The following is a 42,531-nucleotide window of genomic DNA, read 5'->3' as shown; positions in this document are numbered from 1 at the left end:
GGCGACCGAGCCGTAGGCCCAACCCTGGCCGTGATCGAGCAGCCGGCCGGTGACCGCGACGAGCGTGGCGCCCGCCATCCCGGCGAAGGCCAGCACGGTCACCGAGCGCGGCCACAACGCCCGCAGCAGCAGGCAGACGATCAGCAGCACCATCGGCAGCATCCCGCCCAGCACGGCAAGCAGCCCGATGAGCACCACCGGCACCCAGCGCCGCCCGCCCGGGCGCAGGCCGTGGGTCACCCGACGCCGGACCGGCAGCGCGACCGCGACCACCAGCGCCAGCACGGCGAACGCGCCGATCAGCAGCCGGGTCCGGTAGCTGGTGTCCGGCACGAACTCCAGCCGCACCACGGCGCCGCCGGTGCCGGCCGGCAACACCCACGCCTGCTGCCAGCCGTCCACCCGGGTGCGCGCCAGCTCCCGACCGTCCACCGTGGCCACCCAGCCGTCGTTGGCGTTCTCCCGCACGCTCAGCAGCGCGGCCGGGCCGGGCCCGACCTCGATCGTCCGGCTGGTGGCGTCCCACCGGCCGACGGTGAAGGTGCGCTGGCGCGGCTCGGCGCGGTCGGTGCCGGTCCAGGTCAGTGCCACGTCCTGGACCACGAACGCGGCGGTCCGTTCGGTGCGCAGCTCATGTTTTCCGGTCGCCAGGTCGAGGCCCTCGGCCAGGTCCGCGCAGGTCTCGAACCGGATCGGCCGGTGCTGGCTGATGTCCGAGAGTGTTCCGGAAACCGTGGTGTCGTAGGGGGTTCCATCGACCTCGAGCTTGGGACCCTTGCCGCACGGGACGGTGAACCGGGTCTGCGCGTCCGGTCGTGACCCGAGCTCGTCCACTCCGGACAGCTCCAGGTTGCCGACACCGGCGGGGCTGGCGTCCCGGGACGCGGTGAACTCCAGGCCGACCGGCGCGGCCACCCGCAGCACGGTGATCTCCACCCGGTCCGTGGTCAGGCTCAGGTCGGCCATCCCGTCCCCGTTCAGCGCGACGGCCCGGGTCTCGGTCGGCGTCTTGATCTCCACCTCGGACGGCCGGGAGGCGCCGGCGCCGGGTGGGGTGGTCAGCCGGATGCCGGTGATCGACCGCGGGCGGCCCCAGTTGAGCCGGATCGCCGGGCGCAGGTCGTTCACGTCGGCGATCCAGGCGGTGGTCGGGTCCCGGTCGATCGCGGCGAGCGGCCCGGCAGCCGGGTCGCCGGCCAGCTGAGACGTGCCGGACACCTCGACACCGGGCACGGCAACGGGATTGACGCCGCCGGAGGTGGGCAGCACGGTGCCGCTGACCCGGTAGGTCGCCGCGCTGGTGGTGGCGAACAGCCGGTGCACTCCCGCCGGCTCCTCGCCGTCGCGGACCAGCGCCGGATAGCACCGCTGGCCGCCCGCATCGGTGGCGCAGGCGTACCGCGGCTGGGTGCCTCGGGTGAACGTGAAGCTCGCCCGCTGCCCGCGTTCCGGCGCGGCGTCGGTGGGCACCTGCAGCGCGCGGTACGGGGTGACGCCCGGGACCGCCAGTTCGGCGATGCCGACGTTGCCGTTCTGCCGGTCCGCCGCGACCGCGAGCACGGTCACCCGCACCCGGCTGGTCACGCCGGGCGGCGCGGCCACCACCTGCGGATCGTGGGTCTTGGCCACGTCCCGGTCGACCGACCCGGCGTCGGTGGTGATCCGCACCCGGCGAACCGGCCAGCCGACCCGGAGGTCGTCGATCAGCGTCAGGGTCAGGTTCTCCACGGTGCGCGGGGTGTCCAGCTCGACCTCCAGCCACTGCCCGGCCGGGCCGGTGAAGGTCGCGGACTGCCACGCGGTGCGCGGGTCGCCGTCGACGGCCGCGAACGGCTGGCGGGACGGCTCGGTGCTGCCCGGCGAGTCGGCGAAGCTCGCCGCCGACGACGCGCTCACCGACCTGATTCCGCGGTAGGCGGCCACCGTCTGATGGGAGCGCCCGTGGAACGGCAGGATGTCCACCGATGGCCGGCGCTGCCGCGGCGACTCGTCCGCGGTCATCGTCTGGCTCAGGTTGTCGCGCGGCCGGCCGACGTTGCGTTCCCGGTACCGCAGCCCGTCGGTGACCAGCCACTCGGTGGCCTCGGGCACGCCGCCGTCGCCGGCCAGCACGACCGGTTGGTCGGCGTCGAGCTGGCCGGACTCCAGCAGCGGCAGCAGGGACTCCGGGCCGCCGCTGACCGTCACGGCGTCCTGCGCGGCCACCACGCTCACCGGTGCCACCGGGCGGCGAACCTCGAAGATCTCCACCGCCTGGGCGGGCGGCGCGGCGCGGTCCACCGGGTCGACCGGCGACCTCGACCCCAGCACCACCTCCGGCCCGAACCCGGTCACCCGCGCGATGCCGGGTGAGGCCGCCAGACCGGCACGCAGCATGGTCATCGACGGCGAGCCGCCGCCGGTGCGGTCGATGTCGTTGCGCAGCAGCAGGAACCGGTAGCCCGACCGGGCCAGGAAGTCGGCCAGCCCCGGGGAGCCGCGGCCGTTGGCCAGGGCATCCTCGACCGCGTCCATCATCCGGGTGTTGCCCTCGGAGCCCAGCGGAATCTGGCTGCGCACCGCCCAGGGCGCCCGGGCCAGCGCCTGGGCCGGCTCGTCGACCGTGCGGCCCCAGGTGTACTCGCCGAACCCGGATGCCGGTAACAGCAGCGTCCGCGAGCTCTGGTCGGTCTGGCCGAGCCAGGTCATCGCCGAGCGCCAGTAGGCCGGCACCTCGTCCCAGCCGGGACCCGGCCGCAGGGTGAACAGCCACGCCGGTGCGGCCAGCAGCAGCACCAGCACCAACCCGGTGGCCAGCCGGGCCCGGGTGGCCACCACCGCCGACTTCGTGCCGACCAGCCAGGACAGCGAGCCGGACACCGCGTGCACGAACGCCAGCATCAGCGGTAACCGCAGCACCGGTTCGAACTTGTGCACGTTGCGCAGCGGGGCCAGCGGCCCGTCCAGCAGCGGGCGGACCACGCCGGCCAGCGGGCTGTCCAGCTCGCCGACGTAGCCGATGGTGATCAGGATGATCCCGGTGAGCACGCCGAGGGTCAGGAACAGCCGCTCGGGCAGGTGCGGCCGGGCGAGCCCGGCCAGGCCGATCGCCGCGACCAGCCCGGTCACCAGCATCAGCATCGGGTTGTTGATCAACAGGTAACCGGCCGGCCACCACGGCTCGCCGGAGATCACGTAGGCCACCCACTGGCTGGTGCCGCGGACCGCCTCGTAGAGCGACATCAGGGCCGTGGTGTCGCTGGCCGACTCGATGTAGTCCAGGAACGGCAGGCTGTACCGGCCGAGCAGCAGCAGCGGCAGGATCCACCAGAGCGTGGCGGCCAGCACGGAGCCGCACCACCAGGCCACCAGCCGGACATGCTGCCGGGTCCACTGCCGGGTGAGCAGCCACAGCGCCGGGAGCACCAGCACCATGACCACCATCGAGCCGTTCACCCCGCCGATGCACAGCACGGCCAGGGCGGAAAGTCCGGCGGCCCGGCGGGGCGATCCGATCCGTCCGGCCCGCACCAGCGGCAGCATGATCCACGGCAGCAGCACGGCCGGCAGCAGTTCGGCCGACACCGGGCCGATCTCGGTGAGCATCCGCGGCGCCAGGGCGTATCCGAGGGCGCCGGCGTAGCGGGCCGGACCGGTGCCGATGTTCAGCGCGCGGGCCAGCAGCAGCGCGCCACCGAAGGCCAGGCACAGCAGCAGGGCGCCCCAGAGTCGTTGGGTGATCCAGGGCGGGACGCCGAGCACCTGGCCGGCGGCGAAGAACGGCCCCATCGGGAACAGGTAGCCGTAGGCCTGGTTCTGCAACTCGCCCGCGGTCGCCTCGGGATTCCACAGATGCAGCGATCGGGCGAGGAACCGGACCGGATCGATGACCAGGTCCAGTTTGGTGTCGAACGTGGTGCGGCCCGGCAACTGCAGCACGGACAGCAGCGTCAGGGCAAGCATCACCCAGGCCGCCGGGTTGCGGGGCAGGCCGGCCAGCCACTGCCGGGCCGCCGTCCCGGCCCGGCGCAGCCGCCTGGGCAGCGTGTTCAGATGCTTCGGCGCGGCGACCGTGGCCGCCGGCGCTTCCGTGGCTGTCATCTGGCCGGCCGGCGAACCGCGTAGTGGGCGGTGCGCCAGTGCGCCGCCCGGTCGTCCTGGACCATCGAACCGACCACCTCGCCGCCGTGCGCGGCCACGACGGCGGCCACCCGGCGGGCCGGGTAGGCCGTCATCCGCATCGGCGCGGGATAGCGCAACACGTACCGCTGGCCGAGGCGCACCAGGGGCGGTGGGACGAACCGCCAGATCATGCCCTTGACCGTCCACATCGGACTGACCGTGCACTGGAACACGGCGATCCCGCCGGGCCGCAGCACCCGCAGGAACTCGCCGAGGTAGCGGTCGATCATCGGGGCGGGCAGGTGTTGCAGCACCAGTTCGGTGTAGACCAGGTCGAACTCGCCGTCGGCGAACAGGCCGAGGTCGTCCGCGTCGTTCAGGACGAACCGGCAGCGGCCCGCGGTGCGGTCGAGTTCGGCGGCCATCTCGAGCATCGGCGCCGAGACGTCCACGCCGACCACCTCGCCGGCCCGCTCGGCCAGCGCCTGCGAGAGCCGGCCGGCCCCGCAGCCGAAGTCCAGCGCCCGGTCGAACCGGCCGCGCACCCCGAGCCGCTCCAGCCAGGCCATGGCGCGCCCGACGTCCCGGCGGCCCAGTTCCAGGAACTCCTCGACGTCCCAGCTTCCGCCGCGCCGGCCGGGCGCGACGTACACCGCCCACAGCGGGTCACGCTCGCCCAGCCGGGTCCAGTCCCGGCGGACGCCCTCGAAGCTAGACAACCGGCTCACCCACCAGGACCTCCGTGACGCACACGGGCGCCACCCGGGTCGCCCGGCGCAGCGTCACCGTGTCGAAGAAGCCGTCGGTCGGCACGAACAGCACGTGCGCGCCCCGCTGGAACTCCACCGGCACCACCTTGTCGCCGACGTTGACCCAGCCGGGGCCGCTGTCGGCGGTGTAGTACTCCAGCCGGGCGACGTACTTGCCCCACAGGAACCCGGTCAGCCGGACCAGGGTCGGCGCATCGGTCACCAGGTGCCCGCAGTCCTTGGCGGTGCCCGCGACCCCGTGCACCGCGTGCTCGAGCCGGCTGATCTCGCGCGGCTCGCCGGTCCGGTCCAGCAGGTACATCTTCTCGGCGGCCTGGTCGAAGCGGGGCCGTTCGCCGAGCAGGCCGATCACCCGGGACGGCTTGGCGTCGGCGAGGAACCAGCTGACCATGACCTGGTCCGGGACCGCGCCGTCGAAGAGCACCAGGTCCGGCTGGCTGGCGAGGGCCTGCTCGGCCGTCGCCACGTACTCCTTGGCCGCGCCGCTCTGTGCCGCCGGCGCCTGCCGCACATGGGTCAGCGTCGCCAGCCCCATGAACACGACGGTGAGCGCGGCGACGGCCAGCCCGACCCGTCGTCGCCCCCGCGCCGGGACCGGCTCCGGCTCCGGCTCGTCCGTCAACGGCACCGGCGCAAGGAACGCGAAGCTGGCACACAGCAACGCGACCGGCACCGCGTCGGCCACGTACCGGGGGTCGGTGCCGGCCACCGCGCCGACCAGGGGGAGCCGGACCACCACGAGCAGGATCACGTCGAAGGCGAGATAGCCGGCCAGCACCAGCCAGGCCAGCGCGGCCCGGCCCCGGCCGCGGACCAGCCCGGCGACCACGATCACCGCGGCCAGCACGATGGTCGCGATCCGCATCGCGATCGGCGGCGCGGCCCAGGCCACGCCGCTGGTCGAGCTGCCGAGCGGGCCGCCGAACATGCCCGGCAGGAAGGTGTCCAGGAACATCCGGCGTACCAGTTCGCCGAACCCGCTGCGGTCGCCGCCGGCCTCGACGTCGGTGGTGGTGGCCGACAGGTAGAACGCGATGAACCCGGCCAGCAGGGCGGCGTGGGCCAGCCACAGCGGCGCGTACCGGCGCAGCGCCGTGCGTAGCGCCGTCCACCAGCCGCCCGGCATCAGCAGGAGCGTGACGGCCAACAGCAGCACCGGTATCACCGCGGCCTTGATGTAGAAGGCCAGCCCGAAGACCGTCCACAGCACGGTGTACACCGCGTGCCGGCGCCGGCCGTGGCGCAGGTACCGCACCTGGGCGTCCAGTGCGCCGATCATGGCCAGCAGCAACGGGATCAGCTGCAGGGCGTAGGCCCACCACAGCACCGGAAGCAGGATCAGCGGCGAGAAGGTGAACGCCGCGAACGGCACCAGCAACGCCCGGCGCTTGCCGAAGCAGTCCACCAGCAGCCGCCAGAACAGCCAGGCCATGACCGCCTGCATGACCAGCACCGGCAGCACGGCCACCGGGTAGCTCAGCGGCGCCAGCGTGGTCACCACCCAGGCCAGCAGGAACATGCCGGGCGCCAGGTGCTCGCCGTTGTAGGGCTGGAAGAGGTAGCCGGGATCGACCGGGTTGGCCTGCGCCGCCCGGAAGGTGATGACGAAGTCGTCCTGCCAGAAATAGCCGTTCAGGGCGGCGATCGCGTGCACCACCAACGGCACCGCCGCGATCAGTGCCGCGGCCAGGGCCACCGGCACCGATAACCCGCCCAGCGCTGGTCGCGCCGCAGGCGGCCGGGGCGGCGCCGGCGCGGCCGGAGCGGGATTGAGGGTCATCGCACACCCTTCTAGCAGGCTCACCGGCCGCTCGCTAGAGTCCTGGCCGTTCGTTTCGCCACGTTAAGGCAGGTAGCTCCATGGAGAAGGCCGGCGCCGCCCCGGTGGATGCCACCGGCTTCGATGCGGCCTGGAAGCTGGCCGACGATATCCCCGGCTGGCTCACCCGGGACCAGGGGCGGTCCCTGTGGGACGCCGCGTGCCGGCTCGGGCCCGGGGCCACGATCGTCGAGATCGGCAGCCACCAGGGCCGTTCCACCGTGGTGCTGGGCCTGGCCGCGCGCACCGTCGGCGCGCACGTGGTCGCCGTCGACCCGTTCGTGGAGTGGCGGGGCGGCATGACCATCCGCGAGCGGTTCGAGGCCAACATCGCCGCGGCCGGCCTGGGCGACGTGGTGGAGCTGGTGATCGGGTACAGCACGAAGCTGCGCCCGGGGTGGTCCCGGCCGATCGACCTGCTCTACATCGACGGCAAGCACGACTACTGGACCTACTCCGACGACCTGCGCTGGTCGGCCCACATGGCGCCGGGCGCGGAGATCCTGGTGCACGACTGCTACTCGTCGGTGGGGGTCACCCTGGGCACGCTGGCCAAGGTGCTGCCCGCGAGCCGGTACACCTACCTGGACCGGGCCGGCTCGCTCGCCCGGTTCGTGCTGCGCCGCCCGCGTGTGGCCGACCGGCTGCGGATCCTGCGCGAACTGCCCTGGTTCACCCGCAACGTGATCATCAAGGGCCTGCTGTACCTGCGGCTGCGGCCGCTGACCCGCCACTTCGGTCACGACTCGCCCTACGCGCCTTACTAGTTGGTGGGCGGCTTGCAGTTCGGGGGCTGGCACAGCATCTTCGACAGCGAGGCGTAGAAGATCTCGTTGATCTTCGTGGGGTCCGGGGTGGTGAAGTACGCGCCGCCGGTCGCCTCGGCGATCGCCTTGAGCTCGGCCGGGTCGACGCCGTCGCCGATGCCGATGCCGGTCATCAGCAGCGGCCGCTTGGGGTCCTGCAGCTTCTTCAACTCGGCGATCAACTGCTCCAGGCTGATGCTGTCCCGGTCGTCGTTCTTCCCGTCGGTCAGCACGGTGACCACGTTGATCCGGCCCGGCTCCCAGTTCGCCCGGGCGTCCCGCATGGCCGCGAGCACGCTGTCGTACAGGCCGGTTCCGCCGCCCTCCTTGGCCTTCACGGCCTTCAGGTTGTCGATGGCGCCGCTGGCCTTGTGCTCGGCCACGGTGCGCATCGGCAGCAGCACGGTGTAATCCTTGTCACCGTCCAGCTTGGTGGAGAAGGTCCACCAACCGATCTTGGTGGTCGGCTTGAAGAGGTCGACGCCGGCGATCGCGGCCTGCATGGTGAGGTCCATGCGGCTGCGGCCGCTGCCCGGCACCGGCTCGGCCATCGAGCCGGACACGTCGATGAGCACCTGCACCCGGCCGGACAGGTTGACCGTGGCCCAGGTGTTGAGCACCGAGACGGCCGCGGCGGCGTCGGGCACCGGCACCGGCGTCAGCGGGTCGTTGGAGGTGCGGCCCTCCTTGCCCCGGTCCCGCAGCGTCTTGCCGTCCGGGGTGCGGAACCCGGCGTCGGCCAGCGCGTCGGAGGTTTCCTGTGCCTGCAACCGGTCCAGGAACTTGGCCGCGACGTCCCGCTTGGCCTCGGAGGTCTCGGGCAGCACGACGTAGGGGTAGTCCAGGGACGGGATGGCCGGGTCGGCGTACACCGCGACCAGTTGTCCGGTCTGCTGCGCGGCGTTGTGCCGCAGCAGGGCGTTCTCGGAGGTGGGGAAGCCGTCCAGCGGCTTGTCCTGGCTGGTGCCGCCGGGCAGCCGGGCGAACAGTTCGGAGTTCTCCGACAGCGTGTTCAGCGACAGCTTGCGCATCGCGGCGGTGCCGGCGGCGGCCGGGTCGGGCGCGGTCTTGATCACTTCGCGCAGCCCGAACAGCGTGTAGACGCCGACCGGCTCGCGGGCCGGGTCCGGCATGCCGATCTTGACCTTGGCGTTCGGTCCGATCAGGTCCACCCAGCCGATCTTCTTCTGCGGCCAGCCGAGCTCGGCGGCGGTCTCCTCGGTGATCGCGATGACCACCGGGGAGTTGGCGATCGAACTGCCGGTCACCGGGGTGTTCCAGGCGCCCTTGTCCTGCGCGCGCTGCAGCCACATCGTCGACTCGGGGATCCACACGTCGGGTGGCTCGGTGCCGTCGGAGACCGCCAGGGTCTCGGCGGTGACCGCGGAGTCCCGGGTGGAGACGTTGACCTTGTAGCAGCCGCCCTGGTCGCCCTCTTCGGAGACCTTCCGGGCCGCCTGGGTCACGGTCGGCGCGATGTCCGTGGCCGCGGTGACATTCAGGGTGGTCACCGATTCGCAGCCGGAGGCCCGCAGCCGGTCCCGGAGGAAGTCGACGGTGAACCAGATACCCAGAACAACCACGAGCAGGATGCTCAAAAGTAAAACCGGCGAACGCTTTGTACGCCGGGTGGCCGACGAATGTCGCCCCATCGCCGCCGTCCTCCATCCACCCCGATTGCAATCCAGATCACACTTGACTGCTGGGCGGTGACCTTAGCCCGCGGCTGCCCCGATTGCGAGCGGCAATCACCTTGTCTGTGGTGCAGACAACCACTCAAGTTAGGCCGAACGGTCCAACCATGTGAGTAGCGTTACGACCTGAGCACGCTCCGCGGTTGACTGTGCAGTCAACTACGCACCGGTCACGAACCGTTCCGTTGAGCGATAAACGTTGGTCCCCAAATTACGAATATAGAGCATCTACGTCACTCGCGAAATCCTTCATGATCACGTTCCGCTTGAGCTTCAATGAGGGTGTGAGATATCCGTTCTCCGGCGTGAACTCGACCGGCAGGATACGGAACTTGCGGACCGACTCGGCGGTGGAGACGGCGGAGTTGCCGTCGTCGATGGCCGTCTGCACCTCGGCGCGCAGATCCGCGTCGTCGGCCAGGTCGGCGATCGAGGCCCCGACCGCCTTGCCGCGCGTGGTCTTCCAGTAGGAGAAGTAGTCCTGGTCCACGGTCACCAGGGCGGCCACGTACTTCTTGCCGTCGCCGACCACCATGGCCTGGCCCACCAGGGGATGCGCGGAGATGCGGTCCTCGATGACCGACGGCGCGACGTTCTTGCCGCCGCTGGTCACCAGCAGCTCCTTCTTCCGGCCGGTGATCTTCAGGTAGCCCTCGCCGTCGAGCTCGCCGAGGTCGCCGGTGTGGAACCAGCCCTCCTCGTCGATGGCCTCCTTGGTCGCCGACTCGTTCTGCCAGTAGCCGGTGAAGATGCCGCCGCCGCGCATCAGGATCTCGCCGTCGTCGCCGATCCGCACCGCCGTGCCGGGCAGCGGTTGACCCACCGTGCCGAGCTTGACGCTCTCCGGGGAGTTCACCACCGAGGCCGCCGTGGACTCGGTGAGGCCGTAGCCCTCAAAGATGATCAGGCCGACGCCGCGGAAGAAGTGCGCGATCCGCGGCGACAGCGCCGCACCGCCGGAGATCGCGTACCGAACCCGCCCGCCGAGCGCGGCGCGCAGCTTCGCGTACACCAGCTTGTCGAACAGCAGGTGCTTGAGGCGCAGGCCGATCCCGGCCTTGCCCTCGGCCTCGCTGTAGGCGACCGCGGTGTCCACGGCGATGTCGAAGATCCGGCCCTTGCCCGAGGCGTGCGCCTTCTGCCGGGCTCCGTTGTAGACCTTCTCCAGCACGTAGGGCACCGACAGGATGAACGTCGGCTGGAACGCCACCAGGTTGTCGGTGAGCGTTTTCACATCCGACCAGTGCCCGACGGTCGCCCGGGCCATCACCGACGCCACCTCGACCATCCGGCCGAACACGTGCGCCACGGGCAGGAACAGCAGGGTCGCGGCGTCCCCGCCCTTGAACAGCGGTGCGAGGTACTCCACCGCGTTGCCGCCGGCCAGCAGGAAGTTGCGATGGGTCAGCACGCAGCCCTTCGGCCGGCCGGTGGTGCCCGAGGTGTAGATGATCGTGGCCAGGTCGTCCGGCTGGACCGCGTCGCGCCGGGCGTCCACCTCGGCCGGCGGCACGTCCTTGCCGGCGGCGGTGAGGTGCTCGACGGCGCCGGAGTCGATCTGCCAGACGTGGCGCAGGGCCGGCACCTTCGCCCGCACGCTCTCGACCTTCGCGTCCAGCGCCGCGTTCTCGGTGACCACCGCCACAGCGCCGGAGTCGTACAGGATCCACTCGATCTGTTCGGCGGAGGACGTCACGTAGATCGGCACGGGCACCGCGCCCGCTGCCCAGATCGCGAAGTCGAACAGCGTCCACTCGTAGCGGGTCGCGGCGAAGATGGCCACCCGCTCGCCCGGCTCGACGCCCGACGCGATCAGCCCGGCGGCGACCGCGACCACCTCGTCCCGGAACCGCGCCGCGCTGACGTTGGTCCACTCCGCGCCCACCTTGCGGCGGAACACCACGGCGGCCGGAGCCTCCTCGGCGTTACGGAACACGAGGTCCGCAAGTCCCCCGCGCTCGGGAAGGGTGACCCGCGACGGGACCGCGAGTTCGCGCATGGTGTCCTCCATCCAGCTACCACCCGGTAACTTGACCCGTATCTTGCCCGCCAGATGGCGAGAAGGCCACCTCCGGTTTGGCGGTGGCCCTCTCTACCAGTATGCGTCAGCCGACGGTGTGCTCGAGTCGGGCTACAGGGTGAGCCGCCAGCTGTCGATCCGGCCGACGTCCTGGCTGGCGGCGTCGCGGACCCGCAGGTTCCAGGTGCCGTTGGCCACCTCGGTGGTCAGGTTCACCGTGAACGTCTGGTCGACGTTGTCGGCGCTGCCGCCGGACCGGTTGAGCAGGTTGTAGGCGGTGCCGTCCGGCGCGACCAGGTCGACCACCAGGTCACCACGGAAGGTGTGCACGATGTGCACCTCGACCGTGCTGGTGGCCAGCGCGTTGCCGGCCACCCCGGACACGGCGATCGGGCTGTTCACCGTGGCGTTGTCCGGGATCGCCACGTCGGTGCCGTTGTCGAAGCTGACCCCGGGCCGCCCCGGCGGCGGCTGGGTGCCGCCCAGGCTGTCGGCGAAGGAGTTGATGTCCGCCGCGAACGTGCTCACCTCGGTGTAGACGCCCGGCGCCCGCGCCTGCGCGCAGCCGATGCCCCAACTGGTGATGCCGACCTGGACCCACTCGTTGCTGTTGTCCCGCCGGAACATCGGGCCACCGGAGTCGCCCTGGCAGGTGTCCACGCCGCCGTTGTCCCAGTTGCCGGCGCAGATCTCCTCGTTGGCGATCAGGCCGCTGTAGCCGCTGGCCGTCCGGCACTGGGTGTCGGTGATGAACGGGACGTTGGCCTTGAGCAGGAAGCGCTGCTGGGCGCCGCCCTGGCTGGCCGCGCCCCAACCGGCCACCGTGAACGTGCCGCTGTTGAACGCGGTGGACGTGGCGACCCGCATCAGCGGCAGGTTGAACGAGGACTGCAGCCGGATCAGCGCCCAGTCCCGGCCGTCGCCGGTGTACCCGGGCGCCTGCTGCACGAAGTTCGACCGGATCTGCACCCGGTTCGCGGTGTCCTGAAGGTCAACCGCGCCGCCGGTGGCGGTGATGTTGGTGTTGTTGCCGGTGCCGTTGACGCAGTGCGCCGCGGTCAGCACGATGTTCGGCCGGATCAGGCTGCCGCCGCAGCCCATGGACAGCCGGATCATCCAGGGGAACTCCCCTTGGGTGGCCCGGGTGCCGCCGACGACCTGGGGGAAGACGTCATCCGGGGCGGGGTCGCCGGCGGCCGGGTTGACGGTGACGATGCCGATGGCCGTGACGAGACCGGCGGTGATCACCGCGGTTCTCGTGAGCAGGGTACGCAGGGTCAACGGAATGGTCCTTTCGCAGGGAATTTCGCAGGGATCGCAGGGATGCGAGATACGTCACGTTCATCACCGGACGGCGGATGAACGTGACGTGTCTCGACGGGCGATTTTTGGGGCAGGGGCTAGAGAGTGAGCTTCCAGGAGTTGATGAACCCGGTGTCCAGGCTCGCGGCGTCCTGCACCCGCAGGTTCCAGGTGCCGTTGGCCGCCTCGGTGGACAGGTTCACCGTGAACGTCTGGTCGACGTTGTCGGCGCTGCCGCCGGAGCGGTTGAGCAGGTTGTAGGTGCTGCCGTCCGGCGCGACCAGGGTGACCACCAGGTCACCGCGGTAGGTGTGCTGGATGTGCACCTCGACCGACGCGTTGGCCACGGCGTTGCCCGGTACGCCGGACACGGTGATCGGGCTGTTCACCGTGGTGTTGTCCGGGATCGGCACGTCGGTGGTGTTCTCGAAGCTGCGGCCGGGTGGCGGCGTGGTGCCGTCACAGGTCAGGCCGATGGCCCGCTTGGGGCAGTCGGAGTAGTCCAGCAGCATCAGCACCGCGGCGCGGTTGCGGCTGACCTCACGCGCGATCACCTCGTCGGGCGGGTAGAAGCCGCCGCCGCCGTTCGCCGGGTACATCTCGAAGGTGAACGAGTAGATCCTCTGGTTGCCCCACAACCAGTCGTCGATCGAGCCGTCCGTGATGTAGAGGTCCGACGCCTGCTCCGGGGTGTAGCTGTTGGTGCCGGCCATCTGCTGGCCGAGCGCGGCGAAGGTGTTGTACTCCTCCTGCGTCATGCCGGGCGCGGTGTTGTTGGTGGTGTAGCCGAACGGCCAGAGCACCAGCTCGCTGTAGGTGTGGAAGTCGATGTTCGTCTTGATCTGCTGGACGCCGCCGACCACCCGGGTGCGCACGAAGTTGGCCACCAGCCGCACCTCGGGCGCGGACTCCGGCGCGGAGCCGCGGTAGGTCTCGCTGCCGGTGCTGCCGGACGATCCGCCGCAGCAGCCCCAGTTGTAGTCCCAGTTGCGGTTGAGATCGGTGCCCACGTTGGACGATCCGGTGTTCGGCTGGCGGTTCTTGCGCCAGGACCGGTAGGAGCCGGTGGCGATGTCGTACTCGCCGCCGTCCGGGTTCATGTCCGGCACGATCCAGATCTCGCGGCTGTTGACCAGGTTGCGGACCTGGCTGTCGGTGCTCTCCACCAACTGGTGCACGAGGTAGATCGCCATCTCCACGGTGAGGTGCTCGCGGGCGTGCTGGTGCGCGGTGAACAGCACCTCGGGCTCGTTCTCGTCGGTGGCCACGTTGTCGGAGATCTTCAGCGCCCAGAGCTCCCGGCCCTGCACCGACGTGCCGATCACCGTCTTGCTGATCAGCCCGGGGTTGGCCGCGATCACCTGGTTGATCTCGGCGGTCATCTCGGCGTAGTTGTGGTAGTTCGAGTCGGCAGGCGGGAAGTCGAACGGGACGGCGTCCTGGATCGTGGCCGGCGCGGCTTCCCGCTGGGTCTTGAAGCCGAGCGCCTCGATCCGGCGGATCTCCTCCTGGGTCGCCGTGATCAGCAGGCGACTGTCCTCCGGACCGTTGATCGCCGCACCGGTCGCGGCGATGGCGTTGCGCGCCTCGAGCGTGCGCACGCCGAGGACGCTGTACTCGGCGCTGCTGGTCTGCTCACCGGCGCCGGCCGCGGCTCCGGGACTCATCGACATGACGACGGCCGCGGCGGCGATCACCCCGGCCATGACTCTTTTTCGGTCCACGCGTGTGCCTCCTGCAGGGTGGGAGCCCGATACTCCGGGTTAACTGATGTTCACCCCAGGGTGTAGGCCCCACAAGCCCGCAAACAGGTGGAATCGGATTAACACCTTCCCAGTCTTGATCGTTACCGGCGCAGCAGGTCCTTGGCGATGTGCGTGACCTGGACCTCGTTGCTGCCCGCGTAGATCATCAGTGCCTTGGCGTCCCGGGCCAGCTGCTCCACCCGGTACTCGGACATGTAGCCGTTTCCGCCGAACAGCTGGACCGCCTCCATCGCCACCTCGGTCGCGGCCTGGGAGGAGTACAGCTTCATCGCCGACGCCTCGGCCAGGGTCGGGGTCCGGCCCGCGCGCAGCAGCTCGACCGTGCGGAACACCAGGTTCTGCACATTGAGCCGGGCCACCTCCATGGTGGCCAGCTTGAGCTGGATGAGCTGGTAGTCGCCGATCGGCCGGCCCCACGCCACCCGGCTGCGGGCGTAGTCGGTGGACAGCCGCAGGCATTCCTCGATGATGCCCAGCGCCATGGCGGCCACCCCGTAGCGCTCGCCGGCGAAGTTGGCCCGGGCGCTGTCCCGGCCGCTGCCGGCCAGCAGCCGGTCCGGCTCCAGCACGACGTCGTCGAAGAACAGCTGGCCGGTCGGCGAGGAGTGGATACCCATCTTGCGCAACGGCTTGGACTGGGTCAGACCGGGCATCCCGGAGTCCAGCACGAAAGTAGCGACCTCGTCGTCCAGTTTGGCGTAGACCACAAGGGTGTCCGCGTAGGGCCCGTTGGTGATGAACGTCTTCTGTCCATTGAGGACGTACCGGTCGCCGTCCCGGCGCGCGACGGTCTTCATGCCGCCGAAGGCGTCCGATCCGGAGTCCGGCTCGGTGATCGCCCAGGCGCCGACCTTGTCGAAGGTGAGCAGGTCACGGGCCCAGCGGGTGCGCTGCTCCGGCGTGCCCCGGCTCATGATCGTGCCGCCGGCCAGCCCGACGCTGACCCCCATGGCGGTGACCAGCCCGGTGCCCACCCGGGACAGCTCGGACACCGTGATCAGCGACAGTGCCGCCCGGTCGCCGCCCCGGTCGCCGCCGGTGCCGTCGGGGTCGAACGACTCCCGGGCCAGCGCGTCCAGCCCGAACGACTTGAAGAAGGTGCGGATCAGGTCGTAGGGCGGCAGGTCGCCGTGCTCGAGCTCCTCGATGTGCGGCCGCAGTTCCCGGTCGACGAACTCCCGGATCGCGTCCCGCACCATCCGGTCGGTGTCTGCCCATTCGATCATGTCAACGCACCCGCAACCGTCGTAGTAGTCGGAGAGTTCCCGCCATACCCCGGGCGTACAGCCCGTAGGGCAACCACTTCGGCGGGCTGAGCAACGGGACTCGCTGCACCGCCAGGGTTTGCGCCTCGGTGTACTTGAGCAGGCCTTCGGCGCCATGCCTTCGGCCGAGCCCGGAGCAACCCATGCCGCCCATCGGGGCGTCGGTGCTGCCGTAGCCGGAGACCACCCCGTCGTTGATGTTGACCGTGCCGGTGCGCAGCCGGGCCGCGATCCGGGTCGCGCGCGCGGTGTCGGCGCTGAGCACGCTGGAGTTGAGGCCGTAGACGGTCTGGTTGGCCAGCGCCACGGCTTCGTCGTCGGTGCCGAACGGGTAGAGCGCGACGACCGGGCCGAAGGTCTCGCTGGCGTGGCAGGTCATGTCCGGGGTGACCTCGGCGAGCACGGTGGGCTCGTAGAAGTACGGACCGAGGTCCGGCCGGGGCCGCCCGCCGGCCAGCACCCGAGCCCCCTTGGCCCGCGCGTCGTCCACGTGCTCGGTGACGGTTTTCAGCTGTGCCTGGGAGACCAGCGATCCGACGTCGCAGGAGTAGTCGTAGGCGGCACCGAGCCGCAGCCGCTCGGTGGCCGCCGCGAACCGCTCGGCGAAGTCGTCGAAGATCGTCTCGTGCACGTAGACGCGTTCCATGGACAGGCACAGCTGCCCGGCGTTGGCGAACGCGGCCCGGGTGGCGATCTCCGCCGCCCGGTCCGGCTTCGCGTCCTCGAGCACGATCATCGCGTTCTTGCCGCCGAGCTCGAGCGAGCAGCCGATCAGCCGGGCCGCCGCCCGGGTGGCCACCTCCGTGCCGGTCCTGGTGGACCCGGTGAAGGCCACGAAGTCGACGCCGTCCACGACGGCGGGGCCGATCACCGGCCCGTCGCCGAGCACCACCTGGATCAGGTGGTCGGGCAGTCCGGCCCGGTGCAGGAGCTCGATGGCGAACAGCGGGCTCAGCGCGGTCTGGCTGTCCGGTTTGAGCACCACGGCGTTGCCGGCGAGCAGGGCCGGGATGGCGTCGGCCATGGCGAGCGCGAGCGGGTAGTTCCACGGCGCGATGACCCCGACGACACCCTTGGGCACCCGCAGTTCGGTCGCCCCCACCACCAGCGGCATCGCGCCCGCCCGCCGGCGCGGCCGCAGCAGCCGCGCCCCGGTGCGCAGGTAGTAGGAGGTCACCAGCAGCGGTTCGGCGAGCTCCTCGAAGGCGTCCCGGCGCGCCTTGCCGGTCTCGGCCTGGAGCAGGTCGGCCAGCTCTTCGCGGTGGGCGAGCAGCAGCTTGTGGAACCGCTCGAACACCACCCGCCGCTCGCCGAACGGCCGGCCCGCCCAGCCCCGCTGCGCCCGTCGGCCCAGCTCCACCGCCGTCAACACGTCGGCCGGCGTCGACCGGGGCAGCACGGCCAGCTCTCCGCCGGTATAGACGTGGGTCGAGGTGACGGTGTCCGAGGTAGACGACACGACGAACCGCCGCAGCCTACTGATCGTCTCCTGGCTCACCGGCACCTTCACGCGCCCTCCCGGTCGACCGCCGGCGCGCTGGCCGCCGCCCGCGCCTCGTAGTCCCGCCGCGCCGCCGAATGCGCCGCGTTCACCATCACCTGGTCGCCCTTGAACCGCCGCGCCACCCACTCGCCCGCGGCCCGCGGCAGCAGGCGGGTGACCCGGTTGACGGTGCCCAGGGCTCGCGGCACGAAGACCTCGAACCGCGGCCGCTGCAAGGTGTGCACGATGGCGGCGGCGACGTCGTCGGGCGCGACCGACTTCACGAACCGCGCGTCCTCGACTCCCGAGGTCAGCTCGGTGCGGACGATCGACGGCAGCACGATGGAGATGTCCACCCCGGTGCCCCGCAGCTCGGCCCGCACGGCCTCGGACAGCCCTACCACCCCGTGCTTGGTGGCGCAGTAGGTGGCCACTCCCGGAAACCCCGCCTTCCCGGCGACCGACGCGATGTTCACGATGTGCCCGGTCTGCCGCGCCCGCATCCGCCGCATCGCCTCCCGGGTCCCGTGGATGACACCGTGCAGGTTGATCTCCAGAAGCCGGCGCGTGGTCCGGTCGTCCTCGTCGTCCAACATCGCGATCGGCATGATGCCGGCGTTGTTGATCAGAATGTCGATCGGTCCCACCTGCCGCTCCACCTCGTCGAGGAAGGTGGAGAACCTGTCCCGGTCGGTGACGTCCAGCGGTAGGGCCTGCGCGCCGTCCAGCTCGTCGGCGGTCTTCTTGGCCACGTCCAGGTCGAGGTCGCCGATCACCACCACCGCCCCCAACCGCGCCAACGCCCCCGCCGTCGCGGCCCCGATCCCGCGGCCACCCCCCGTGACCACCACAACCTTCCCGGTCAACGAACGGAGCTGCCGCGCCATTGCCACGCTCCCCACATACAGTCCAGCTGGAATGTTTCCTCAGCATCGCAGCGGGCCCATCCCCACGCAAGGTCTCAGCCCGCCCGCCGCGCCTGCGGCGCGGCGTGCGCCGCCGCAGGCCCCGCCGCTGGGGATATGTGGTTCGAAGTGGCAACTCGCCGGGCTGGAACGGGGGACTCGCCGGGCTGGAAGTGGGGACTCGCCGGTGGCGACCACCCTGCCAAGCTGCGGGAGACCCGCCCGGTGCGCGGCTGTGGGCAGGCCCCCAGCCATCGGACGACGCACCCCGAGGGGCTGTCCACAGTCGCGCCGCGGAACGCCGGGCCCAGCCCTGCCACAGTGGCCACCCCGAGCGTTCCGACGTAGCCGGGAACCCCACCCAGGCAAACCCGCAACCAGGGAGCCCACAGCAGACCCCGAGGCAGCGCCTAACCGAACGGAACGCCGGACCCAGCCCCACCAAACGCAACCCACCCGGCGTTCCGCAAGAAAGCCGGGAACGGCACCCGGCCCCCAGCCCGGCGAGTCCCCATTTCCAGCCCGGCGAGTTGCCACTTCGGGCCCGGCGAGTTGCCACTTCCGCAGATGGTTAAGGGAGGGTGGAGTTGAAGTGGTCGGCGGCGGCGGTGGTGGTCAGGGACACGTGGGCGGGTTGGTCGTAGAAGTCGGTTTGGGTGCCGGCGGTCCAGAGCAGGTCCTTGGGGCCGGCTAGGCGGGAGTGCACGAGTTTGACGTTGTCCGGAAGGACGCAGTCGTCGCCGTGGACGAACAGGGTGGGGGCGGCGACCCGGTTGGCCGCGGCGAGGCCGTCGAAGCCTAGCCAGTACGGCCACGACAACTCCGCCATCTCGTTGCGCCACTCGGGAACGGCGCCTCGGCCGGGGCTGGCGTAATAATCCAGCTCGAAGAACATGCCGGCGCGGTCGTTGCCGTCCTCGTAGGCGGGGACCATGCGGAGCTCGCCGGTGGACAGGTGGGCGTCGAAGGCCGCACTGGCGCGGGACAGGCGAAGGCGTATGCCGTCGGGGCCGCCGTAGAAGGGGGCCACGGACGCCGTGTCGTGGAACCAGCCGGCGACGCTGACGAACGAGGCGATCGGGGCACCGGCGGCGATGGCGGCCAACGCGTACTGGGCGCTGGCACAGACGGACAGGTAGCCGACGGCGCCGGGGCGGACGAACGACAGGGACGCGACGTGGCGGGCGACGGCGGTGATGTCGGCGATCTTGCGGGACGGGATCTCGGCCTGGCGCAGGGTTCCGCCGCTCGTGCCGAAGCCGGTGAAGTCGAAGGTGAACACCGTGAAGCCCTGCGCCGCAAGGGAAGTGGCGTACAGGTGCGCCATCTGTTCCTTCACGGTGAGCCAGGAGCCGGTGATGATCACGGCCGGCTGGCGGGCGAACGGGTCGTCGGTGTTGCGGTAGATCCGGGCGGACAAAGGAACATCGCCGTTGAAGAACAGGTACGGAGTGAAAGTCACGGGCGGACGATCGCACGGCGCGCCGGGCGGGCGGAGGGTCCGATCTTGCGGACTTCGCCGGGCAGGACACCGGTGTGGCCACGGAACACCCGCCGGAAGTGGCTGACGTTGGACAGCCCGACCGCGTGCGCGATGTCGACGACGCTGTCCCGGGACGCGATCAGCAGGGTGCGGGCCCGCTCGATCCGGCGGGACATCACGAACTGGTGCGGGGCCAGTCCGGTGGTGGCCTTGAAGGCCCGGGCGAAGTGGAACGGGCTGAGCGTGGCGACGGCGGCGAGCCGGTCCAGGGTCAGCTCTCCGGACAGTTCGGCGTCGACGAAGGAAGCCACCCGGTCGACGGTGCGCCGGTCGAGCCGGCCCGGCCGGCTCCGGCCGGTCCGCCCGGCGTGGTTGTCCAGGATGTGCTCGGCGATCCGGTGCGCCAGCGTGCTCGCGGCCACGTCGGACAGGTCGCAACCGGTGGTGTGCACCCGTTTGAGGATGGAGGCGATGGCCAGCACGGTGCCGTCGCGGGTAGCCGCGGCGGGTCTCAGCGCGGGTGGGCCGTCGGCCAGGGAGGCGAGCAGACCGAGGTCGGGGTAGATCTCCATGGCCTCGGTGTGCTCGCGGATGTGGGTCCAGCTGATCGGGTCGGGCCCGGTGACGAACACCGAGCCGGGTGGGATGTCGCGCTCGACGGTGTGGCCGCCGGACTCGAACACCGCCGCGCGGTGTCCGCTGAACGACACCCCGACCTGGTTCGGCTCGGTGTGGGTCGGACCCGCCGTCGCCGGGATGGAGCTGTACTCGGTGCGCATGCCGGGCCAGCGCCGGACATCAGTACCGGGCGCGGAGGTCGGCGGAGAGCCGCTCGATGTCCCGGTCGATGACGTCGGAGCTGCCGGCGAAGCGTGATCCGGGCCGCTCGGAGTGCCGGCGGTTGCGTTCGAGGCCATAGGCGAGGAGTCCGATGATGATGATTGCCATGAGTGCCGTTGTCATGGCACTAAGTTTGCGCTCGTTGATTACCTGCCACGAGTGGCAGATCTGACCTTGTGCGACAAAATCCTGCCAAGTACGCTTGCCCCATGCTCAGGACTGTCGCCGCCGTGCTCGTGGACGGGTTCGCCACGTTCGAGTTCGGCACGATCTGCGAAGTGTTCGGCATCGACCGGACCGAGGACGGGGTGCCGCCCATCGAGTTCCGGGTCTGTGCCGAGCACCCCGGACAACCAGTACGAACGAGCATCGGCATGCGGTTCATTCCCGAGCAGGGACTGGACGCGTTGCATGGTGCCGACCTGGTGGCCGTGCCCGCATGCGATATTCGCGACGAGTACCCACCGGCCGTGCTCGACGCGCTACGGCAGGCAGCCAATCGGGGCAGCACGCTGCTTTCGGTGTGCAGCGGGGCGTTCATGCTCGGCGCCGCCGGCCTGCTGGACGGTCGCCGGTGCACGACCCATTGGCGCTACGTGGATTCCTTCGCCGCGCGGTTCCCGGACGCGCTGCTCGACCCGGACGTGCTCTTCGTCGACGACGGCGCGGTGATCACCAGTGCCGGCACCGCGGCCGGGATCGACGCCTGCCTGCATCTGGTGCGCCGTGAGCTGGGCTCGGCGCCCGCCGCGGCCATCGCCCGGCGCATGGTCGTTCCGCCCCAGCGGGAAGGCGGCCAGCGACAGTTCGTCGAACTGCCGATCCCGGACTGCGAGGGGGACAGCCTGGGCCCGGTGCTGACCTGGATGCTGGAGCACATCGCCGAGGAGCACCCGGTCAGCGCGCTGGCCAAGCGGGCCCGGCTGTCCGAGCGCACCTTCGCCCGGCGGTTCGTGGCCGAGACCGGCACCACCCCGCACCGCTGGCTGACCACGCAGCGGGTACTGGCCGCACGGCAGTTGCTCGAGCAGACCACGCTCGGCATCGACGAGGTCGCCGAGCGGTGCGGATTCGGCTCGGCCGCCCTGCTGCGCCACCACTTCCACCGGGTCGTCGGGGTTTCCCCGACCGACTACCGCAGGACCTTCGCCCAGCGGCCGGCCTGAGCCCGGCTCGCGGCCGGCTCGAGGTCGCTGGCCCCGCCCGGGCCCGGCGGGCAATCATGGTGGCGTGGCGGAGTCGGTGCGCGGGAAAGGAAGCCTCGCACCATGATTGACCGGCAGCAGCAGATCGATGAGTACGTCGCGACCTGGAACGAGACCGATCCGGACCTGCGCCTGGCGATGATCGAGAAGGTGTGGACCGAGGACGGCCATTACGTCGATCGCGGCGCGGAGGCACGTGGGCACGCTCAGATCAGTGCCAACATCGATCGCATCCATCGCAAGTTTCCGGACCGGATCTACGGACGAACCAGCGAGATCTACCACCATCGGGACCGGGCCCGGTTCGAGTGGGCGATCATCGACCCGGCCGGCCGGCCGACCTTCGGCGGGGTCGCCTACGCCAAGTTCGGCGACGACGGCCGGCTGCGCAGCATCATCGGATTCTTTGGCCAGATTCCCGATGCGGTGCGGTAACGGTCGATAACTAGGCTGGGTTCCATGTCGAACCCTCAACTGCACCGGGTCCGCCGCGGCGCGGGCGCGCCGCTCCTGCTGATCATGGGCATGGCCGGCCACCACCGCATGTGGGGCGAGCCGTTCCTGTCGTTGCTGGAGCGGGACTTCGACATCGTCACGTTCGACCATCGGGGGATCGGCGCCAGTGACCGGGCGGAGGCGCCGTTCACGATCGCCGACCTGGCCGACGACGCGGCCCGGGTGCTCGCCGACGCGGGGCTGGACACCGCCCACGTGTTCGGCATCTCGCTCGGCGGGATGGTCGCCCAGGAGCTTGCGCTGCGCCGGCCGGAGTTGGTGCGCACGCTGACCCTGGGTTGCACCTATCCCGGCACCGGTGGGGATCTGAGCGCCACCGGGGTGCAGCGCGCCGTGCAGGCGAGCGCCACCCGGGACGCCGATCTGGCCGTCCGCACGGCTTTCGAGGTCAACCTCTCGGCCCGCTACGCCGCCGAACCGGCCCATTTCGAGGAGTTCCGGGAGATCGCGCTCGCGGTCAAGGTGCCGGTCCCGGTGATGATGCTGCAGATGCAGGCGGTGCTCGGCCACGACGCCATCGCCCGGCTGGCCCAGATCTCCGCGCCGACCCTGGTCATGCACGGCACCGCGGACGAGATCCTCGCGGTGGCCAACGCCGGCCAGATCGCCGGGCTGATCCCGAACGCCCGGCTGGAGCTGTTCGAGGGCGCCGGGCACCTGTTCTGGTGGGAGGACCCGGAGCGCACGGTCGCGCTGCTGCGCGAGCACACCTCCGGGTCCTCGGTCACCTAACGGGCCGGTTGGATGGTGGGTCCGGTTTTCCGGCCGGGTTCATCCAGCGGACCTGCAACCTAGCCTGTGACGCTGGTGATCCAGCTGCGCAGCGCGGACACGTCGACGTAGATCGACGGTCCGGTGGCGCAGGTCGAGCTGTTGTTGCCGGCCCGGCTGGTGGCGCCGATCAGCTGCCAGGTCCCGGAGACCTGCTTGACCTGCGGGCCACCGGAGTCGCCGTAGCAGGCTCCGCTGTTGCCGCCGGGGTTGTTGGTGCAGATCTCGGTGCTGGCCCGGATGCCGAGGCACCGGCTGTCCGCCACGATCGAGGTGTCGAGCTCCTGCAGGGTCACCGGGGCCCCGCAGCCACCACGCGGCGCGCAGGTCTGGCCCCACCCGATGATCCGGGTGGCGGTGCCGGTGGCGCCGGAGGTCGTCGCGATCGTGATCGGAGCCTGTCCGATCGAGGTGGACAGTCGGAGCAGGGCGAGGTCGGCGCTCGGGTGGGCCACGCGCTGGGCCACCCGGGCGACGGTGCCGCCGGAGGTGCGGTTGGTGGTGCCGACGCGGACCTGGAACGGCTGGCCGCAGTGGGCGGCGGTGACCACCCAGTTCGGCCGGATCAGGGAGCCGCCACAGGAGTGGCCGCCCGAGCTGGACTGCAGGGAGGCCATGAACGAGTAGACCTGGGTGGCGTTGCGGCCACCCACGATGAACGGTGTGACTTCGTCGGCTGCCGCGTTGGCCGGGATCAGCAACCCGGCTAGTGCGGTCACGGCAGCTGCGAGCAGGGCCCGTGCCCTCATCGGGATTCTCCTTTACTGACCTCGAGCAGGGGTGACGAGGTCAACGGAGAATGCTAGGAAGGTCACTCTGGGCTACAGAACCGCCGGAAGTATGACTGTTTCACCATTTAGACACGAATGTCCGGTTATCGGACGATCTGCGACCCAGATCGGCGGCGGGGCCGACCAGCATCGCCACCGCGGCCGGAAGCACGTCGAGGGTGAACGCCCCGTTCGCGGCGGGCAGCACCTCGCCGTCGTGCTCGAACCACAGCGGTTCGCCGTCGGTGCGCTCGAACGTGACCCGCCGCCCGCGCGCGTAGACCACGCCGGACCGGGTGACATGCCGGCCGGCCCGGGCCAGTCCCAGCATCTCGGCCGGGTCGTGCGTCCCGCCGATCACGCAGACGTCCAGCAGACCGTCGTCGATCACCGAGTGCGGCAGGACCTCGAACTGCCCGCCCCGGTAGCGACTGCCGCCGGCGTTGGCGAGCATCGTCGGTCCATTGTGGACCTCGACGCCGTCGACCGTGACCCGGCCGGGGTAGGGCCGGAACGTGGCGGCCAGGTCCAGCAGTGCCCGTTCGTAGCGGGCCCGGCCGGTCAGGTCGGTGAGCGACTCGGCCCGGTGGATGGCCTGCGCCGGAAAGCCGGTGGAGGCGCCGGCGAGCACCAGTTTGCCGTTCTCCGCCAGCCGAGCCAGGTCGAGGTGTCTGGTGTGCCCGGCGGGATCGGCCAGCGCCGCGTCGAGCGCGTCCGGCCAGGCGGTCTCGCCCCAGAACGAGCGGTAGCAGGAGTTCGCGGTGCCGGCCGGCACGATGAACATGCTGGCCGCGGCGCCGGCCAGGCCGTGCACCACCTCGCGGGCGGTGCCGTCGCCGCCCACCGCGAACACCACGCAACCCGCCGGGGCACCCGCCGCGAGCGCGGTTGCCTGGTCAGCCCCGGTGGTGTGCCGTACCTCTACCTCGGTGAACCGGTTGCGGCACAAGGCTTCCAGCGCACCGGCCAGGTCGGGGGACAGGCCCCGGGCGGCCGGGTTGACGATGATCAACGCACGCATGCGGGCGCCTCCTGGTAGAGCATCCGGGCCAGGGCGGTGTAGGCCGGCCGGGTCCTGCGCTCGATCTCCATGGTCACGGCCAGCGTCGCCTCGGTGAACCCGCGGGCGCGCGGGGTGACCCCGGTGAGGTCGGCGAGCAGCCGGACCCGGCTGCCGCAGCGCACCGGCACACCGAACCGAACCTGGTCGAAACCCTTGTGCAGCACCAGGTTTGCCCCGTCGACGCGGAACACCTCGGCCAGCAGGGCGACGCCGAGGGACAGGGTGAGCATGCCGTGCGCGATGGTGACGCCGAACGGTCCGGTGGCGGCGCGTTCGGCGTCGGTGTGGATCCACTGCTGGTCGCCGGTCAGCGCGGCGAACGCGTCGATCTGCCGCTGCTCGATCGTGCGGAACCCGCTGGCCCCCAACCGGGTGCCGGCCAGCGCGGCCAGGTCGGCCGGTCCGGCGATGACCCTCATTGCCGGGCCTGCCGGCTCACCGCGCCGAGGTGCGCGGCCACCGCGCGGTAGGACGACCACAGCGACACCTCGCGGTACGGGATCGCGTGCCGGGCACAGTAGTCGCGCACGATCGGCCGGGCCCGGCGCAGGTTCACCCGGGGCATGCCCGGGAACAGGTGGTGCTCGATCTGGTGGTTCAGGCCACCGAACAGGAAGTCCACCAGCCGGCCGGCCCGGATGTTGCGCGAGGTCAGCACCTGGCGGTGCAGCCAGTCCAGGTGCTCGCCGTCCCGGTACACCGGCATGCCCTTGTGGTTGGGGGCGAACACCGCGCCCAGGCCGAGGCCCAGGGTGAGCTGGCTGACCGCGACGAAGGCCAGCGCGAGTCCCGGCGGCAGCACCAGAAACACAGCGCCCGCAAAGAGTCCGATGTGGACGATGACGAGGCCGAGCTCGAGCACGGGGTTGCGCAGCAGGCCGGCGCGGGCGGCCGTGAAGCCGGCAGCCCGAACCCGCCACGCCTCGTTGCCGAGCAGCACGAAGAACAGCACCGCCTGGAAGCGGATCAGGAACCGCCGGGCGGGCGTGCGGCCCTTGGCCGGCAGTTCGGACACGTCGAAGGCCACCGGGCGACGCAGTGTGTCCGGGTCCCGGTCGAGGTTGTTCGGGTCGCTGTGATGGCGGTTGTGGTGGGCCACCCACCAGCCGTTCGCGGCCCCGAGCAACAGGTTGAGGTGGATCAGCCCGAGCACCTCGGCCGCCCGCTTGGAGCGGGTGATCTGCCGGTGCCCGGCGTCGTGGCCGAGAAAGCCGGCCTGCAGCAGGACGAACCCGAGGGCGACGGCGACCGCGAGCTGCCACGGGCTGTCGCCGGCCAGCGCGAAGGCGGTCCAGCAGCCGGCGGTGAGCAGCAGGTTGAAGACGATCTTGGCGGTGTAGTAGGCGCGGCGCGGCTCCAGCAGTCCCGCGGCTCTGACCTCTTCGGCCAGCTCGGCGAAGTCGGCGGTGGGTGCGACGGTGATCCTCATGCGGCCGCCATCACGAGCACGGCGTTCTGGCCGCCGAAGCCGAACGAGTTGCTGATCGCGGCGGAGATCCGCTGCCGGCGGGAGGCGCCGGACACCACGTCCAGGTCGATGTCCGGGTCGAGCCGGTCCAGGTTGGCCGTCGGCGGCACCCGGCCCTGCTCGATGGCCAGCACCGTGGACGCCGCCTCGATCGCCCCGGCGGCGCCGAGCGGATGGCCGGTGACGCCCTTGACCGAGGTGACGCTCGGCCCGTCGGAGAAGATCCGCCGCAGCGCCCGGGCCTCGGCGGCGTCGTTGAGCCGGGTGGACGTGCCGTGCGCGTTGACGTGGTCCACCTCGCGCGGCTCGATGCCCGCGTCGTGCAGCGCCATCCGGATCGCCTTCGCCACCCCGTCGCCGGTCGGGTCGGGCGCGGTGACGTGGTGGGCGTCGGCCGAGGCGCCGTAGCCGATCAGCCGGGCCCGGACGTGCGCCCGGCGTGCCTGGGCGTGATCCATCCGTTCCAGCACGAGCACTCCGGCGCCCTCGGCGGCCACGAACCCGTCCCGGTCCCCGTCGAACGGCCGGGACGCGGCGGCCGGGTCCTGCACCCGGCCGGACAGCGCGCCCATCCTGGTGAAGCCGGCCAGCACCGGGCGGGTCAGCCCGGCCTCGGCGCCACCGGCGATCACGATGTCGCACCGGCCGGTCCGGATCAGCTCGCGGGCCGTGCCGATCGCGGTGGTGGCCGACGCGCACGCGGTCGTGGTGACCATGTTCGGACCCTGTGCGCCGCAGTCGATCGCGATGTAGCCGGCCACCATGTTGATGCCCATCATCGGGATCAGCAGCGACGACACCCGGCCGGCGCCCTCCCGGAGCAGCGTGTTGTGCTGCTCCTCGAACGTGCGCACCCCGCCGAGCGCGTTGCCCATCACCACGCCGACCCGGCCGCTGTCCCACTCCTTCGGGTCCAGGCCGGAGTCCTCGATCGCCTCCCGGGCCGCGACCAGCGCGAGATGCACGTAGCGGTCCAGCCGCCACGCGGTGCGCCGGCCGAGCAGTTCGTCGGCGTCGAAACCCGGTACCCGGCAGGTGAAGTCGATCGGCATCCCGGCCAGTTCCGGGTCGACGGTGGCGGTCGGCCGGCCGGCGAGGATCGCCTTCCAGCTTTCCAGCACCCCGATCCCGCCCGGGGTCACCAAGCCGATGCCGGTCACCGCGGCCTCGCAGCGGCCGAGGGTCATCCGATCCCCACAGCGTCCGAGCCGGCGAGCCGGCTGCCGATCAGCCGCCCGGCGTCGTCCACTGTGGACTGTGGGGTCAGGTCGTCCTCCCCGAACGGGATGCCGAACTCGTGCTCGGCGGACATGGCGAACTCGACGAGCGCCAGCGAGTCGAGGTCGAGCTCGGCGAAGGTGACCTCGGCTCGGACCTCCTCCGCCGGCACGCCGAAGCGGCCGGTCAACAGGGCGGTCAGGCGTTCGAGAACCGTCGCGGACATGGGTTTCTCCTCGGGTGTCACGGTTACAGAGCGTCGATGTCGGGCCAGCGCAGCACGGTGGACCCCCAGGTGAGCCCGCCGCCGAAGGCGCCGAGCAGCACCCGCTGCCCGACGAGAAGCTCACGGTTCTCATTGGCGGTCGCCAGTGCGATCGGCACCGACGCGGCCGCGGTGTTGCCGACCATGTCGATGTTGCGCACGAACTTGCTCCGCGGCTGGCCGAGCCGGTCCGCGACCCCGTGCAGGATCCGGGCGTTGGCCTGGTGGTAGACGAACTTGTCGACGTCCTGCAAGCGCATGCCGGCCCGGTCGAGCACGGCCTCGGCGGACTTGGCCATGTGGGTGATGGCCCGCAGGAACACCTTCTTGCCCGCCATGGTGAAGTAGGTGTCCCGCTCGTCGGCCGCGATCCGGGTGCCGCGCTGCCGGGATCCACCGGCCGGCACCATGATCAGCTCCGCGCCGTCCCCGTCGCTGCCGAGGTCGAACGCCCCGATCGCGCCGAGTTCGTGCGCCTCGCCGGCCCGCAGCACCACGGCTCCGGCGCCGTCCCCGAAGATCGCCGCCGACGTCGGGCACAGCGGGTGCACGATGGTGGAGAACGTGTCCGCGCCGATCACCAGCACCCGGTCGGCGATCCCGCCGGCGATCAAACCGGCGCCGGTGGCCAGCCCGTACACGAAACCCGTGCACACCGCGTTGAGGTCGAACGCCGCGGCGCCCCCGACCCCGAGCCGACTCGCCACGTCCGGTGCGGTCGCCGGGCACGGCCGGTCCGGCGTGGTGGTGGCCAGGATGACGAAGTCCACCGACTCGACGTTGGCCGACTTCAGCGCACGCTGCCCGGCCTGCACCGCAAGGTCCGAAGTGGACATACCGGGGTCGATCACCCGGCGCTGCCGGATCCCGGTCCTGGTCTGGATCCAGTCCGGCGTGGTGGACAGCCGCTCGGCGATCTCGTCGTTGTCCACCACGTGCGGGGGCACCCAGGAACCCAGTCCGGAAAGGACCGCGGTGCGGGCGGTGTGCGGTCCGCTGTACGAGCGCCTTGCCAGCGCGGTCACCTGCGCGTTCATCACAGCGCTCCCTCCAGTCCGATGTACTTCAGCCGAACGCTTTTCAACTCGGCCGACCAGCCCTCGGCCGTGGTCAACCGCTCGACCGGCGTGGTGTCGACCAGCCGCCGGCCGGGCCAGATCTCGTAGTCGCCGACGACGCCGGCGTGCTGTGCCAGACCGGCCTGGAACAGTTCCTCGCGCCTGCGCACCATGGCCCGCACCGGAAGGCCGGCCCACAGCCGCATGCCGCGCTCGATTAGGGCCAGCACGTCGTCGCGGCGCTTCGGATGGTCGAGGAGGTACTGCCGGGCGACCGCCGCGCCCACGGTCAGGTGCCGGACCTCGTCGATGCCGGCGCCCTGGTCGATGTCGGCGGCGGCCGGGTCGAGCGGCCGCCACTTGCGCTCGGACAGTTCGGCGGCCGGCGCCAGCGCGCCCTCCAGGATCACCGTCATCACCACGACGCCGCCGAGGAAGTCGGCCTGGTCGCGCATGATCCGCAGGCTGAACTCCTCCAGCGGGTCGAGGATCGCCCGGATGTCGTTGCCGGCGAAGGACTCGGTGGCGGCGGGTAGCTCCGCTGCCGGCACCCCGAGGGCGACCAGGTGGTTGCGGAACACCATGGCGTGCCGGGCCTCGTCGAGCACCTGGGTGGCGTAGAACTCCATCGTGTCGGTGTCCGGGGCAAGGGGGACCAGGTAGCCGAGCGCCCGGGCGGCCTTCTCCTCCGCCACCGCACGGAACGCGTACTCCTGGGCGATCGCGTCGAACAACGGACCCGGCTCCCGCATGAACTCCGGCACCGGCACGTCTGGCGCGTGCCCGTCCAGCGGAGGTGGCATCGTGGCCAGCCAGTGGCGCAGGTTGGCCTCGGCCGGGGTGAGTTCGGTGTTCGCCGCTTCGTCCAGCAAACTCATCTGGCCACCCCCGCCCGTAGGGCTCCGAAGGCGGGGTGCTCGACCGGTTCGAACTGCACGGCGAACGGTTTGAGGAAGTTGCCGAACAGCGCGCGGTCGCCGAACAGGTGGATCGGGATCGCCAGCAGCGCCCACTCCCAGCCGATCAGCCAGACCCACAGCCCGATCACGACCGCCTGGGTGACCAGGCTGTGCATCGTGTTGTACAGCACGTAGTAGACCTTCGAGATCTGCTTGGTCGGGCTGCGGTGATAGGCGATCGCGCCCGGGATGTAGCCGACCAGGTCGATGTAGGCGAACAGCAGCACGGCCGGCAGCCAGCGGACCTCGCCGATGTGCGCGGCGAACAGCGCCACGGCCACGGCCAGCCCGACCAGGTACTCCAACCGGATCAGCCGGTAGGTCGTTCTCGTCTCGAAGTGGTTTGCCGCGTCCATCTTCCTTCTACCTCATGCCGTCCGGGCGAGGTCGACCAGCGACTCGCCACCCTCGACCACCGTGATGTCGCCGAACAGCCCGGTGAGTACCGAGCAGATGACCCGGGTGATGACCCGGTCGGCGATCGGGTCCATCAGGCCGGCCAGACTCTCGATGCCGAAGTCGAAACCGACCTCGAACCGCACCGCGCAGCCGCCTTCGATGGCGGCGAGCTGCCAATGGCCACCGAACTCGGCGAAGTCGCCGTCGGTCTGCCCGAACTCGATACGCAGCCGGTCAACGTCGACGATCTCCCATTCGTTCCAGCGCATCAGGCCGCGCCGGAAGTTCACCGTCCAGTCGCTGTTGCGCACCGTGCCCGGGTGCACCTGCACCGTGCGGACATCCTCGGCCAGGTCCGGGAACGCCGCGAAGTCGGCGATCGCCCGGAACGCCGCCACCGGATCCGCCGCGGCGAACCGGATCTCCAGCCGGACCGTCCTCATAGGACATCACGCACCGCTCGAGCCGCCCGGTCGACGGCGTGCAGCAGGAAGTCGACGTCCTCGTGGTCCATGACGGCCGGTGGGGTCAACCGCAGCACCTGGGCGGAGTTCAGCGAGTGGTTGGCGATCACGCCGGCCGCCATCAGCTCCAGCAGCAGTTCCCCGGCCAGCCCGTCCACGGCCAGCTCGATGCCGATCAGCAGGCCCAGCCCGCGCACCTCGCGGACCGCCGCGCCCAGCCGCTCAACCAGGATCTCGGCGATCTCCTCCCGGAGCAGCTCACCGAGCCAACGCGAGCGGAACACCAGGTGCTCGTCCCGGATCGCGGCGATGGCCGCCTGGGCCGCGGCCATGCCGAGTGGGCTGCCGGAGAAGGTGGAGGTGTGCAGGAAGGGATCCCGGTCGAACGGCGCGAACGCCTCGGCGGTGGCGATCGCGGCGGACACCGGCAGCACGCCGCCGCCGAGCGCCTTGCCGGCCAGCAGCACGTCGGGCACGATCGCCTCGCGCTCGGCGCCCCACCAGTAGCCGAGCCGGCCGAGCCCGGTCTGGATCTCGTCCAGGATCAGGAAAGCGCCGTACTGGTGACACAGCCGCCGCACCTCGGCCAGGTAACCGAACGGCGGGATGACCACGCCGGCCTCACCCTGCACGGGCTCGACGATCACGCACGACTCGTCCGGATGGGCGGCCAACTCGGCCTCCAGCGCGGCCGCGTCGCCGTACCGGACGTGCGCGGTGTCCGGCAGCAGCGGCCGGAACGGGTCCTGGAACAACGGGTTCGCGGTGACCGACAGCGCGCCGAGGGTCTTGCCGTGGTAGCCGTTCTCCATCGACACCAGCCGGCGCTTTCCGTTGGCCCGGGCCATCTTCAGCGCCGCCTCGACGGCTTCCGCGCCACCGCAGGCGAAGTGCACCCGGTCCAGCCCGGCCGGCGTGGTGCCGACCAGCGCCTCGGCGGCCAGCGCGACCTGTGGCTCGATCAGCAGCCGGGTGGCCACCGGGTTGGTGGAAAGCTGGCGGCGCACCGCGCGCAGCACCCGTGGATGCCGGGCGCCGGTGATGAACACCCCGTAACCGCCACAGTTGAGCAGTTCTCGTCCGGCGCTGGTGCGCACCCAGGCGCCGCGCGCGGCCACCTCGACGTCGCCGCCGAACATCTCGCCGAGCGCGGCCCGCCCGGTGGACAGGTGCCGCCGGTAGCGGTCCATGGTCGCCCGGTCCCGCGCGGCCGGATCGGTCCTGATCGTGTCCACTGTGGACCTTCCTCAGCTCACCACGACCGGGTACCCGGCGTAGTAGTCGACCAGCCCACCGGCCATGCTGGACCGGGACGGCGGGTGGAACCCGATGGCGTGCGTGGCCGCGGCCAGGTAGGCGATGTCCGACGAACCGATGTAGGCCATCCCACCGAGCATCTCCACGGCCTGGCTGGTGGTCGCGGCCAGCGCGTCCTGCACGGCGAACCGGGTGACCAGCGCGGTGGCCAGGGTGTCGTTGTCGACCTCGCCGTCCATCAACCGGCGGGCCAGGCCCTCGGTGAGCGCGGCGGCGGACTCGATCCGCACCGCGAGCGCGGCCCGGTCGGACACGCTGCCCCGGGCGCGGTCCAGCACCTTGTCCACCAGCGCGCTGGCGATGCCGGTGTAGCTCGCGCACACGGTCATCTGGAACCAGATCAGCCCGGTGGTGGTCAGCTTGTCCATCTGCCGCACCACCTCGGGGTTGGGTTGCATGATGTGCTCCGGGGTGACCAGCACGTCGTCCAGCCGAACCTCGTTGCTCTCCGCGCCGGCCAGCGCGAAGGACGACCAGAACGGGTGGATGGACACGCCCGGCGTGTCCGCCGGCAGCATCAGCACGCCCGTCCCGCGCCCGCCGTCCGGCATCGGCATGGAGACGCTCGCGGTGAGCAGGTCCATCGACCGGGACAGGCTGCACGGCTTCTTCGAACCGTTGATCAGGAACCCGCCGTCCACCGGCTCGGCCCGCATGGTGGGGTCGAGGATGCCGCGCCCGGAGTGACCCTCGGCGAACCCGGAGGCGACCAGCATGCGGTCGGCCACGATCCGGCGCAGCAGGATGTCCTCCAGCCCGGACTCGGTGCCGATCGTCTCGGCCACCGCGAACAGGGTGCCCAGCGAGAAGTGGTGCATCATCGTCGCGACCGTCATCGACGGGGCCAGCGCGCCGAGCGCGCGGATCACCCGCGCCGCCTCGAGCGCGGTCGCGTTCAGGCCGCCGTAGCCGGCCGGCACCAGCAGGTTGGTGCCGCCGTGCGCGCGGAACATCTCGATCGCGGGGCTGTCCTCGGACTCCAGTTCGGCGAGCGGGATCTCGGCAAGCTGTCCCCGCAGGCCCGGTAACAGCTTGTCGCACAGGATGCGGTCGGCTTCCATGAACTGCATGTCGACTCCTCAGTCGTGGTTCCGGTGGGAGGAACAGCTCGCGGCGGTCATCGCCCGGTAGGCGCCGAAGACCGCCTCGCGTGGCCGCACCCCTGCGGCCAGCGACACGCCCTGCAGGTGTGAGCTGCGGAGCATCGGATAGTTCGCTTCGCCGAACGCACCTCCGGTGCGCCCGGTCCCGCCGTGCGTCGGCAGGAAGGGCAGGAACCCGATGTGCGAGTCGTTGAGCTTGAGCAGGCCGCCGTTGGTGATCCGGCCGGCGAACTCGTCGAGCACGGCCGGATCGGTGGCCCACACCGAGTTGCGCAGGCCGTACGGGTTGCCGTTGACGAAGTCGATCATCGCGGCGAGCAGGTCCGCGTCCGGGCGCGGATGCGGCACGATGACCGGCAGCAGCGGGAAGAACGTCTCGGATCCGACCGCGGTCACGTCGCGGCAACCGGCCAGGCCGTCCACCCGCAGCACGGTGGGCTCCAGGAACGGCCCGGTGTCCGACGCCGAGCCGTCCACCTCCAGCCGGCGGCCGCCGTGCACCAGGGTCGCGCCGGCAGCCAGGGCCTGGCGCACCTGGCCGAAGAACTTCTCGCTGCGCAGCACCGGCGAGAGCAGCACGTCGTCCTGGTCCGGGTAACCGGGCCGGATCGCCGCGGCGGCCCGGGCCAACCGGTCCAGCAGCTCATCGGCGATCGCCGGGTGGGCGAGCACCTGGTTGGGCACCATGCAGATCTGGCCGGAGCCGTAGAAGCACTCGGTGAGCGCCTCCACCGCGAGCTCCAGGTCGGCGTCGCGCCAGACCACGACGCAGTCGTTGCCGGCCAGCTCGAGGATCGGCTTCTTGCCGCGTGCCACGCAGTCCCGCTCGAAGGCCAGGCCCCGTTCGGTGTCGCCGGTGTAGAAGATGTCGTTCACCAGCGGGGAGTCCAGCCAGGCGGCGAGCGTCGGACCCGGCCGGGCGCAGAACACGCCGAGCACGCCGGGTGGCGCGCCCAGCTCGTCCAGCACCGGCACCACCAGCTCGCGCAACGCGAACATGACGCCGAGCGGCGCGCTGCGCGGCGCCCGGACCACCACCGCGTTGCCGGCCAGCAGCGGCGTGATGCCGAACAGGGCACTGGCCGCCGGCGCGTTCTGCGGCGGGTTGACGCACACCACGCCGTCCGGCACGCGGCGCACCGTCAGCCGGCGCGGACCGAGCCGGATCTCCTCGTGCATCTGACGGGCGCACCAGCCGAGGGTCTGCGGGCTGAACAGCTCGGCGAGGCCGGCCACCTGCCAGCGGGCCAGCGCACGCGGAGTGCCTTCCGCCACCATCAGCTCGACCAGCCCGGCGTGCCGGGCCCGCAGCGCCTCGGCGATGCCGGCGCCGAGCCGCATCCGGTCGGCCAGCGGCACCGCCGCCCAGGTCGGTGCGGCGGTGGCCGCGGCCTCCAGCGCGGCCTGCACGGTCGCCGGCTCGGCGATCGCGCACCGGCCGACCACCTGGTCCGCCGCCGCGCCGGACAGCGGCAGGTCACCCTGTTCCAGCCGCCGCTTGAGGGTGAGGCTGGCGAACACGTCCTCGAGCACCGACCGGGCGGAGACGGTGTAGACGTACCGCCCGGAGGCGACGTCCCGGCCGTCCACATAGGACGAGTAGTCGTAGGCCGGGGCACCGGTCACCGGGCCGGCAGACTCGTCCCCTGCCGGCAGGTCGGTTGCCAGGTTCACTGCCACGCCCGCCGTCCTTCGCTCCCAACAAGCATCACCCGGATTTATCTGATGCATTGCTGAATTCGAGTCTGACAAAAGCCTTTGACGAGGCGCTGACACGTGACTCGCGACTGACTAGGAAAGCGCGGTACTGGACGGAATTTAGCAGATTTCTCGAGCGTGGTATCGAGGATGGCTACCATGTCGATCGATACCGCGGGTCCGGTGACGTCGCACTCGGCGCGACGCATCCTCGAGTCCTATTCGGACAACCCGAGCGCGTTCCTGGCGCTGAACAGCGGAAACAGCTACTTCGCCGCGCCGGACCTGGACGGGATGGTGGTCTACCGGCGGTGCGGCGGGCATCTGGTGCAGTTCGGTGGGCCGTTCGCGCCGGCGGCCGGTCACCGTGAACTGCTCGACAGGTTCGGCGCGTTCGCCGCCGCGGCCGGAAAGCGTGTCGTCGCGATTCAACTGCAGCGGGCGGATGCTTTGCTCTACGCCGATTCCGGGTATGCGGTAAACCAGGTCGGCGCCTCCTATGCGGTGGACCTGACCGCCTTCTCGCTGCGCGGCGGCCGGTTCGTGCGGCTGCGCAACAAGGTGTACCGGGCGCTGCGCAGCGGGCTGACCGTTCTCGAGGCGGAGCACGCCGGCTGGGCGGCCGAGGCGGCCGCGCTGGACGCGGCCTGGCTGCGGTCCAAGGGCCGGCACGCCAAGCCGCTGGAGTTCCTGGTCGGCGAGCGCGGCGGGCCGGCGCAGCCGCACCGCCGGCTGTTCGTCGGGCTCATCGACGGCGCGTTGGCCGGCTACATCTCCTACTCGCCGGTCTACGGCAGCCGGCCGGGTTGGCTGCACGACCTGTCCCGGCGCCGCGCCGACGGGCCGCCGGGGATCATGGAGGCGATCAACAAGACCGCCATCGACACGTTCACCGCCGAGGGCGCGGGCTGGCTGCACTTCGGCTTCACCCCGTTCACCGGCCTGGACCCCGGGCTGGAGACGGCCACCGCGAGCCGTTGGTTCGCCGGGCTGGTCCGGGTGCTGGCCCGGCACGGCGCGGCCGTCTACCCGGCGGCCACGCAGCTCGCCTACAAGAACAAGTGGGCGCCGCACGCCGTGCTGCCCGAGTACGTGGCGTTCTCCGGCCGGGCCGGCCTGACCGGCTTTCTACGGATCTTCCAGGTGGCCAATGCACTGTGAGCGGCCGAGCGGGAGCGAACCGACGGAAGAGGTGGTCGATGGCGGAGCCGTTGCCGCCCGCGAACCCGGCCGACACCGTCATCTTCAAGGTGTTCGGGACCGTCGGGCTGGTCCGGGACGGCCGCCTGGTCGCGCTGCACGGCGGCCGTCAGCGCACCCTGCTGGCCACCTTGTTAATCAATTCAGGCAAGGTCGTCACCAAGGAGCAGTTTTTCGCGGAACTGTGGGACGGCCGGCCGGTGGCCAAGGCCGATAACGCGCTGCAGGCACTGGTCGCGCGTTTGCGAAAACTTCTCAAATCACATTTCGGTGAGCAATTCGCGCGGGAGCGGCTGATCACGCTGCCCACCGGCTACGTGCTGTACACCGAGCCGCACGAGGTGGACGCGACGCTGTTCGAACGGCTGGTCGCCGCCGCGCACGGCGAGATGGCCGCCGATCCGGTGCGCGCCACGGACATGTTCGATCTCGCCCTGCGGCTGTGGGACGGCCCGGTGCTCGAGGGGGTGACCGGCGGGCCGATGTGCCACGGCTCGGTGCTGCATCTGGAGGAGACCCGGCTGGCCGCCATCGAGGACAAGTTCCAGGCCAGCGTGGCCGCGGGCATCGAGCTCGGGGTGATCAGCGAGCTGAAGAAGATGGCCACGCTCTACCCGTGGCGGGAGCGGCTGGCCGAGTTGCTGATGGTGGCGCTGTACCGGTCCGGGCGGCAGGCCGACGCGCTCCGGGAGTACGACACGGTGCGCCGCAGGCTGGTCAACGAGCTCGGAATGGAGCCGTCGCCGAAGTTGAAGGACCGCATGCAGGCGATCCTGAATCAGGACCCGTCGCTGGAGCTCGCTTACTCTTCGACACTCCCCGACCCGTTTCGAGCGCGGGGAGTCACGATCTCCGAGCATGGCGCGATTTCAACTGATATGGAACAGACCGACCGCCCGGTTTTATATTGACAAACCGGGCGGTCGGTTTTGTATCATTGAGAGGCGGTCGAGCAGATGCCGACCACCGGGCCGGCACATCGACCGCGAACCGGCGCAGGAGACGAAGTGGACATTGATATTCTTGGGCCTCTGATGGCCCGTCAAGGCGGAGTGTCGGTGGCCCCGACAGCCGCGAAGCCGCGCAAGGTCTTAGCGATGTTAGCCGTGCACGCCGACCAGGTCGTTCCGATGGCGTCGTTGTTCGAGGAGCTTTGGGGCGAGGACATTCCCCGTAGCGCCAACACCACGGTGCAGACCTACATCCTGCATCTGCGCAACCTGATCGGTAGCGCGCTGGAGCAGTCCACGGCCGGTGACCTGCGGGACGCGAAACGAGTGCTGGTCACGTACCCGGGCGGATACCTCCTCGATACCATGGGGGGGAGGGTGGACGTGCGGGAATTCGACCGACTGGCGGCGGTCGGACACAGAGCGCGGGAGCTCGGCGACTTCGAGACGGCGTCGAAGAGCTTCACCGAGGCACTGGCAATCTGGCGGGGCCGGGCGCTCGTTGACGTCCAGACTGGCTCGCTACTCGAGGTTGAGGGGCATCGTCTTGAGGAGGCTCGGCTCAATGTCCTTGACCGCCGCATCGACGCGGATCTCCGGTTGGGCCGCCAACATGAGCTCTTGGGGGAACTCGCCGGTCTGGTCGGGCGATACCGAACGCATGAGGGTATGCACGCACATCTCATGCTGGCGCTCTACCGCTCCGGCCGGCGCGGTGAGGCGATCGACGTGTACCGCCGGTTGCGCACCTGCCTGGTCAACGAGCTCGGCCTCGAACCGTCGCCCAGCCTGCGCCGGCTCCAGCACGCGATTCTCATGTCCGACCCACGTCTGGCCGAACCGGCGACCGAGCACACCAGCATGGTCCGGGCGGCTGGATGAGAAAGGCGGCGCTGCCCAGCGACACTGGGGGCAGGCATGAACACCGGCCGCGAGTCGACAGCACGTCCGGACGAGGGCGGCGGGGGTGTGCGGAGCTTATGGCCGGCACGCCCCCAGCCCTCGGTGGCCACACCGCACACCTTCGTGCCACGGGACGTGTCGTGACGAAACAAGCGAGATCCGAGTACACGCGGCTGCACCTGATCCGGTCGGCCGCCGAGCTGTTCGACCGCGACGGGTTCGCCGGCGCCACGCTCGACGACGTCAGCAGGGCGGCCGGGGTCACCAAGGGGGCCTTCTACTTCCACTTCGCCTCGAAGAAGGAGCTGGGCGGCGCAATCCAGGCCGAGGCCTGCGGCATGCTGCGATCCTTCGTCGACAAGCAGGTCGCGGCCGAGGTCTATGCCCTGCAGTCGCTCATCGACATCACCCACATGCTGGCCCGCTGGCTGGACAGCGAGCCGGTGATCAGGGCCAGTCTGCGGACCGCGCGGGAGTGCGGCGACCGGGGCCGGCCCTTCGTGGACTTCTACGTGGAGCTGCTGGCCACGGTCGACACCACCCTGCAGCGGGCCCAGCGGGCCGGCGAGCTGGACGAGGGGGTGCTGGTCGACGTGGTCAGCACGCTCGTGGTCACCATCTGTGTCGGCATCGAAGTGCTGTGGTGGGCCGGAATGCGCCGCGGCAACATGCGCGCCGGCCTCGGTGACATGTGGGCCCTGATGCTGCCCGGAATTGTTTCCGCCAGCCGGATCGGCGAGTTCCAGATCGGCGGATCCGAGGCGGTCAACCCGAACGACAAGTAACCGGGCGGAGTTCGTTCAGGCGGTGGCCGAACCGGTGCCGTAGCCGGCGGTGCCGGACGGGACGAACTTGGCCAGCCGGCGCGGCGGCACCAGCCCGGGCAGGGCGATCTTCCACATGCCGGTCACGCGCTCGTGGATGTCGGCGCGGCCGGTCAGCACCTGGGAGCTGAGTTGGATACCGGTGAACGCTCCGACCACCCAGCGGGCCACGTCGTCGGGCGAGAGCTCCTTGCGCAGGTCGCCCCGCTCCGACGCGGACTCCATGTAGGTGCGCACCACGTCGATCCACTGCTGGTAGGCGTCCGGCGACGGATCGGCCCAGCTGCCGGTCTCGATGACCAGGCGGATGCTCGCCCGCACCCGCACGTCGGTCCGCAGCGCGTGCGCCATCTCGTGACACAGGTCGATCGCGGTCTGGATGCCCACGCTTTCCCGCTGCAGCGGCTCCTGCACGCCGAACTGCTCGGTGACCAGGGCGTGTGCCAGTTCCTCCTTGGAGGAGAAGTGGAAGTACAACGCGCCTTTGGTGACGCCCGCCTCGTTGAGGATGTCCGAGAGGCTGGCTCCGTTGAAGCCGTACTCGTCGAACATGGCCGCGGCGGCGTCGATGATGTTGGCGCGGGTACGTTCCGCACGCTCCTGCCGAGGCAACGGCAGCACCTCCCGATGTCGTTGATCACGCACCGAGTTCGCCTGAACACGGAGCGTCTAGGCGCTCGGACGGCGACCTAGTCGTCCGGTGGCTGGCACGGCGACTTCAAGGATAGCTCAAAATCTTGCCCTTGAACTCTCGAAAAAAAACCGGGTGGTAGGTATGGTTCACCCATGTGGCGTGCGCCACACCGATCGATTCGAACCGGCCTTCCGTAACCCGATCTTGCGCGAAGGCGTCGCAACGCTGCGGCTGCAACGCTACGAGCAACATCAAAGATCACCGCACTGACTGATCTTCACTGGGACGAGGTTGCCATGACCACCATGATCAACCCTCCGGCATCGCCGACCACCGGAGACTTACCGAGCGCGGAGCTGGTGCTATTTCAGCAGACCGTTCCGCGCCATCTCGTGCACCGCGCCGCCGTATCGGAGGTGTTCGTCACCGACCTGTGCATCACCGGCGAAACCACCTTCCAGGTCGGCGCGCAGTGGCCACGTGCCCACAGCTTCTTCGGTCCGAAGGCCCGGCTGCATGACCCCATGCTGCTGGCGGAAACCATCCGGCAGGCGACCCTGGCGATCGCTCACCAGGTGTTCGGCGTTCCACGCAACGCGAACTTCGTCCTGCAGGAGATGTCCTTCACGATCGAGGAAACCGGCCTGCGGCTGGACGGCCGCCCGGCCGACGTGGTGCTCATCGGCGCGGCGCACGACATCAAGCGCCGGGGCGACGTGCTCGCCGGGCTCCGGCTGGAATACGGCGTGTACCGCGACATGGAGCGGGTCGGCTCCGGCCGGATCGGCTTCCGGGTCATCTCGGCCGCGTCCTACGAGCGGCTGCGCGGGGAGCGCTTCGGCCGCACCGACGTGCCGGTGGCCATGCTGCCCGGCGTCCCCGCCGGTCCGGTCGGCCGCACGGTGGACAGCGACGTGGTACTGGCGGCCACGGCACTGGAGGACGTGTGGCTGCTGCGGGTCGACCAGCACCACCCGGTGATGTTCGACCACCCGAACGACCACGTGCCCGGCATGGTGGCCATGGAAGCCGCCCGGCAGGCCGCGCTGGCGCTGCTCGGGTGCGCCGAGGCGGTACCCGTGACCGGCACCTTCGGCTTCGTCCGGTACATCGAACTGGACGAGCCGTGCACGGTGTTCGCCACGCACCGCGCCGGTGCCGGCCGGCCCGCCGTGGACGTGGTGCTCGAACAGTCCGGCCGAACCGTGGCCACCGCGACCCTCGAGCTGCTCCTCCGCGGCTGAGGCGACGACCATGGCCGTAGCGCCCAGGGGATCGAGGCAGGGAGCCATCCTCGTCACCGGGGGTACCGGGTTCGTCGGAACGGCCGTGCTGCGCGCGCTGCTGGACGAAACCCGATCCGGATCGCGGCCCGAGATCCGTGTGCTGAGCAGGCGAGCCCTGCCGTCCTGGATGACCGAGGCCGGCGCCGTGGAGGTGCGGGCCGACCTCGTCGATCCCGCAACGCTGCGGGGAGTGTGCCGCCAGGTGTCCACCGTCGTGCACCTGGCGACGCACATCGGCGGAGACAGCGCCGAATGCGTCGCCGTCAACGCCGAAGGAACGCTGGCCCTGCTCGACGAGGCTCGCCGGGCCGGGACCCGCCGCATCGTCAACGTCAGCACCACCTCCGTCTACGGGTGCGGGGTGCATCGCGGCATCACCGAGTCCGCGCTCGCCCCCGTTCCCGTCTCGGCGACCAGCCGCACCCGGTTGACCGCCGAGCGGGCCGTGCGGGCCATGGGCGGAATCGTGTTGCGGCCCAACCTGATCTACGGACCCGGCGACGTCTGGTTCGTCCCGACCCTGCTGCGGCTGCTGCGGCGGGTGCCGGCGTGGATCGAAGGCGGCCGCGCGCGGATCTCCGTCGTTCCGGTCGAGGATCTCGGCCGGATCGTCGGCGCCCTTGCCCTGATGCCCTGGGAACCCATGGCGGGTGCGGTATTCCACGTCAGCCATCCGCAGCCGGTCAGCGTGCACACGCTGACCAGAACGGTGTGCGGTCAACTCGGGCTTCCGTTGCCGGAGCACGACCTGCCCGCGACGGTGCACCGCGCGCTCACCCGGCGCGCCGTGCCCGAGTTGACCGATCACCAGTTCTCGTTGCTGGCCCAGGATCACTGGTACAGCAGCGAACGGATCTGGCGGAAGACCGGAGTGACACCGGCCGGCTCGCCCGTCGCCGGCATGGCCCGGGCCGCCGAGTGGTATCGCCGGCGCCGCGACGCCCCGGCGCTCATCCCGGTCCTGGCCGGCAGCGGGCACTCCTAGCGCGCCACCCCTCGTTCGGCGTACCCGGGCTCCGCCGGACGAGGGGTGTCCGGGGGCCGCACGATCGGTCCGGCGACCGATTGTCCGGCCCTCGCACCGGAGTCGACAATGGGCGCATACCACGGGGCCGGAGGCCGACATGACGTTCCGAGACGACGAGATCGCCTTTCCCGGAAACCGCGAGATGATCGAGCGTGAGCTGAGCCGCTCCGTCGCCCAGGTGCTGCACCTGGTGCCGGACCGTTCGGTCGGGCACCGGTCGCTGCAGGAGGTGGGCGTCGACATCGTGCTCTCGGTGGCCTTTCTGCGGGCCCGCGCGGATGCGCCGGCCGCGTTCGCGGCGGACCTGGCCGACGCCTGCACCCCCGGCTCCCCGCCCCGGCCCAGCACCCCGGACGGGGTCGCCGAGGACATCGCCGACGACTACGCCCGGGCCAAGGCCGAGGTGAAGGCGATCCTGCGCCGCGACCTGCCGGCGGCGGACCCGGCCGGCGAGCTCGCCGCCGAGGAGCTGCGCTGAGCTCAGCCATTCCCCGAACGGACCAGACCGGTGTCGAACGCGTAGATCACCGCGTGGATCCGGTTGCGCAGCTTCAGCTTGCCCAGCAGGTTCTGCACGTGGGACTTGACCGTGTGCTCGGAGAGGGTCAGCGTGCCGGCGATCTCGGCGTTGGACATGCCGGCCGCCACCAGCTCCAGCACGTCGCACTCACGCTCGGTGAGCCCACGGCGCACGGCGGCGGCCCGGCCGGCCCCGCCCGCGGTCGCCGGACCGCGGCGCAGTACGTATCCGGCGGCGGCCAGGCGCACCGCGGCCACCATCTCCTCCGGGGTGGAACTGGCCGGCAGCAGCCCGTGCCCGGGGTCGGTGTCCCGGTCGGCCCGGGCGCAGATGGTGAGCACCCGGATGTCCGGGGCGGCCGCCCGCGCCGCGGTCAGCGTCGGCTCGGCCTCCGCCCCGGACAGGCCGTGCAGCAGCAGCACGTCCGGGCTGCTGGACCGGACGGCGGCGCCGACACCGGAGCCGGGGTGGCGATCCCCGACGACGACCAGGCCGGGAGCGTCGTCGAGCGCGGCGAGCATCCCCCGGCGGGCCAGCAGGTCGTCGCCGACCACGAGGACCCGGATGCCGTCCGGGTCCGGCGAGTCCAGCGGGATCAGCTCGTCCGCCTCACCCGGCCGGCGCAGGATCCGCATACTGCGCCCGGAGACCGCGCGAAG

39 protein-coding genes are annotated in these 42,531 nt (G+C 70.9%); 11 read left to right on the top strand and 28 right to left on the bottom strand.

Translation table 11 applies throughout. The features are described 5' to 3' along the window. The 3 genes from VFO68_RS10835 to VFO68_RS10825 all read right to left on the bottom strand — a co-directional run. The coding region (locus tag VFO68_RS10835) for an alpha-(1->3)-arabinofuranosyltransferase (RefSeq protein ID WP_325158086.1) at positions 1–4,080 on the bottom strand (4,080 nt) is incomplete at its 3' end. Continuing rightward, a complete protein-coding gene (locus VFO68_RS10830) occupies positions 4,077–4,829 on the bottom strand; it encodes a class I SAM-dependent methyltransferase (protein ID WP_325158085.1) in 753 nt (250 codons plus the stop codon). The genes VFO68_RS10830 and VFO68_RS10835, both read right to left, overlap by 4 nt. Beyond that, complete coding sequence (locus VFO68_RS10825) at positions 4,813–6,651, bottom strand: hypothetical protein (RefSeq protein WP_325158084.1); 1,839 nt, start codon at positions 6,649–6,651, stop codon at positions 4,813–4,815. The genes VFO68_RS10830 and VFO68_RS10825 overlap by 17 nt, the downstream gene beginning before the upstream one ends. 80 nt (positions 6,652–6,731) lie before the next feature. Here VFO68_RS10825 and VFO68_RS10820 point away from each other — a divergent pair, with 80 nt between their 5' ends. Further along, entirely contained in the window at positions 6,732–7,457 is a 726-nt protein-coding gene (locus VFO68_RS10820; protein WP_325158083.1) for a class I SAM-dependent methyltransferase, read from the top strand. Here VFO68_RS10820 and VFO68_RS10815 read toward each other — a convergent pair. The 10 genes from VFO68_RS10815 to VFO68_RS10770 all read right to left on the bottom strand — a co-directional run bounded on the left by VFO68_RS10815 (position 7,454) and on the right by VFO68_RS10770 (position 20,377). Then, complete coding sequence (locus tag VFO68_RS10815) at positions 7,454–9,079, bottom strand: substrate-binding and VWA domain-containing protein (RefSeq protein ID WP_325158082.1); 1,626 nt, start codon at positions 9,077–9,079, stop codon at positions 7,454–7,456. The genes VFO68_RS10820 and VFO68_RS10815 overlap by 4 nt on opposite strands. 322 nt (positions 9,080–9,401) lie before the next feature. Next, positions 9,402–11,189 carry a long-chain fatty acid--CoA ligase gene (locus VFO68_RS10810; protein WP_325158081.1) on the bottom strand — a complete coding sequence of 596 codons (1,788 nt, stop codon included), beginning with the start codon at positions 11,187–11,189 and terminating at the stop codon, positions 9,402–9,404. 132 nt (positions 11,190–11,321) lie between these two features. Continuing rightward, the gene (locus tag VFO68_RS10805; RefSeq protein WP_325158080.1) at positions 11,322–12,491 is read right to left on the bottom strand and encodes a trypsin-like serine protease; all 1,170 of its coding nucleotides are present in this window, start codon (positions 12,489–12,491) and stop codon (positions 11,322–11,324) included. A 119-nt stretch (positions 12,492–12,610) separates the two neighbouring features. Then, entirely contained in the window at positions 12,611–14,236 is a 1,626-nt protein-coding gene (locus VFO68_RS10800; protein ID WP_325158079.1) for a M14 family metallopeptidase, read from the bottom strand. A 122-nt stretch (positions 14,237–14,358) separates the two neighbouring features. Then, complete coding sequence (locus tag VFO68_RS10795; protein ID WP_325158078.1) at positions 14,359–15,504, bottom strand: acyl-CoA dehydrogenase family protein; 1,146 nt, start codon at positions 15,502–15,504, stop codon at positions 14,359–14,361. 1 nt (position 15,505) lies between these two features. Further along, a complete protein-coding gene (locus VFO68_RS10790; protein ID WP_325158077.1) occupies positions 15,506–17,053 on the bottom strand; it encodes a succinic semialdehyde dehydrogenase in 1,548 nt (515 codons plus the stop codon). Beyond that, positions 17,050–17,913 carry an SDR family oxidoreductase gene (locus VFO68_RS10785; RefSeq protein WP_325158076.1) on the bottom strand — a complete coding sequence of 288 codons (864 nt, stop codon included), beginning with the start codon at positions 17,911–17,913 and terminating at the stop codon, positions 17,050–17,052. Before VFO68_RS10785 ends, VFO68_RS10790 begins: the two co-directional genes overlap by 4 nt. Before the next feature lie 589 nt (positions 17,914–18,502). After that, positions 18,503–19,393: a lysophospholipase gene (locus VFO68_RS10780; RefSeq protein WP_325158075.1), complete on the bottom strand. Its 891-nt coding sequence runs from the start codon at positions 19,391–19,393 to the stop codon at positions 18,503–18,505. Continuing rightward, positions 19,390–20,193: an AraC family transcriptional regulator gene (locus VFO68_RS10775; protein ID WP_325158074.1), complete on the bottom strand. Its 804-nt coding sequence runs from the start codon at positions 20,191–20,193 to the stop codon at positions 19,390–19,392. The genes VFO68_RS10780 and VFO68_RS10775 overlap by 4 nt, the downstream gene beginning before the upstream one ends. 19 nt (positions 20,194–20,212) lie before the next feature. Next, complete coding sequence (locus VFO68_RS10770) at positions 20,213–20,377, bottom strand: hypothetical protein (protein ID WP_325158073.1); 165 nt, start codon at positions 20,375–20,377, stop codon at positions 20,213–20,215. A gap of 86 nt (positions 20,378–20,463) precedes the next feature. Between VFO68_RS10770 and VFO68_RS10765 the strand changes: the two genes are divergently transcribed. From VFO68_RS10765 to VFO68_RS10755, 3 genes are all read left to right on the top strand, one after another. Further along, entirely contained in the window at positions 20,464–21,420 is a 957-nt protein-coding gene (locus tag VFO68_RS10765; RefSeq protein WP_325158072.1) for a GlxA family transcriptional regulator, read from the top strand. Positions 21,421–21,522: 102 nt separating this feature from the next. Next, positions 21,523–21,894, top strand: coding sequence for a nuclear transport factor 2 family protein (locus VFO68_RS10760; RefSeq protein WP_325158071.1), 372 nt, complete (start codon positions 21,523–21,525; stop codon positions 21,892–21,894). 24 nt (positions 21,895–21,918) lie between these two features. Then, complete coding sequence (locus VFO68_RS10755; RefSeq protein WP_325158070.1) at positions 21,919–22,707, top strand: alpha/beta fold hydrolase; 789 nt, start codon at positions 21,919–21,921, stop codon at positions 22,705–22,707. Positions 22,708–22,766: 59 nt separating this feature from the next. Here VFO68_RS10755 and VFO68_RS10750 read toward each other — a convergent pair whose 3' ends face one another. From VFO68_RS10750 to VFO68_RS10690, 13 genes are all read right to left on the bottom strand, one after another. Beyond that, positions 22,767–23,495, bottom strand: a complete 729-nt coding sequence (locus VFO68_RS10750) for a serine protease (protein WP_325158069.1) — start codon at positions 23,493–23,495, stop codon at positions 22,767–22,769. Between the two features lie 100 nt (positions 23,496–23,595). Beyond that, on the bottom strand, positions 23,596–24,537 hold the full coding sequence (locus VFO68_RS10745) for a diacylglycerol/lipid kinase family protein (RefSeq protein ID WP_325158068.1): 942 nt from the start codon (positions 24,535–24,537) through the stop codon (positions 23,596–23,598). Beyond that, entirely contained in the window at positions 24,525–24,998 is a 474-nt protein-coding gene (locus VFO68_RS10740; RefSeq protein ID WP_325158067.1) for a MaoC family dehydratase, read from the bottom strand. The genes VFO68_RS10745 and VFO68_RS10740 overlap by 13 nt, the downstream gene beginning before the upstream one ends. Further along, the gene (locus tag VFO68_RS10735; RefSeq protein WP_325158066.1) at positions 24,995–26,008 is read right to left on the bottom strand and encodes an acyl-CoA desaturase; all 1,014 of its coding nucleotides are present in this window, start codon (positions 26,006–26,008) and stop codon (positions 24,995–24,997) included. The genes VFO68_RS10740 and VFO68_RS10735 overlap by 4 nt, the downstream gene beginning before the upstream one ends. After that, positions 26,005–27,234: a beta-ketoacyl-[acyl-carrier-protein] synthase family protein gene (locus VFO68_RS10730; RefSeq protein ID WP_325158065.1), complete on the bottom strand. Its 1,230-nt coding sequence runs from the start codon at positions 27,232–27,234 to the stop codon at positions 26,005–26,007. Before VFO68_RS10730 ends, VFO68_RS10735 begins: the two co-directional genes overlap by 4 nt. Then, positions 27,231–27,491, bottom strand: coding sequence for a phosphopantetheine-binding protein (locus VFO68_RS10725; RefSeq protein ID WP_325158064.1), 261 nt, complete (start codon positions 27,489–27,491; stop codon positions 27,231–27,233). Before VFO68_RS10725 ends, VFO68_RS10730 begins: the two co-directional genes overlap by 4 nt. A gap of 23 nt (positions 27,492–27,514) precedes the next feature. Further along, positions 27,515–28,567: a beta-ketoacyl-ACP synthase III gene (locus VFO68_RS10720; protein ID WP_325158063.1), complete on the bottom strand. Its 1,053-nt coding sequence runs from the start codon at positions 28,565–28,567 to the stop codon at positions 27,515–27,517. Next, positions 28,567–29,466, bottom strand: a complete 900-nt coding sequence (locus VFO68_RS10715) for a VlmB-like protein (RefSeq protein ID WP_325158062.1) — start codon at positions 29,464–29,466, stop codon at positions 28,567–28,569. The genes VFO68_RS10720 and VFO68_RS10715 overlap by 1 nt, the downstream gene beginning before the upstream one ends. Next, on the bottom strand, positions 29,463–29,903 hold the full coding sequence (locus tag VFO68_RS10710; RefSeq protein WP_325158061.1) for a hypothetical protein: 441 nt from the start codon (positions 29,901–29,903) through the stop codon (positions 29,463–29,465). The genes VFO68_RS10715 and VFO68_RS10710 overlap by 4 nt, the downstream gene beginning before the upstream one ends. A gap of 12 nt (positions 29,904–29,915) precedes the next feature. Next, positions 29,916–30,389 carry an SRPBCC family protein gene (locus VFO68_RS10705; RefSeq protein ID WP_325158060.1) on the bottom strand — a complete coding sequence of 158 codons (474 nt, stop codon included), beginning with the start codon at positions 30,387–30,389 and terminating at the stop codon, positions 29,916–29,918. After that, a complete protein-coding gene (locus VFO68_RS10700) occupies positions 30,386–31,645 on the bottom strand; it encodes an aspartate aminotransferase family protein (RefSeq protein WP_325158059.1) in 1,260 nt (419 codons plus the stop codon). The genes VFO68_RS10705 and VFO68_RS10700 overlap by 4 nt, the downstream gene beginning before the upstream one ends. A gap of 12 nt (positions 31,646–31,657) precedes the next feature. Then, complete coding sequence (locus VFO68_RS10695) at positions 31,658–32,797, bottom strand: acyl-CoA dehydrogenase family protein (protein WP_325158058.1); 1,140 nt, start codon at positions 32,795–32,797, stop codon at positions 31,658–31,660. A 9-nt stretch (positions 32,798–32,806) separates the two neighbouring features. Then, complete coding sequence (locus VFO68_RS10690; RefSeq protein ID WP_325158057.1) at positions 32,807–34,510, bottom strand: aldehyde dehydrogenase family protein; 1,704 nt, start codon at positions 34,508–34,510, stop codon at positions 32,807–32,809. A 177-nt stretch (positions 34,511–34,687) separates the two neighbouring features. Here VFO68_RS10690 and VFO68_RS10685 point away from each other — a divergent pair, with 177 nt between their 5' ends. From VFO68_RS10685 to VFO68_RS10670, 4 genes are all read left to right on the top strand, one after another. Next, a complete protein-coding gene (locus tag VFO68_RS10685; protein ID WP_325158056.1) occupies positions 34,688–35,689 on the top strand; it encodes a DUF2156 domain-containing protein in 1,002 nt (333 codons plus the stop codon). Between the two features lie 38 nt (positions 35,690–35,727). After that, positions 35,728–36,639, top strand: coding sequence for an AfsR/SARP family transcriptional regulator (locus tag VFO68_RS10680; RefSeq protein WP_325158055.1), 912 nt, complete (start codon positions 35,728–35,730; stop codon positions 36,637–36,639). A 147-nt stretch (positions 36,640–36,786) separates the two neighbouring features. Beyond that, positions 36,787–37,560, top strand: coding sequence for an AfsR/SARP family transcriptional regulator (locus VFO68_RS10675; protein ID WP_325158054.1), 774 nt, complete (start codon positions 36,787–36,789; stop codon positions 37,558–37,560). A gap of 161 nt (positions 37,561–37,721) precedes the next feature. Then, positions 37,722–38,366 carry a ScbR family autoregulator-binding transcription factor gene (locus VFO68_RS10670; protein ID WP_325158053.1) on the top strand — a complete coding sequence of 215 codons (645 nt, stop codon included), beginning with the start codon at positions 37,722–37,724 and terminating at the stop codon, positions 38,364–38,366. A gap of 15 nt (positions 38,367–38,381) precedes the next feature. On the opposite strand, the gene VFO68_RS10665 is transcribed toward VFO68_RS10670, so the two are convergent. Then, positions 38,382–39,017 carry a ScbR family autoregulator-binding transcription factor gene (locus VFO68_RS10665; protein WP_325158052.1) on the bottom strand — a complete coding sequence of 212 codons (636 nt, stop codon included), beginning with the start codon at positions 39,015–39,017 and terminating at the stop codon, positions 38,382–38,384. A gap of 318 nt (positions 39,018–39,335) precedes the next feature. Here VFO68_RS10665 and VFO68_RS10660 point away from each other — a divergent pair, with 318 nt between their 5' ends. The 3 genes from VFO68_RS10660 to VFO68_RS10650 all read left to right on the top strand — a co-directional run bounded on the left by VFO68_RS10660 (position 39,336) and on the right by VFO68_RS10650 (position 41,830). Beyond that, complete coding sequence (locus VFO68_RS10660) at positions 39,336–40,283, top strand: ScbA/BarX family gamma-butyrolactone biosynthesis protein (RefSeq protein ID WP_325158051.1); 948 nt, start codon at positions 39,336–39,338, stop codon at positions 40,281–40,283. Between the two features lie 10 nt (positions 40,284–40,293). Next, positions 40,294–41,310, top strand: coding sequence for an NAD-dependent epimerase/dehydratase family protein (locus VFO68_RS10655; protein ID WP_325158050.1), 1,017 nt, complete (start codon positions 40,294–40,296; stop codon positions 41,308–41,310). A 139-nt stretch (positions 41,311–41,449) separates the two neighbouring features. After that, the gene (locus tag VFO68_RS10650; protein ID WP_325158049.1) at positions 41,450–41,830 is read left to right on the top strand and encodes a hypothetical protein; all 381 of its coding nucleotides are present in this window, start codon (positions 41,450–41,452) and stop codon (positions 41,828–41,830) included. A 2-nt stretch (positions 41,831–41,832) separates the two neighbouring features. Here the strand turns inward: VFO68_RS10650 and VFO68_RS10645 are convergent. Continuing rightward, positions 41,833–42,531, bottom strand: a 699-nt coding sequence (locus VFO68_RS10645) for a response regulator transcription factor (RefSeq protein WP_325158048.1), incomplete at its 5' end; no start/stop codon positions are given.

Source organism: Actinophytocola sp., assembly GCF_035712165.1.
Lineage (GTDB): Bacteria > Actinomycetota > Actinomycetes > Mycobacteriales > Pseudonocardiaceae > DASYTH01.
This window is presented reverse-complemented; position numbering and strand designations above follow the sequence as displayed.

Excerpts from the sequence above, each read along its gene's own strand:
- VFO68_RS10825 (WP_325158084.1), bottom strand. The coding sequence starts at position 6,651 with ATGACCCTCAATCCCGCTCCGGCCGCGCCGGCGCCGCCCCGGCCGCCT.
- VFO68_RS10820 (WP_325158083.1), top strand. The coding sequence starts at position 6,732 with ATGGAGAAGGCCGGCGCCGCCCCGGTGGATGCCACCGGCTTCGATGCG.
- VFO68_RS10810 (WP_325158081.1), bottom strand. The coding sequence starts at position 11,189 with ATGCGCGAACTCGCGGTCCCGTCGCGGGTCACCCTTCCCGAGCGCGGG.
- VFO68_RS10795 (WP_325158078.1), bottom strand. The coding sequence starts at position 15,504 with ATGATCGAATGGGCAGACACCGACCGGATGGTGCGGGACGCGATCCGG.
- VFO68_RS10785 (WP_325158076.1), bottom strand. The coding sequence starts at position 17,913 with ATGGCGCGGCAGCTCCGTTCGTTGACCGGGAAGGTTGTGGTGGTCACG.
- VFO68_RS10775 (WP_325158074.1), bottom strand. The coding sequence starts at position 20,193 with ATGCGCACCGAGTACAGCTCCATCCCGGCGACGGCGGGTCCGACCCAC.
- VFO68_RS10770 (WP_325158073.1), bottom strand. The coding sequence starts at position 20,377 with ATGACAACGGCACTCATGGCAATCATCATCATCGGACTCCTCGCCTAT.
- VFO68_RS10765 (WP_325158072.1), top strand. The coding sequence starts at position 20,464 with ATGCTCAGGACTGTCGCCGCCGTGCTCGTGGACGGGTTCGCCACGTTC.
- VFO68_RS10760 (WP_325158071.1), top strand. The coding sequence starts at position 21,523 with ATGATTGACCGGCAGCAGCAGATCGATGAGTACGTCGCGACCTGGAAC.
- VFO68_RS10755 (WP_325158070.1), top strand. The coding sequence starts at position 21,919 with ATGTCGAACCCTCAACTGCACCGGGTCCGCCGCGGCGCGGGCGCGCCG.
- VFO68_RS10750 (WP_325158069.1), bottom strand. The coding sequence starts at position 23,495 with ATGAGGGCACGGGCCCTGCTCGCAGCTGCCGTGACCGCACTAGCCGGG.
- VFO68_RS10745 (WP_325158068.1), bottom strand. The coding sequence starts at position 24,537 with ATGCGTGCGTTGATCATCGTCAACCCGGCCGCCCGGGGCCTGTCCCCC.
- VFO68_RS10740 (WP_325158067.1), bottom strand. The coding sequence starts at position 24,998 with ATGAGGGTCATCGCCGGACCGGCCGACCTGGCCGCGCTGGCCGGCACC.
- VFO68_RS10735 (WP_325158066.1), bottom strand. The coding sequence starts at position 26,008 with ATGAGGATCACCGTCGCACCCACCGCCGACTTCGCCGAGCTGGCCGAA.
- VFO68_RS10730 (WP_325158065.1), bottom strand. The coding sequence starts at position 27,234 with ATGACCCTCGGCCGCTGCGAGGCCGCGGTGACCGGCATCGGCTTGGTG.
- VFO68_RS10725 (WP_325158064.1), bottom strand. The coding sequence starts at position 27,491 with ATGTCCGCGACGGTTCTCGAACGCCTGACCGCCCTGTTGACCGGCCGC.
- VFO68_RS10720 (WP_325158063.1), bottom strand. The coding sequence starts at position 28,567 with ATGAACGCGCAGGTGACCGCGCTGGCAAGGCGCTCGTACAGCGGACCG.
- VFO68_RS10715 (WP_325158062.1), bottom strand. The coding sequence starts at position 29,466 with ATGAGTTTGCTGGACGAAGCGGCGAACACCGAACTCACCCCGGCCGAG.
- VFO68_RS10710 (WP_325158061.1), bottom strand. The coding sequence starts at position 29,903 with ATGGACGCGGCAAACCACTTCGAGACGAGAACGACCTACCGGCTGATC.
- VFO68_RS10705 (WP_325158060.1), bottom strand. The coding sequence starts at position 30,389 with ATGAGGACGGTCCGGCTGGAGATCCGGTTCGCCGCGGCGGATCCGGTG.
- VFO68_RS10695 (WP_325158058.1), bottom strand. The coding sequence starts at position 32,797 with ATGCAGTTCATGGAAGCCGACCGCATCCTGTGCGACAAGCTGTTACCG.
- VFO68_RS10685 (WP_325158056.1), top strand. The coding sequence starts at position 34,688 with ATGTCGATCGATACCGCGGGTCCGGTGACGTCGCACTCGGCGCGACGC.
- VFO68_RS10680 (WP_325158055.1), top strand. The coding sequence starts at position 35,728 with ATGGCGGAGCCGTTGCCGCCCGCGAACCCGGCCGACACCGTCATCTTC.
- VFO68_RS10660 (WP_325158051.1), top strand. The coding sequence starts at position 39,336 with ATGACCACCATGATCAACCCTCCGGCATCGCCGACCACCGGAGACTTA.
- VFO68_RS10655 (WP_325158050.1), top strand. The coding sequence starts at position 40,294 with ATGGCCGTAGCGCCCAGGGGATCGAGGCAGGGAGCCATCCTCGTCACC.
- VFO68_RS10650 (WP_325158049.1), top strand. The coding sequence starts at position 41,450 with ATGACGTTCCGAGACGACGAGATCGCCTTTCCCGGAAACCGCGAGATG.